The following is a 55648-nucleotide window of genomic DNA, read 5'->3' on the forward strand; positions in this document are numbered from 1 at the left end:
CGTCGCGTGCCGCCTTCTCGACTGCCGCCGTGCCGCCGAGGACCACGAGGTCGGCGAAGGAGACCTTCGCGCCGGCCTCGCCGGTGAACGCATCATGGATGCCTTCCAGGGTGCGGATCACGGTGGCCAACTCGTCGGGTTCGTTGACCTCCCAGGATGCCTGCGGCTGCAGGCGGATCCGGCCGCCGTTGGCGCCGCCGCGCTTGTCGCTGCCACGGAAGCTCGACGCCGCCGCCCACGCGGTCTTCACGAGTTGCGCCACAGTCAGTCCCGAGTCGAGGAGCGTCGCCTTCAAGGCTGCCACGTCGGCATCGGTGACAAGTGGGCCCTCGTGCGCCGGGACATTGTCCTGCCACAGGTACGTCTCGGTCGGAACAAGCGGACCCCGATACCGGACGGCGGGTCCCATGTCGCGGTGCAGGAGCTTGAACCAGGCCTTGGCGAACTCGTGCGCCAGTTCCTCGGGGTGATCGAGCCACCGCCGGGTGATCTTCTCGAAACTGGGGTCGTAGCGCATCGCGAGGTCGGTGGTCAGCATCGACGGGTGGGTCTTCTCGTCGCCGAATGCCGTGGGGACGGTACCGGTTCCGGCGCCGTCCTTCGGACGCCACTGGTTGGCTCCGGCCGGACTCTTGTAGAGCTCCCACTCGTAGCCGTAGAGAGTCTCGAGGAAAGCGTTGTCCCAGCGGGTCGGGGTCGGATTCCAGATCACCTCGAGGCCGCTGGTGATCGTGTCCGCGCCCTTGCCGGAGCCGTGCGAGCTGGTCCAGCCGAGACCGGCGTCCTCGACGGCGGCGGCCTCGGGTTCGGGACCCACCAGGCCGGCGTCACCGGCGCCGTGGGTCTTGCCGAAGGTGTGGCCCCCGACGATCAGAGCCGCGGTCTCGACGTCGTTCATCGCCATCCGCGCGAACGTCTCGCGGATGTCGACCGCGGACGCGAGGATGTCCGGATTGCCGTTCGGTCCTTCCGGATTCACATAGATGAGCCCCATTTGCACTGCCGCAAGCGGTGTCTCGAGTTCGCGGTCGCCCGAGTACCGCTGATCGGCCAGCCACTCGAGTTCGGGGCCCCAGTACACCTCGTCGGGCTCCCACTCGTCCACGCGCCCGAAGGCGAAGCCGGCGGTGGTGAACCCCATCGACTCCAGGGCGACGTTCCCGGCGAAGACCAGGAGGTCGGCCCAGGACAATGCCGTGCCGTACTTCTTCTTGATCGGCCACAGTAGGCGGCGCGCCTTGTCCAGGTTGGCGTTGTCCGGCCAGCTGTTGAGCGGGGCGAATCGCTGCATCCCGGCTCCGGCACCACCGCGTCCGTCCTGCACCCGGTAGGTACCCGCGGCATGCCAGGACATGCGGACGAACAGGCCTCCGTAATGGCCGAAGTCGGCGGGCCACCAGTCCTGCGAATCGGTCATCAGGGCGGTCAGGTCGGCGCGTAACGCCTCGACGTCGAGATCCGCGAGGGCCGAGTCGTAGTCGAAGTCGGCGTCCATCGGATTCGCGACGTCCGGATTGTGCTGAAGCACCTTGAGATTCAGCTGGTTCGGCCACCAGTCGCGGTTGCCGCCGCCCTGGGTGGGCGGCGTGAGCCGACCGTGCGCGACCGGGCAACCGCCCGCGGCGGGCTCGGTGTTCGCCTCGGCAATGGGGGGATGTTCCTTCGCGTCGCGGACGGGCTCGTGGTCTTGCTGCGCCATGCGGGGTTTCCTTTCGGGCACGGTGAGAACTGCGATCGCCGGGTCGGTGATCGCAGGGGAGGGAGGCGTCGTGGTCGGGGGTCTATCGGTCGGGGCCGGCGCCCGGAGCGGGTCGGTTGGGTTCGGGGATGCAGTCGGGGCAATGACCCCAATAGATGACCTCGGCTTCGTCGATGACGAAACCCCGGTCGTCGGACGGGGTCAGGCACGGGGCCTCGCCGACTGCGCAGTCGACGTCCCCGATGGATCCGCATGTACGGCATATCACGTGGTGATGGTTGTCCCCGACGCGTGACTCATATCGAGACACGTGGCCGGACGGCTGGATGCGTCGCACGAGGCCGGCCGAAGTCAGTACGCCCAGAACGTCGTACACGGTTTGTTGCGAGACCGCCGGCAGCCGATCGCGAGCGGTTCGGAGGACCTCGTCGGTGTCCGCATGAGGATGTGCTCGGACGGCTTGCATGACCGCGATGCGCGGACGGGTCACCCGCAGTCCGGCGGCGCGCAGGTGCCGGGCGCAGTCCTCGTCGGTGAGCATGGTGACCATCGTGCAGTTTGATCTGGAATGATTCAAGTTAAGAAGCCGAAGTGAGGTGGCCGTCACGGGCGCCGTCGTAGTATCTGCTCATGCGGACAGCGACGCCGACCACCGCTCGGGCAGCCCTATGACCCCGTACGACGAGATCGTCGACGAGCTGTACGGTCTGGCGCCGGCGGCGTTCGTGACACGCCGGAACGAACTCGCTCGGGAGATCAAAGCGAACGGCGACCGTGACCTGGCGGGGCGGATCGCGAAGTTGCGGCGGCCCACGCAAGCTGCGTGGGCCATCAATCAGTGGGTTCGCGCGCACCCGGACGACAGCGCCCTCATCGCTGGGTTGGCGTCGGATTTGACTGCGGCCCAGCGCCGCTCGGCTGTCGACAAGATGAAGACGTTGTCGCGACGCCGTCAGGATCTGATCAACGATTCGGTGACCGCGGTCGCCGCCACGGCCGCAGATCTGCGAGTGACGCTGGGAGACAGTACCATTCGCGAGGTCACGCAGACATTGCGAGCCGCGGTGGCCGACCCGGAAGTGCTCGAGCAGGTGTTGCGGGGAAACCTCACCGCATCCGCCGAATACAGCGGCTTCGGGCCCGCCGGCGTGTTCGTCGTCCCGGAGCCGTTGCAGGAACCAGTCGCGGACGAGTCCGAGGCAAGCGGCGCGGACGCAGACGGTGCCGACGAAGAGGGTGCCGACAGGGATGACGCCGACGACTCGGACCACACAGCGTCTGACGAAGCGGAGCGTCGTCGACGAGACCTCGAAGCCCGACTGGCCGAGGCCGAGACAGGGGAGCGAACGGCCCGATCCGACCTCGACGCCGCCTCCCGAACTGTGGACGGGGCTTCGTCGGAGGTCGACGAGATCGTCCGGCGGGCTCAGGAGTTGCGGGCCGAGCTGGCTCGTTGCGAAGAATCGCTGCGGTTCGCGCGGCAACGACTCTCGACTGCGGAACAGGGCCGGGCCGAGGCGCGGATCGCGCTCCGTGAAGCCGTCGCGGCCACCAATGAGATCCGCTCGGCGCTCGCCGAGCTGTGAGCCGACGAAGGGGTCGAACCCGAAGTCTCCACCATGGTTGCCCGTCGCCCACGGTCAGCGTGTCAAGTGAAAACGCAGCAGCTCGGTGGTGCCGTTCAGCGCGCGGCCCCAATAGCCGCCCCGGCCGTCGGCTCGGAGCTCGTCACGCACGAATCCCACGGCGGTTCCCGAGTAGTCGACGACGATGACCGGTGCACCGTCCTGCACGGAACGCCCGGGGTACACCGCGCCGGGGAAGGCCCACCCGATCGCGGTGTTGTTGACGACCCGCGAACCCGTGAAGTTCTTGCCGAACCACACCGTGTCGGCGATCGGGGCGCTGGTGACGTCGCCGCGGTAATACCCGGACGGCATCGGCGGTGCAGCCTGGGCGGTCGCGGGTGCGGCCAGTGTCACGGCGCCCGCGAGGGCGACCGCGGCGACCGCGACGGCACCCCGGCGGAGGTGGGCGGTGGGTGAGGTGTCCATCTACCCATTGAACGCCTCCGCCGGCTCGCCGGCTCATGGTTCGTCGGCGCCGTCCTCGCGTCGCCGAGGATCGGTGGCCGACGAGGATCAGTGACCGACGAGGATCAGTGACCGACGAGGATCAGTGGCCGACGAGGCGGAGTGAGTCGTCGCGGCGGAGCACGAAGAAGTACGGCTTCGGCGACCCCTTCAGGTCCATCGCGCCCAGGACGGCATCATCGGAGAGACGGTGGAAGACGTCGTTGATCGGCAGCTGATCGTAGGACATGGTCGCGGTGTCCGTGCCGCGGTACCGGGTGGTGCGCAGCCGGGCACGTGCTCGTCGGGTCTGACTGAGAAGGCGGGTCGCGGCGATCGGCGTCCCCAACGACAACGACTTGACTCCGGGCGCCTTCTCGGCGATCCCCAGTCCGCCGAAAGCGATCGCCGGATTCATGGCCCACAGCGCCGAACCGTCGCGGGTCGGGAAGAGCAGGGGGTGGACGGTCTCGGCGTCGACGAATTGCTTGCCCCACCAGCCGCTGGCCGCGAGGAAGCCGTCCAACGGGTGGTCGGTGGGCAGCTCGGCGCCACGCCAGGTGCCGATCATGAAGTCCGGTTCGACCGCGGGGGCGGAGTCGAACAGGTCGAGGGCCTCGGCGGTCGTCGTCGGCGTGGTGGTCAGGATCTCGCGCACATGCATGTCGACGATCGTACGTGTAAAGACACAAGATCTGAAGAATGTCGCAATGGATCGCGGAGCCACGCCCCGGGGTGTGCGGCCCGTCCGGAATAGCCTGTAAGTACGCCGGGTTGCCGCAGGCATGAACCAACCCGCGTATGACCCTCGTGATCTTCTCGCCGAAGGCGGAGTCGGCGTCCTCGCCACGATCAAGTCCTCGGGACTACCACAGCTGTCCCCGGTGACCCCTTTCTACGACCGCGACGCCGGGACCATCTACGTCTCGATGGCCGAGGGTCGGGCCAAGACCGCCAACCTCCGACGCGATCCGCGCGCCGCGTTGGAGATCACCGGGCCCGATCGCTACACGTGGGCGACCGCCGAGGGCACTGTGACGTTGATCGGCCCGGGCACCGAACCGGACGGGCCCGAGGTCGAGGCGCTCGTCGACTACTACCGCAAGGCGGCAGGCGAGCACCCGGACTGGGACGAATACCGCAGGGTCATGGTCGCCGATCGCCGCGTCCTGATGGTCATGTCCGTGGACCGGGTGTACGGCGAACGTCTGCGCTGATTTTCACGATCGAGGACCCGGGTTGTCCTCGTCGTGTCGCACAGTGGACGCATGACAACCGACTTTCAACTGACCTTCGACTGTGGTGACCCGGCTGCGCTGTCCGCATTCTGGGCCGAGGTGCTCGGTTACGGGCTCCAGGACCCGCCTACCGGATTCGACAGCTGGGAGGCGGCGCTCGACGCATTCGGGGTGCCTCCGGAGCGTCGGAACGACGCCTCGGCCGTGATCGACCCGGAGGAGCGCAGGCCACGGTTGTTCTTCCAACGCGTACCCGAGGGCAAGACGGCGAAGAACCGGGTGCACCTCGACGTCCGTGCTGCCCCTGGTCTGAGTGGCGACGACCGGATGCGCGCCCTCGAGGCCGAAGCCGACCGGCTCGTCGGACTCGGTGCGACCCGGGGCGAACGACACGACCCCGCACCTCCGCTCGGCGAGGGGCACATCGTGATGCGCGACCCCGAGGGCAACGAGTTCTGTCTGGACTAGGGATTTCGTAGCAACAATGCGCGCCATGTGCGCTCTGTTGCCACGAATTCCGATGTCAGACAGATATTTCCGGCTCTACCCAGGGTCCCGTCCAGGTCGGGCTGCTCGAAAGTGACCTCGGCGAAGCGTCCCTGAACCGAGAGCGTCGCGATGGTGTTGCCGAACAGCGGGCCCAGGGTGTTTCGCCAGGCGACGGGCAGTTCGGGCGAGCCACCACGACGCGCCCAGCGCCGGACGACCGCGGCGAGCCGATTCGACCACCCCAGCCGGAAAACCGCCTTGATGTACGGCGGGATCGCGTTGTGCACCGGCGAACACACGAGCTGGTGGACGTCGGCGCTCGTTGTGTCCGGGAAAGTCGCACGCGCGGCATAGCTGTGGTGGACGTCGCCGGACAGCACGCTGACCGTCGCGGGCCCGGGGTCGCGCGCCGCAACCTGTCGGATCATCTCGCTGAGCCGGACGAAGGAATCGAAGAAGGCCGGCCAGTGCTCGAGGTCGGCCCCCTGCCGGATCTTCTCGGCCAGCTGTCCACGACGGCCCGGCCGCCGGGCGCCGATCTCGTTCACAGTCTCCGCATCACCGATGACCGGCGGGAGCAACCACGGCAGTGATGAACCCAGGACCAGGTGGTCGAGTCGCTCGATGTCGTCGTCGACCTGGCTCTCAACCCAATAGAATTCGTTGTCGCTCAGCATCTTTCGCGTTCCGTCGGACAGGATGCGACCGTTGCGGGAGTCGATCATGACCAGCCTGGTGTTGCCCAGGTTCCACCGGAAACTGAACCGGACACCCTTGGTTCCGTCGGTTTCCCGGTCGGCACGATCCGCGACCTCGATCAGGTGGGGCCAGCAGTCACCGTCGATCTCGCGGACGCGGCGGTAGTCCTCGGACTCGGCGAGTTCGGCGGGGGAGAGGTTGCCGAGGTGCTGATACACCCAGTAGGACGCGAGGCCGGCGCGGATCCGGTCCTGCCACCACGGCTTCTCACTCATCTGCCGACGCCAGGTGTCCGAGGTGTTCCAGTCATCACGGATGTCGTGATCGTCGAAGATCATGGCCGTCGGCACCGTAGAGAGGATCCATCGGATCTCGGGGTCTCCCCAGGTGTGCCGATACAGTCCCTCGTACTCCTCGAAGTCGACGACCTCGTCGGACGGTCCGGCGGTCGAGGCCCGGCTCGACTCCAGCGACTCCTTCACCTGCGGGGTCAGCTCGTCCGCGTACACCTGGTCGCCGAGCAGAATGAGGGTGTCCGGCCACTCCTCCACCGGGAGGTGGCGCATTCGGACCGCGTAGCAGTCCAATGCGTCGAGTCCGAGCTTCTCGTCGAGCTTGGGGTCCTCGGCCCGCGGATACCGGCAGGACCCGAAGACGAACCGGTGCCGGTCCGCGGTGTCCGGCCCCCGGGTCCGGATCACGCTGGGCGGGAACTCGGTGTCCGGGAGGGGCCACTCGAGGGCGCCGTTGACGCGGACCTGATACTCGGAGACCGTGTCGGGCACCAGGCCGCTGACCTCGACCAGCGCGTAGTGGTGACCGGACACCTCGAACGTCCGGGTCGCACAGCCGAGGACTTCGACCTCGCCGGGTTCGTCGGTCTGCACCCAGATCAGCGCGGAGGTTTCGTCGACGTGCCGGAGGATCGGACCCAGAACCAAAGCCATTCGATCAGAGTAGGCCGTGGCGCAGCGTCGCGCGGCCACGTCGATCGTGAGCGATGAGTTCGCCGGGTCGTGCCGGTCTGCACTCCTGTCGCCCTCACCATAGCGGTGACGTCTCGCGCCGGGACACCGGTGCACCGGAGTATCGATGGAGGAGCAACCAATGGTGATCGTTGCCGGCAGTCTGCGAGTGGACCCGGACCAGCGCGCGGCGTACATCGCCGGCTGCGACGAGGTGGTCGGTGCCGCCCGTCGGGCACCGGGGTGTCTCGATTTCGCAATCTCCGCGGACTCGATGGACCCCGGCCGGATCAACATCTTCGAGCGCTGGGACTCGCAGTCGGCGGTCGAGGCTTTCCGTGGCGACGGGGTCGGCGAGGACCAGTCACGGGCGATCCGGTCGGCGTTCGTTGCCGAGTACGACGTCGCCGACGTGCGGATACTGGCGGGCCCTCCGGATTGATGAGCACACAACCCGCGGCGACATCGAGCGTCGTAGGCTGTGTGCGCACTTCCAGAGGGGATCATGACCGGAATGTCCGACATCCAACAGACTCTCGCCGACGTCCTCGGCGAGCTCCGCAGTCTCGACGACCCGCGGATCCGAGCGGTCAACGAGAAACACGGCGACGACCACGGGGTCAATCTCACGAAGCTCAGGGCGATCGCGAAACGACTGCGAACGCAGCCCGAACTTTCCGCAGAGCTGTGGGCGACGGGCGACACCGCGCCGCGTCTGCTCGCACTGTTGATCTGTCGCCCGCGGGCGTTCGACCCCGCGCAGCTCGACACGATGATCCGCGAGGTCGACCGGCCGAAGGTCCACGATTGGCTCGTCAACTACGTCGTCAAGAAGAGTCCGCATGCCGAGGAGTTGCGGAGGTCGTGGATGGCCGACGCCGAGCCCGGTGTCGCCGCGGCGGGATGGGCCCTGACCGCTGATCGAGTGGTCAAGAAGCCCGGTGACCTCGACACGGCCGGGTTGCTCGACACCATCGAGTCCGACATGGGGAACGCACCGCCACGCCTGCAGTGGGCGATGAACACATGCCTGGCGACCATCGGCATCGAGAATCCCGACTTCCGTTCCCGTGCAATCGACATCGGTCAGCGGTTGCGAGTGCTGGAGGATTACCCGACCTCCCCGGGCTGTACTTCGCCGTATGCGCCGGTCTGGATCGCCGAGATGGTACGGCGTCGATCGTCGTGACCTGAGCGGCAGCTCGTTGCCCCGTCGCTCAGGCGTCGGATCCCGACACTCCCGGGGATCCTCTGCTGCTCAGTCATTGTGGCGGCTGTGGGAAACCGGCATGACGACCGTGGTGAGGTCGCCGCCGTCTGCGGACCGAATCGTCATCGGGAGGTCCCGATTGCGGACGTCGATCATCATCTCGGCCCCGATCGACACATGGACCGCGGGGTAGAGCGTCGAGACCTCGAACCACAGTGCGATCGGGGGGCCGCAGGTCTCGGCTGGCACGACGGCGAGTTGTGCCGACGAGGCGTCGCTCAGTGTGAGCGCCGCCGACGTGAAGTCCAGGTGCACCCGGTCGGTTGCACAGCGCTCCAACGATTGCAACACAGCGGTTTTCGCGACACTCGCACGCATGGTCACCGTGGGCAGGGCTTCGATCATCACCAGGTGCGCGGGAAACGGCCCGTCGAGTAGGCGGCACCATAGATCGTCCCGACCGTCGAGCCGGAATCGAACTGCGCCGGCCACGGCGTCGATGACGACGACGCCGCCCCGTGCCAGGTCGGACAGACCATCACGGAGGTCGGCCGCACACAGCGTTCCCGACCACCGGGTGCCGCACGGCTCGACGGTCGGTAGCGACCGGGAAGAGAGCCGGTAGCGGTCTGTCGAGGTCAGGGTCACGGCCCCGTCTTCCAGCCGGAGTTCGACAGCGTCCAGGACGGGATGGGCCGCGTCACGGGCGGCCGCGGTGAGCACCTGGCCGAGCGCGGCTGCCAGGATCGGACCACGCACAGTGGCGAGCATGGTCGTCGACTCCGCGGCGATCGACATCTTGATCGTCCTGGCCTCGCGCCGAATCCGATCGGCATCGGCTGCGACGGTCCGCACGTGCTCGTCGATCAGTCCGCCGGCGGTACCCGGCTCGGCGGCGAGGACCGTGCGGATGTCGGCGAGCGACATCCCGATCTCGCGGAGTCGCCGGAGTGCGATCGCGTGCCGCTCCTGCGACGCGCTGTACTGGCGATATCCGGTCGACGCGTCGACGGCGGCCGGGGTGAGCAACCCCGAGTCGTCGTAGAACCGCAGCGCGGACGCGGTCAAACCGGTGCGTTGCGCGAACGCGCCGATCGGGACGAGTTCGCTGACTTCGGGAACGGAGGGCATATCGCAGATCATCCGGCTTCGACCAACCTGAAGGTCAAGAGGAAGCGAGTCGGCGTCCGAATCGGGTCAGATGAGACCGAGTGCGAGCATCGCGTCGGCCACGCGAGTGAACGCCGCGATATTGGCACCGGTCGCGTAGTTGCCCGGCGCCCCGTATTCGTCTGCCGTGTGCAGGCAGTGGTCATGGATGGCCGTCATGATCTCCGACAATCGGTCCTCGGTGTGCGCGAACGTCCACGAATCCCGAGAAGCGTTCTGCTGCATCTCGAGTGCGCTCGTGGCGACGCCGCCCGCGTTCGCGGCCTTGCCCGGGGCGAAGCCGACGCCGGCGTCGGCGAAGATGCGCACCGCCTCGGGGGTGCTGGGCATGTTCGCGCCCTCGGCGACGATGCGACATCCGTTCTTCGCCAGTTGAGTGGCGTCGACCCCGTTCAGTTCGTTCTGCGTCGCGCAGGGGATGGCGATGTCGGTGGGCACACTCCACATCGATCCGGTGTCGACGTGACGGGCGGACCCGCGGCGGGCGTCGGCGTAATCCGAGATACGGCCGCGCCGAACGTTTTTGATTTCCTTGAGCAGTTCGAGGTCGATACCGGCATCATCGACGACGTAGCCCCCGGAGTCCGAGCACGCGATCACGCGACCGCCGAGTTGTTGCACCTTCTCGATGGCGTAGATCGCCACATTGCCCGAGCCCGAGACCACCACGGTCTTGCCGTCGAGGTCGTCGCCGGCCGCGGCGAGCATCTCGCGGACGAAGAACACCACGCCGTACCCGGTCGCCTCGGTGCGGACCTGCGACCCACCCCAGGCGAGTCCCTTGCCGGTGAGCACGCCGGACTCGTAACGGTTGGTGATGCGCTTGTACTGGCCGAAGAGATAACCGATCTCCCGACCGCCGACGCCGGTGTCACCCGCGGGCACATCGGTGTACTCGCCGATGTGACGGTAGAGCTCGGTCATGAACGACTGGCAGAACCGCATGATCTCCGCGTCGGAGCGTCCCTTGGGATCGAAGTCGGCGCCGCCTTTGCCGCCGCCGATCGGGAGCCCGGTCAGTGCGTTCTTGAAGATCTGCTCGAACCCGAGGAACTTGACCACGCCCAGGTAGACGCTCGGGTGGAATCGAAGGCCGCCCTTGTAGGGACCGAGTGCGGAATTGAACTCGACCCGGAACCCGCGGTTGATCTGCACCTGTCCCTGGTCGTCGACCGGCACTCGGAAGATGATCTGGCGCTCGGGCTCCGTCAGTCTCTTGATGATCCCGGCGTCCGCGTAGTGGGGATGTTTCGCCAAGACCGGACCCAGACTGTCGAAGACCTCCCGGACGGCCTGGTGGAACTCGGCCTCCCCAGGGTTCCGCGCAACAACCTGCGCGTACAGATCGCTGATCTTCTCGTCGAGCACGATGGCGACCACTTCCTTCTCCGTAGGTGTGGGACGGCGACGTGCCCAGGTGAGCACGCCGCCACCCGCACCCTATCGAGTGACAGGAATTCGACCGCAGACCGGTCCGACGGACGACGACCGCGGTGTGTCCGCAGTGAGGTGGTCGGACCCGCTCACCTGCGGAGCAGTCCGGTCGGGCACCGCTATGCGCGGATCACGCGCGGGCCAGAACAGGTCGTCGCACCTGGAGCGACGGATGTCGGGTCACGATCTCATGCCTGGACGTCGGATCGGCACCAGTGGTGAGCGTCAGGATCCAAGGCACCGACTCGGTGTCGTCGGACACCCACGGATCCAGTTCGAGGTGGGCCAGGATGTCGCGTGACAGGCTCTCGAGTCTCGCGACGGTCAGTCGTCCGGACGAGTCCGCGAAACCGCAGCACACATCCCGCCCCTCGGGTACTCCGAACACGTCCACGTCGTTCTCGCGGTGCCATTGCCGTCGGAGGAGCAACGACTCCGACTCCTCGACGACAACCGAACACCTGGCGGGGTGGGGAAAGGCGTCGTGCGCGCGAGTCGACGCTTGCTTGACGAATTCTCTGACCCGACCGGGGGAGCCACACACGCGTATTCGGCACTCCATCACAACCGCTTTCACGGCCACTCTTCCTTTCGCTGCTACCGGCCATCTGCGACCGGTGCCATGGACTCTAGCCCAGAAAAAAATAAAAGCCAGTCCGGCGCATTTCGCAGGCGCACAGTAAATGAAAAGTACTGTGTGACAACGTATGAAGTCGGCAAGTCGGCACCAGATCGGACGGGCTGGACTTCTGTCGTTTCTGGGCTATGGTCACGACGAGAGCGGGATCGACCCGCTGTAGACCACGACCGATTCGAGGAGAAATGGCGGAAAAGAATTCGAGCTCGAAAAAGCGGCGGCAAGAACTCAAGGAACGTCGTGAGCGAAAACGGGCACTCGAGGATGTCTCGTTGATTCGGAAGAGGAAGAGCGCGCGTTGACGCCGACGCTCGCGTCAGCCCGCGCTTTTCAGTGCCCGGGCGATCGTGGGCCAGGCTCGGTGCAGATCCTGGTTCCAGTAACCCCACGAGTGGAGACCGGCACGGAAGTCGTAGGTGATGTCGACCCCGGCTCGGTCTGCGCGACGCTTGAAGCTCTCGGTGCATCGGGCGACGATGCCCTCGAGCACGCCTCCGACGGGTGAGGCCAGCCCGGCCAGCCCGAGGGCCGGGTCGGGCAGACCGTTGCCGACCGCTACATACACGGGCTTACCGCGTAGCGCGGACACGTGACCGGCGGGATTGTGGGCATCCCAGTTGTCGTGATCGAGCGGGCCCCACATGTTCTCCGGGTTCCCACCCCTCGTCGTGACCGATGTGGCGGTCGCCTGCCGGAACTCCGGCGACCCTTGATCGAGGCACCCGCTGAAGGCGACCACACCCCGGTAGAGATCCGGGTTGCGGACCGCGATGGACATCGCGCCCAGCGCCCCCATCGACAGCCCGCCGATCACGTTCCGTCCGTTGCCCCGGAAGCGTCCGTCGACCAGCGGAGGGAGTTCCTCGGTCAAGAAGGTCTCCCACATGTTCCGACCCAGGACGGGATCGATTCGGCGCCAGTCGGTGTAGTACGAGCCCGTACCCCCGATGGGCAGAACCACGTTGACCTTCTTGTCGGCGACGAAGCGCGCGATGTCGGTCTGGAAGGTCCACCCGCTCTGCGTGTAGCTGGTGTAGACCCCACCGTCGATGCCGTCGAGGAGGTACACGGTCGGCCGTGGGCCGGTCCGCTCGCGGGGGGCGAGCACGCTCACCCGAACGGGCCGCTTCATGGCGGCGGAATACACGGTCATCGTCGTGCGTGTCGCCGTCTCCGAGGACACCGCAAGGATCCGCGCCGAGTCGCCGAGCCTCGGTGGAGTCGCCCCCGCCGGCTGACCCGTCGAGACGCTCGCGACGACCGCGATCAGAAATGCACAACCGAGCCCTGCGGCTCGCTGCCAGCGTGACACTCTTCGTTCCCCCTCGGACACTGCCGTCACGACCGGCGACCCACCCCCAGGTCGACGTCCGGCATTCGCCGCGTGTCGGTCGATCACGGGTCCGGACACGGACCGCGGACCCATTAGAGCAGGTCTGGGGCCGCCGTGTGACCGAAGCGCGCCGACGACCGAGGTTTTGCGTACAGGGACCCGGGTACCCGAATGATCCCGGGCTGTGGACAGTCGGGATTCACACGACAGAGGAAGGTAGGTGCTCTGGTGGGCACATATGTCACCGCGAATCCGACCACCGGTACGACCGAACGGGAATTTCCCGGACTGAAGGACGACGAGGTGGCCGGCGTGGCCGAACGGTCACTCGCGGCATACCAGGAGTGGCGAGCGACCGAGGCATCCGAACGGGCCGCAACTCTCTCCCGGACCGCTGACGAGTACGAGAGGCGAGCCGATGAGCTCGCGGCCGTCATCACGACCGAGATGGGCAAACCCGCCAAGGAGGCGGCGGGAGAGGTCCAGCTGGCCGCGGACATCTATCGCTGGTACGCCGAACACGGACCGGATCTGCTCGAGACCGAGGCCCTCGACCCGCAGGGCGCGGACGCGTCGATCGTGCAGGTCGCGCCGATCGGACCACTGGTGGGCGTGATGCCGTGGAACTACCCCTACTACCAGGTCGCACGTTTCGTCGCGCCGAACCTGTTGGCCGGCAACACCGTCATTCTCAAGCATGCGTCGATCTGCGCGGCGTCGTCGGCGCTGATGGCTGAGATCCTGCACGACGCGGGTGTCCCTGCCGACGCGTACATCAATGTGTACGCGAGCAGTGATCAGATCGCAGACCTGCTTGCGCACAACGCGATACGAGGTGTATCGCTCACCGGCAGTGAGAAGGCGGGTGCAGCCGTGGCGAAGGTTGCAGCGGAGAACCTGAAGAAGTCCGTGCTCGAGCTCGGCGGTTCGGACCCGTTCATCCTGCTCGACTCCGCCGACATGGAACGCACGACGAAGATCGCGGCGGGCGCACGGCTGTCGAACGCGGGCCAGGCGTGCAACTCGCCGAAACGGTTCATCGTTCTCGACGAGTTGTACGACGACTTCGTCGACGGTGTGGTCAAGCAGTTCGAGTCGACGGTGGTCGGTGATCCGTCCGACGATTCCACTCAGATGGGTCCGCTGTCGTCCCTGTCGGCGCGCGACACCGTGGCCGAACAGGTCGAGACCGCGGTGAAACAGGGCGCCACCCTGCGGACGGGTGGGAAGCCGCTGGAGCGCGACGGAGCCTTCTTCGAACCCACTGTGCTGACGGACATCACCCCGGACATGGACGCCTACTCCGAGGAGATCTTCGGGCCCGTCGCAATGGTCTACAGGGTGTCATCCCCGGAGGATGCTGTGGCGCTCGCCAACGATGTCGAGTTCGGTTTGAGCGGCTCGGTGTGGAGCGGCAACATCGGCAAGGCCGAGGAGGTCGCCGACCAACTCGAAGTCGGCATGGCGTATGTCAACGAACACGGCACCACGCTGCCCGGCCTTCCGTTCGGCGGGGTGAAGCGGTCCGGCTACGGTCGCGAACTCGGGCGCTGGGGCATGGGCGAGTTCGTCAACACCAAGCTGCGTCGCACCGCCTCCGAGTAGGCGGGCGATCGGCGATGGCCGGACGGGCCGATGCGGAAGCGTCGGCCCGTCTCGCTGTCCGGCCCGTCTCGCTGTTCCGGCTCGCGATCCGGCGGCCGGCTGTCCGACGTGTCAGCCGTTGGTCTGACGCGCCCGGTCGACCGCGACGGCCACCCCGTGATGCCACGGCACCCCGTGCCCGGGAAGCAGAGACTTCGCGTCCGTCGCTGCCAGCGCGTCGAGCGACGCCCGATTGCGATCGAGGTCGGCGGTTGCGGAACCGGCGATCATGCGCGGGCCGGTCGCCGCGGTGTACGGATCGAGGGTGACGAGCGCGTCGCCGGCGATGACCGCGTCGCGCAATGGAAAGTGCAGCGACACATGGCCGTAGGTGTGACCGGGAGTCGGCACCACCTGCGCGCCACCGGGGAGCAGGGCATCATCGCCGAAAGGCGTCACATCCAGGTGATCGACGCCGCGCACCGTGAACGCACCGGCCGCCGCCATGTGTCCGAGCAGGCGTAGCGAACGCGGATGACGAAGGGGCACTCCGAATCTGGTCGCGTTCTGATGCGCGTAGCGGTAGGGATGGGACGCCAGCCACGCATCGTCGCGATGGACGTGGACCGGGATCCGCCACTCGCGCGCCAGGCGGCGCGCGGTGCCGACGTGATCGAAATGACCATGCGTGATGATCAGGTCGGTCACGGCATCGGTGTCACGGCCGAGTTCCCGGATGGCCTTGACGAGGGGTTCGTACGAACGGGGGAGTCCACAGTCGACGAGGATCAGCCGGTCCTGGTCCTCGATCAGGTACTGATTCGTGTAGGCGTACTCGAGCCAGTGGATGCCGGGGACGACGTCACGATGGAAGGTCATGACGAGACGCGTACCCGGTGGTCGCGGCAGCAAACCGGGACGACCGTAGAAGTTTGGACAAGACCGGGGGTTTCTGTAATCACCCCGGCCTCTGGCTCGACATGCGGGTTACAGCACCGCAGGAGCGTGACTGCGACAGTAACAGGAACACCCCGGTGAACGCGAATCACCGATCGCCGACCTGATGTCGATCGTCGATGAAGACCTGCCAGCACAGGTCATTGCGGGCACGTTGGTCGTCGAGCACCAACTCGCGTACCCGAACAGGGAGATGTTCTCGCTGCCAAGCGCATTCGTGTCTACCCGCGTCGACCCCGTGTGCGGACCGGACTGCCTTGATCGCGTACGCCGCGGCACCGAGGTCGTGCGATGCGACGTGCGCGGTCACCGCCGCTTGCCCGGCGGCGTAGGCGGCGAACCGCGGTGCGCCACGTAGATCGCGGGCGGCACCCATGGCGTGTCCGCCGGCGGCGCGCGACTCCATCATCGCCAGTTCGCCCCGGGTCCACGCGCGGACCGCCGCGATTGCCTCCCTGGGGCGAGCGTCATCCGGCCGTGCCGACTCGAACAAGGGCAGAACGTGCTCCGCACACCGTGCCGCCCAGAGCGCCAGCAAGTGGTGATCGGCGTCGGTGAGCGTCCCGCCACGACGGATGGTGACCAGGCGGGGGTCGAACACTGTGGGGAGGATCATCGCGACCTCTCTGCCGGCCGCGGACTCAACGGCCGCGCCGGGCAATTCGCACCTCGACGTCCTCGGGTGTGAGAACCGCGGTGGGTTCGGCGACGACGCCCACGCGTACGGGCGCCTGGGCTCGGTCGGTGACGGTGAGCGGCGGGCCGTCGGGCTGCAGATGGTCGTTGCCCCACTGCATCAACGACATCACCACAGGAAACAGATCGCGGCCCATGTCGGTGAGCTGATACTCGAACCGTTCGCGCTGCCCGGCGTCGCGGTAGGGGACCTTGGTGAAGATCCCGGCCTCGGTGAGTTCGCGCAGGCGGGCCGACGCGACCGCGTCGCTGATCCCGACCCGCCGGCTGAACTGATCGAACCTGGTGGCGCCGTAGAAGGCCTCCCGCAGGATGAGGATCGCCGACCGGGTGCCCACCAGGTCGATCGCCTTCGCGATCGAGCAGCCGCTCGCCTCCCAGCTGTCGCGTTCGGCCAGCGGGCCCTTCAGGTGCATCATGCCCCCAGCCTACCCTGACTTGACAAGACCATAGCCAGAGCGTAGACCTGACTTTGGTAGACAAAAGTCAGCCATCATCCGGATCGGGTTGCGTTCCGATCCGCACACTGACGGAGGATCAGTCATGAGATCTGCGGTCATCGTCGACGCTGTTCGCACACCCATCGGCAAGGGCAAGCCCACCGGCGCCCTCCATGACGTTCATCCCGTCGACCTCCTCGCGCACAGTCTCCGAGCAGTCGTGGACCGTTCGGGTGTCGATCCCGAACTCGTCGACGACGTGATCACCGGTGTCGTCAGTCAGGTGGGGGAGCAGAGTTTCAACATCGCGCGGCGCGCGCTCCTGGCCGCCGGCTACCCCGAATCCGTGCCGGGGGTCTCCGTCGACCGCCAATGCGGAAGCGGGCAACAGGCCATCGCGTTCGCCGCGCAGGGCATCATCGCGGGCACGTACGACATCGCGGTCGCCGCGGGTGTCGAATCGATGTCCCGTATCCCGATGGGCTCGGCCGTTGCCGGTACCGCCGATCTCAACGGACGGGCGTTCGGCGAACGATACCCGCAGGGCCTCGTGGGTCAGGGGATCTCGGCGGAACTGATCGCCGCCCGCTGGGACATCTCGCGACGCGAGATCGACGAATTCTCGCTGCGGTCACACGATCTCGCCGCCACCGCCACCAAGAACGGACTCTTCGACGACGAACTCGCCCCCATCGCGGGGCTGACGTCGGACGAGGGCATCCGGCTCGGGGGCAACCTCGACGACCTCGCCCGGCTGCGACCGGCCTACTACGACGAGGCGATCGCGAACCGGTTCCCCGAGATCGACTGGCGGATCACCGCGGCGAGTGCGAGTCAGATCAGCGACGGGTCGTCGGCGGTGCTGCTGATGAGCGAGGAGAAGGCCGCCGAACTCGGTCTGCGTCCGCGCGCTCGTGTGCACACCATCGCGGTCGCCGGTGACGACCCACTCCTGATGCTCACCGGCATCATCCCGGCGACGCGGAAGGCACTGTTACGCAGTGGTTTGCGAGTCGAGGACATCGACCTGTTCGAGGTGAACGAGGCGTTCGCGCCGGTGGTACTGGCGTGGTCGCGGGAGTTCGGGGTGGACGTGGATCGAGTGAACGTCAACGGCGGTGCGATCGCGCTCGGCCACCCGCTGGGTGCCAGCGGTGCCCGCCTCGCGACCACGGGACTGAACGCGCTGGAACAGCGCGGCGGTCGTTACCTCCTGCAAACGATGTGTGAGGCAGGCGGATTGGCCAACGCGACGATCTACGAGCGACTCGGCTGAGCCGTCGGCGGTCCGGGCGGACGTGCTCGTCGTCCATTCGGTGTATCTCGGTCGCACACGTTGCGTCCGCCCGGTACCGTGATTGCGCATACCCGCTGTTCGGAGCGGGGCCGATGACTGCGGGGACCTCATGAACCCAACCGACCCGAATGCAGTAGCGCTCGTCGCGACGCGGGAGGCTACCGTTCTGGCGCATCTCGAGGCCGAGAATCGGCACGACGTCGGTGCCACGCTGGCGACGTTCAAAGACGGCGCGGCACGTACCGAGTTGCCCGGTGAGATCGCCGATGGCCACGACGCGGTGTCGGCCTCGTGTCTCGAACTGTTCACCGCATTGCCGGACATGCATTTCGATGTCGAACCGGGGACGCTGTGTCATCACGACGATCGAGTCATCTGTGAGACGCGAGTTCGCGGAACACATCTGGGAACCTATCGCGGACTCGCTCCGACCGGTCGGTCACTCGACCTCCCGATCGTCGCGGTGTTCACCTTCGCGGGCTCAGATCTGGTTGCGGAGCGCGCCTACTTCGACCGTCTGGAAATGTTCATGCAGCTCGGGGTCGCGCGGGATCCGAACACCCTCGCCGGCCGGATCGCCACGCTGCTCAATCACCCGATCACGGTCATCGGCGCTGCTGTCCGTCGTCGAACCTCTCGGTCCGCAGCGTCGGCCTGACGCCGCTGTTGATCACACCCCCAGGCGGCGCCTCGCCGCATCGTTGTCGAAAGACGTCGGGTCGAAGGCAGAATCAGGTGACATGCCCGCCCACTCGCGTAGCTCCAGATGGCGAGGGTGCGTCTGATCGTTGACCGCCTCGATGAAGTCCGCCCATCCAGGCACTCCGCCGACATCTTCGAACGGGGCGGTTCCACCACCGTCGATGAACGTCACCGGCGGTTCGTCGTCGTTCATCGGCGCGAATGCCTCGACGACAATGCTCACTTCCCAGCCGTCGCCGAAGTCGTACTCGTAGGTCACCACGTCGCCGGGTTCGTCGACCAGCTCGCCCAGGGTCGAGTCGAAGACAGACTCCGTGTACCGGTCGACCCGTGCGGTGTCCATCGCTTCGTCGGACAGGTACCGGTGCTCGTGGCCAGAACACGACGTCGTGAAGGCGTAGAGATGCGCGTCGTCCCAGGCGAAAGCAGCTTGGAGCACTTCATGGAGTTCGTTCAATGGAACCAGCGCGAGAATTCGAATCCGTCGCCAGACTCTGGGTCGTACGCCGGCGAGTTCGACGCGCACCGTGATCATGGTCGCCTCGCCCCCGCTCTCCGGATTGTGACGTTCCGGAAATCCGTCCCACACCGCGGGTCGCAACCCCTCGGGGACGACGTAGTCACCGTCCTCGTTGAGGACGAGCCACCCGTCCTCGATGATGTGCTCGACGCGAGAATGAGCCTTGGGAATCTCCGGTGAGATCAGCCCGTCATCGCGCAGGGCGGCGAAGCGATCGGCGGCAAACGGCATGATCGTCAGCCCCTGGTATACGACGCGCGCGACGATACCGTCCACAAACTGTGCCTTTGCACTCGAATCAGAGGTCAACGCCCTGCCGACGGCCGCAGCCAGCGTGCTGCGTCGCGTCGTCAGCGACTGTGGTCCACGCCAGGACGCGGCCGCCGGGCCCGGGTAGACATGGGATGGAGTAATTGCGATCAACTGGGCATCCCGGGCGAGCTCCCAGATCTCGGCAAGAACGCGATGATGTTTCATTGCCTTGAGTGCTGCTGACGGTTGCTCGATCTGAAGGGCCTGCAGAAGGTCCGGAAGCAGTGCCGGCTTGAGCCACCCACTCGGCGTCACCGGCCGTTTGTAACCGATCCAGTCCATCAACACATCGAGCCGCTGCAAAACCCGAACCGCTTCCAGTGCATCGCGCTCGGCGGAGCTGTCGATGTCGTCGACCTCGACCTTCAGCCCGCCCATGGAGTCGAGGAGGTATCCCTGGCAAGCCCCCATCACGACATCGGCGCTGATGGCTCCTGTCCACCTGGAAGTGGTGACGAGGAAATCGATGAACAGGCGCAGTGCGAAGACCGCGATGCTTGCCGGTAAGGCGTCGTCCTCTTCCTCTTCCATGTACTCGGCGAAGTCGATTGCCGCATCGACCTCATCGAGCGACCACTCGGTGGGCCGATGGTCTGGCAATGCGTAGCCGACGGCAAAGTCCAGCGCTCTGACGGCGTCGACGATGGCTGCCTGCTTGTCCGGATCGTCTTCGAATTCCTCGCTGGGCAGCCATCGTTCGAACTCGCGCAACAGGACGCCCATCTCCGAGGTGTCGCGACCCCGGATCGGGATCACGTTGCTGTTTCGGCGGGCAGCCCGCTTCTTCGCCTTCTCGGTCCGCTTGGCGCCGCGGGATTGCTTGTTCTTCCGGCTCATCGGCGTCGATCCTATGCGCTGGCGCGTCCGACAGCCAGGCCGATTTCTGGTGCCGACAGCACTCGAACGGCCCCGGCTTTGAGGTGCCGGGACCGTTCGATTCGGAGGTTCCAGATGTCCTCAGCGCTCACCCGGTCCCTGCTCCACCGGTTCCTTCTCTTCCGGCATGTCCTCCTTCTTCGCCAGCGCGCTGGGCCACCACACGGGACGGCCGATGTCGTAGACGAGCGCCGGGACGAGCAGGGTCCGGACGATCAACGCGTCGAGGAGGACGCCGAAGGCGACGATGAACGCGATCTGCGCCAGGAAGATCAGCGGGATGACCGCCAGGGCGGAGAACGTCGCCGCGAGGATCACGCCGGCCGAGGTGATGACTCCGCCGGTGACCGTGAGCCCGCGGAGAACACCTCGGCGCGTACCGATCTGCAGTGCTTCCTCGCGGACGCGGGTCATCAGGAAGATGTTGTAGTCGATGCCCAGCGCGACCAGGAAGACGAACGCGAACAGCGGCACGACCGGGTCGGCGCCGGGGAATCCGAGGATGTGGTTGAACACGATCGACGAAATTCCCAGTGTGGCCGCGAAACTCAGGATGACGGTGGCCATCAGGAGGATCGGGGCGACGATCGCCCGGAGCAGCGCGCACAGGATGAGCAGCACGACGATGCTGACGATCGGGATGATCAGGTTCCGGTCGTGGATGGCCGTCGTCTTGGTGTCGAGGTCGACCGCCGTCGGACCACCCACGAGCGCGTCGGCGCCGTTGACGTTCCCCACCGCGTCGCGAAGACGCTCGATGGTCTCCTCGGCGGCCAGGGAATCGGCCGGATCGGTCAGGGTCGCCTGCAGAGCGACTCGTCCGTCGACGGTCTTGGGGGCGCCGCTCGGATCGGTGACCGGGACGACCTCGGCGACGCCGTCGACATTCGCCGCCGTGTTCTGCACCTGCTGCAGCGATGCGGCGTCGGCGATGATGACCGCGGGTGAACCGTCCCCGGCGTCGAAGTGGGCGGTGAGGACTTCTTGGCCCTCCTGCGACTCCACTGCTACGAGGAAGGTGTCGGACTGCGCGACCCCGTCGGCCTTGAACTGGGGGAGGAACAGCGCGAAGAGCACGAGTAGCAACGTCGTGGCCACCCAGAAGCGGCGGGGGTGCCGTCCGATCCGGTTCGCCAGGGCGCCCCAGAAGCGATGATTGCTGCTGTCGTCACGTTGCGCCGACGCCGGGTCGACGACCGGTCGCTTCGGCCAGAAAGCACTGCGTCCGAGCAGGGTCAGCGCCGCGGGGAGGAACGTCATCGACGCCAGGAACGATGCCGCGATGCCGATCGCGGCAACGGGGCCGAGACCGCGGTTGGAGTTCAGATCCGACAGCAGGAGGCACAGCACACCGGCGATGACCGTGCCGGCGGAGGCGGCGACCGGTTCGAGGGTCGCGCGCCACGCGGCCCGCATGGCGTCGTACTTGTCGGCGGTCAGCCGTAGTTCTTCTCGATAGCGGGACACCAGGAGCAGGGCGTAGTCCGTCGCCGCACCGAACACGAGGATGAAGAGGATGCCCTGGCTCTGGCCGTTGAGGGTGAGCACGTCGTTCGACGCGAGCACGTAGACCAGCAGGCTGGCGAGCCCCAGCGCGAACACGGCGGACACGATCACGACGAACGGGAGGATCGGACTGCGGTACACCACGATGAGGATCAGGATGACGACCGCGCCGGCAACCAGTAGCAGCAGGCCGTCGATCCCGCCGAATGCCTCGGTGAGGTCGCCCGCGATGCCTGCGGGTCCGGTCACATACACCGACAGTCCCTCGGGCGGGCCGTTCGCGAGTTCCGCACGCAGAGCCTCGATGCTTTCCGAGATCTCCCCGGAGGAGTCGACGGGCACGATCATCTGGATCGCCTGACCATCCTGCGAGCGGATCGGCGGAGACGTTCGCTCGGAGATCCCGTCCGAGCCGGCGACCTTGCCCACCGCCTCGGACACGAACGCGAGGTCGGCCTCGGTGATGCCGCTCGTACGTTCGGCCACCACGACGGCCGGGATCTCGGAGGAGTCCACGAAGTCGGCTTCCAGGCGGGAGACCTCGGTGGCTTCGGCGGACGCGGGCAGGAACGACGTGTTGTCGTTCGCCTGTACGTCACCGAGTTTTCCGGCGAACGGTCCGCCGACAGAACCCAGGGCCAGCCATCCGATAACCAAGAGGGCTGGCAGAATCCATCGCAAGCGACTGACTCGTCGAGCAGAGGTGGGTGGGTTCACGGGCTTCCGTTCGTCGGTTGCGGGTGGAGTGCGTGAGCACCATGATGTTCAGCAGGCTGAACAATTGCAAGTCTGCGCGGTGTGACGTAGAGAATCGGCAGGACAAGGTGAACGACGGGAACGACGGGATGGACGGGTGGCCGACCGGTCGGCTGCTGTCGGTGGCGGCACGGCTCGTCGAGCACGCCTGGGAGGCGGTACTGCGGGAGTACGACATCTCGAGCGCCGGACTCGTCGTCCTCCATGTGGTGAGCACGGGACCGGCCACCCAGCGCGAGGTCGCCAAGAAGGCCAGGGTGACCGATCAAACTGCGAGCCGCACCATCGAGCGACTGGAACGAATGGGTTACGTACGGCGTCAGGTCGATCCCGACGACGAGCGGCGAAAGCATGTGAGCGCGACTCCGGCCGGTGCCGAGGTCTACCGCGCATTGCTCGAACGGGAGCGAACCGACCCGGCGCTGATCGCGTCCATCGGCGCGTCAGAACCGCAACTCCGTCGATTGTTGCTCGAACTGATTCGCGTGCAACAGGATCGGAGCTCGGGGCCGTCATAGCGTCGCGTCGGTGCTCAACCCGCGTCGCGGGCCGCTTCGAGTCCGGCGACGAGCGCGTCGACCTTCGCCCGGTTCTCCGCCGACGTCATCAGCCCGACGAACGGCGGGCGCGAGAAGGTGAGGGTCACCTGGAGGAGCTGTTCGCGTTCACCGCCGAACAGCTTCCTCCGTCGGTCGGTCTCGGTGACCTCCGCGGAGACGAACGATGCCGCCGGTAACCGGGTCTTGGACGTGCCGCCGCGGAGTTTCTCGAACCACTCGCCATCGAGCACGACCGTTTCATTCGACAGACCATGGATCTCGAGCACGTGCTACCCCTCGCCCTGCGGATTGTGTCGTGATCACGATATCCGCCGCGAACGTCGACGCCGGGGTTTGCGGCAGATCACAACACCGTTGTCCTTCGACGCCGGCGCGCACTACTGTGCCGATCGTGCATACACCGACCTGCTGGGCCAACACTCGTTCGGCGACCCGTGGCTGAGGTGAGACTTCGGCAGGCCGACGACGCCGACACGGACCGCCTCGTGGCCGTGTGGCGTTCGGCGGTCGAGGCTACGCATCACTTCCTGACTTCCGCCGACATCGACGGCTACGCGGATCGACTCGCACGAGACTACTTTCCGGCGGTCGAGTTGGTCGTCGCGGAGGCCGACGGAGTGGTCGTCGGCTTCAGCGGAACCGCAGAGAATCGGCTCGAGATGCTGTTCGTCGATTCGGCCGCCCACGGGCGGGGCATCGGCACGGTGCTTCTCGATCACGCGGTCGCGCACGGCGGCGTCGACGAACTCGACGTCAACGAACAGAACCCGGGCGCCGCGGAGTTCTATCGGCGCAGGGGGTTCGAGCAGGTGGGCCGCTCGCCGGTGGATTCCGACGGCCAGCCGTTCCCGTTGCTGCACTTTCGGCGCGCCGGGGTCCCGTGACACGTAGGTTCGCGCCGCAGAGCCGGGCGCATCGCGGGTGCAGAACTTGTTCACCGTCACCACTGCCATTCGAGGCCATTAGAAGACTCGCGTACGAGTGACGGCTCACGTTCGGATGTGTCGAACTGCGACTGCTGCCCTAACTTATTCACCGTCATTACTGCCAGTCGAGGCCTTTAGAAGACTCGCGTACGAGTGACGGCTCACGTTCGGATGTGTCGAACTGCGACTGCTGCCCTACGCAGCTGATACCGCGCCGAAGACAAACGGGGACGGGAGAGTTCGAGTCCGGCATCGTCGGCGATGTGCTCGACAACCTGGTCGACACTGCGTTCGTCTGCTGGCACATGGCTTGCGAATCGGTCCTCGCCAAGCCGGGCGACGCACCTCCCAGTCTGTTTCATCGCCCAGGTCTCATCGGCGCCGAGGATGGGGCCGAGACGGTGAGCAAGGCGGGCTCTGAGACGTCGATGGATCACTTCGACGGAAGCGGTCAGGGTGTAGTGCCTGACATCGGCGCCATGCTCTTTGAGTCCACCGACGATCTCGTCGAAGTACTCAGCGTCGACGAGCGTCATGGGAACTATCACCGGGCAGTCGCTTGATTGTTCGGCATCCAAGAGGGTTTGGGTGACGCCCGTGCGCCACTGCGGTAGGTCCTGAAAATCGTCGCGCCGGGCGGGCGGCAGCATCTTGTGCATCGCGAATCCGAGGAGTTCGGGATCGGCCACGTGCGACGCAGTCAGCCGGCGGTGAAGCTCGTGTGCGGTCTGTGTCTTACCGACGCCGAAGGCGCCGTTGATCCAGATCAACATGACGTGAGGTTACCGACAGGTGGGCCGCGCTTCCGGTGAAGCGGTCAGGGGCGATGTCGGTCCGCCGGTCAGGATTCGTGCCTCCGATCCTCGGTGCCGCCTGCCTGGCCGGGGGAGAGGCGCACCCGCACTTCACTGGTGCCAGGCCACTCGTCGGCGTCGGGACCGTAGAGCCAGGTCGCCGTGAGGAGGTGCGGGGGAGTGGACCAGCTATTCGTCGACGTCTCGCAATGGACCGGGTGGTCGACCCACTAGTCGCCGCCACCCGAGCTTCCGCCAGAGGAATCGGAGCCGCCGTCGCCTGACGATCGGGAGCACCAGGGCGAGCACGAAGAGCAACGCGGCTACGACGACGGTCAGCCAATCCGGCGCCCCGAGTAACGCGGTGACGATGGTGGTTCCGATCGCGACGAACATCAAGACCGTTCCGAGCGTGATGCGCGGCAATGCTCCTCCTTGATAGCGACGTCGAGGTCTGTCCGACTGCCGTCTCCGCGACAGGTTACGCAGGTGTTTGGCGGTGTCTCCGTCGAAACTTCACAGGACCGACGGCTCGTCGGCATGTTCGAGTTGACGCGTCCGGGATCATTGGCCACATGGAAACCAAATACGAGGCTTGGCCTGCACTACCGGTGGATTCGTGGGTCGACACAAGGGACACCGTCCAGTTGTGGACCCAGATCGTCGGCAAGACGCGTCTCGCTCTCGGACCCGAGGTCAACCACTGGTGGGGCGTACCGCTGTATGTGGACGCACGTGGCCTGACCACGTCTCTGATGGCCGTCGGAGACCGCGGCCTCGAGATCCGCTTCGACTTTCTGGACCACCAGCTGCTCTTCCTCGTCACCGATGGCAGCACCCGTCAGATGAAGCTGGAACCGCGGACGGTTGCCGATTTCTACGCGGAGTACACCGCCCACCTCGCCGACCTCGGTTTCGACATCGCCATCGTCGGTACTCCCGTCGAACTGCCCGATGCGACCCCGTTCGCCGAGGACACCGCCCACTCGTCGTACGACGCCGACGCCGTGTCTCGGTTCTGGCGGTCTCTCGTCAGTGCGCATCGCGTGCTGTCGGAGTTCCGCGGCGGCTTCCGTGGCAAGTCGTCACCCGTGCACTTCTTCTGGGGCGCTTTCGATCTGGCTGTCACGCGGTTCTCGGGTCGCAGCGCACCCCAGCATCCGGGTGGTGTACCGAATTGCCCCGACTGGGTGATGCACGAGGCCTATAGCGACGAGGTGTCGAGCGCGGGCTACTGGCCGGGTGGCGCCGAGGAGGGGGCCTTCTACGCCTACGCCTACCCACATCCCGAGGGCTACGACACGCACCCGGCGGTCGAGGCTCCGGCGCGATGGGATGCCGCACTGGGCGAGTACATCCTGCCGTATCACCTTGTGCGCCAGTCGCCGGACCCGGACGCGGTGGTCCTGAAGTTCCTCGAGCAGACTCATCGTGCGGCGGCGGAGACGGCGGGCTGGGACTAGACGCCGGCCGGCGGCGGACGTTACGGACTTCCAGAGGTCACCTCGTCGACGCGACTTCAAACGGAGTGGTGTCGACGGGGTCTGTTCGTCGTTCGTCCTGGCCGGTTGCGATCTCGCTCAGCGGCGCCGCTCGCCACCTAGCCCCCGTGCCTATCCGGCGAGCTGAGCGTCCAGCGCTTCGAACGCCGCGCGCCAGCCGGCGGCCGCGTACTCGTACTGCTCGTCGGTGAGGTTGCCACCGGTTTGGCTGAAACGGATCTCGGTGCCGTTGTCGACTGCCATGAAGTCAGCGGTGAGGAGTTCACGTTCATCACCCGGCGCGTCGGTCATCGTCAGTACGAGTCTGTTCGGCCGTCGGACCTCGACGTACTCACCGCGCCAATGAAATTCGGGGAAATCGTCCCCGACGATCATCGTTGCTGCCCAGGTGCCCCCGGGTCGGGCGTCGAGCGATACCGATTCGACGGGGACCTGATTCGCGCTGCCGCCGAAGACCGCGGCGAACAGAGCCGGCGTCGTCCACGCGTCGAACACGGCGGCGGGAGAAGCGTTCAGTGTGTAGGTGAGGGTTACCCCGGTTGCGTCCGTCATGGTGTCACTGCCTTCTGGTCGTCGACGTCGGCCGACATCGATGTTGTTGCGCCGCGGACGGCTCGGTCCGCAGGAGGGCAGACTCTCGTTGCTCGCAGAACTCATCGGGCTCACGGCGGGGAGGACGCTGACCTGGGTGCGGTTGGGCAGGGACAGTCGGGCGAGTCTTGATCGGCGCCGACCCACCGGCCAGGTCTGCTAGGTTCTCGACGACGTGCCTTTCCAGGCGAACAGGAACCGGTGGGTATCAGTTGTGAACGAAGAACCGCGCGCCGGCGGCAAGGCGCCCGCGATGAGGCCGTCCGAGGCGCCGATCGAGGAAGTGCTCGACCGAGCAGTCGGTCCACGTCGGGACGAGGCCGATGAACTGGTCGCCCTGCTCGCTGAGATCTCCGGACACCGGCCCGTCGTCTGGGCCGGCCGTATGATCGGCTTCGGCGAGTACGAGTACCGCTACGCCAGCGGGCATGGCGGTCGGGCGCCGGAACTCGCTTTCGCGCCCGGCCCGAAGAATCACACCATCTACCTGGTCAGCGACTTCGCGACGCAATGGCCAGATCTCATCGACCGGCTGGGAAAGTGTCGCGTCGCCAAGTCGTGCCTCCACGTCACTCGCCTCCGAGACGTCGATCATGCAGTGCTGACAACGCTTCTCGAACGATCGTTGGCGCAGACACGTTCGTCCCACGGGGGTTGAGATCACCGCGGCCGGTATGCGGTCAGTCGAGATATCCGGTCTCCGGGTTGATGTTCGAGAGGAACTCCCTGATCGACTCGCGGTGGTCGCGAATCGTCGGCAGGGGGAGTGGCAGCGGGGCGGGCGGGAGCCCGTCGTCGCTCTGCCACGCGACACGCGGGCCGCTGGAGCCGAAGCCGTACCCAGGGTTCGGGCCCGACGTCCACGTGCTCGAATACCCACCGTCGGCATGGACTGTCACTTGAAACAGTTCACCGTCGACGACCAGATCGACCGGGCCGTCGGCCGGCGTCGGGCGCCAGTCATCGCTCTGTTGCGCAATCATCCGTGGGACGTTAGAGACTCACGTCGGTACTCGCATGGCATTTTTCCGCAGACGGGGACGTGACTCCGAGTGGTGATCAGTGGCCGGGGAAGTGATCCGGCCCGATGGTCATTTGCGGCCACGGTGGTTGCCGCAGGACCGCAGCCGATCCCAGCGCGGCCGCGACGAGGCCGGTGATCACGCCGATGAGTGCCACCCGGCCGCCGTCGACCGCCGGGGTCCAGGTCGTTGCCCCCTCGGTCACCGTGTACGCGCCGACGGCCACCGACCGGTCGCGGAACCCGCGGCGAGACACCAGGATCATCGTGGTGCGTTCGTCGATGACGATCGGTTCCTCGAAGTACGTGCCGCGCCGTACGGTGGATTCGTTGTCCGACATCAGTTCTCCTATCGTTCTATGGGCGATCACGAGGTGGGGGTACCTTGTCACCGGCGGTTTGTCGTCACGAGTCCAGATTGTCGCGCCGCCACTGTGACGGGGTCACCCCGAACGCGGCTCGGAACCGCTTGGTGAAATGCGTCGGGTCGCTGAACCCATGAGCGCGGGCGATGGCCGGGACGGTCAGATATCGACGGGTGATCATGGCGTCGCGGGCACGGTCGAGGCGGCGTCGGATGATGTGATCCGTGAGCCGACCCTCGGCACTCGACCAGTCGGCATACAACTTCCGGGTCGACACGTTGTGGGCCGCGACGATCGTCTCTGCCGACAGGTCGGCGTCGGTCAGGTGCTCGTCGATGTAGGCCTTCACCCGAACGATCAGGTCATCGACCGGATCGCGTGCTTCGGTCTGCGCCGACGTGAGCAGCAGCGAGCGCACGATGTCGGTACTCGCGGAAGCCAACTCCGGGAGGACCCCCGGGTGGTGTTCGGCGATACGCCCGAGGTGGACGAGGTGATTGCGGACGAACATGGTGAGCGGGTTGGAGTCGTCCAGGTTTCTGATCCCGAGCCGGACGGTCTCGGCCGGAAGAATGAGCCACGACTGCGGGAGGTGAAGCGCGACAATCGTCCCCGGTTCGCGGGTTCGGAAGTCGAATGACGTCGACTGATCGACGACCGCCAGTTCGGTCCTGCGCCGGGAATCCTCCGTGGTCCCGAGCCGACTATGCCACGAGTCCCCACCCGGAACGGCGACGAAGAGTCGTGGCGCCACTGGTGCACCGCCGCGTTCACCGGCACCCGATGCCGACACCCCGTGATGTCGGACCGAGGTCAGCCACATCTCGTCGCCCATCGGCCATGATCGGACGACCGGAACGTGGAGCGCGTCGGACCCGTGCGCCGAGAGGGTGATCGCGTGTGCGCGCACGGATCAGTCGTCCGAGTCGGGGGTGAGCCGACGCCATGCGCGCGGCGTCATGCCGTACACCTCGCGGAACCGGCGGCTGACGAACGACGGGTTGACGAGTCCCCAGCGCCGTGCAACCTGTGCGACCGATTGGTGTCGGCTCGCCGACCGGGCGAGTTCGTCGCGGAAACCCTCGAGGCGGGACGCGAGGATCCACTGTTCGAGACTGATGTCGGCATCGGCGCAGAGCCGGAACAGCTTTCGTACGGAGATGTCGTGGGCATCGGCGATCATCCCCGCAAACAGTTCCGGATCGCCCAGGTGACGCCGCACATAGCCACGAATCCGGGAGAGCAGGACGTCATCCATTGCTGCAAGGCCGTAATCGAGTCGTAGGCGGATGCGAGCAGCGCCCGCGTCAACTCGATGGTGGCGCTTCCGACGGCATCTGCCGCGACGTCATCGGCGGACAGTCGATTTCCGTCGTCGGTCATCTCGTTGATGTGACTGCGCAGCAACGGATACAACGGACTCGCCGGCAGCCGACGCGACGCTCCGCGGATGACCTCGTTCGACAATCCCAGGTCTTGCAGCGGCACGTAGAGCGCCCTCGATGCCCCACGGCCACTCCATGCATAGCCGTACGACGTGTTCATGTCGTTGATCATCAGGTCGCCCTTCTGCACAACGCGTTGCTCGCCGTACATCTCGTGGCGCCCGGCGCTGCGCTCCTGCACGGCGACGGCGAGGACGTCGGCGGGACTGGACCGGACCTGTTCCGTGGAGCGCACGAGTCGCATTCCTCCCATCTGCGCCCGGAAGATGCTCGCGCGGCCATAGGAGAACACCTCGATGACTGCGTCGTCGGCGGTCGGCTCGTCGAGTGCGACGGTCGTGGGCCAGGACTGCTCGAGAAAGGCCGCGCGCGTGAATTCCTCACGGTCGGCCTCCGTCAGGTCGGCGGAACGATAGACGATCCCCATGTCCCTCCTCAGCGCCGTCGACTATCGCGACCACAGCGTCGTGAGCAGGAAGGACAACGTGAATCGGTCAGGATTCATGGCGGATCTCCCACCACGTGCGCGGGGTGAGCCCATATAGGTCGCGAAATGATGCTTCGAAGGTGGCGAGGTCGGCGAAACCGTGAGCGCGGGCAAAAGCGGCGTCGGGTTCGGTTCGGCGTCGGCGGAGATCCGCGTGAGCTCGATGGAGACGCTTCGCGGTGATCCATCGCGGCACGTCCACCCCCGCGACGGCCGCGAGGCGGGTGACCTCGCTCACCGGCGTGTCGAGGTGGCCGGCGACAGCGCCGATCGACAGATCGGGATCGGTCAGGTGGTCGGTGAGGAAGGTGTCGACACGTCGTACCCAGCGATCGATGTCGGCGTCGTCAGGAGCTGGATCGTGTGGCGCCAGCAGGCAGCGGATGAGGGCATTCGACGATGCGGCGAGTGATTCCGTCGCGAGACCGGGGACCTCGTCGTCCCGGTCGATGCACAAGTCGTCGATGTGGCGGCGGACGATTGCGTACAGCGGACTCGTGGTCAGGCGTCGCGCGGCCTCGCGGATCTGTGTGCCGGTGAGCCCGACGTCGGATGTCGGGATGTGCAGACATCGAGAGCAACCCCAGCCAGCCCAACCGAATTCGTAGGGAGCATCGAGCTCGACGACCATCATGTCGCCGGGACGAACGATCCGCTGATCACCGTCCTGCTCGAATCTCGCCACGCCGAACGTCTGCACCGCGATGCCGATGGTGCCCGTCGGACCGCGACGCACATCGCGCGCAGTCCGACTCAAGTGGTTGCTCGTCATCGATGCACAGAACAGATGGTTGTCACCCAGCCGCCACGTTTCCATGACTGCAGTCATGGGGGAGTCGACGAACGCCACCGTCGACGGCGCCGACTGCTCCCGGAACACCGTCCGTGCCATATCGACTCGATCGCGTGGCGCGTGGTCAAGGCTGTCGAAGACGACCGCCACCGTCAGCCCCGGTCGACGGTGCAGGCGTGCAGAACTGACCCGTCGTCTGATGCATCGTGTGACGAGAGTGCTTGTGCAGGAGAGTCTGTCGCTGTACGCACAGAGGGGGGGACGTGAACATGAGACCGCCTTTCTGGGTGTCGAAGCGGACACTGTAAGCGATTTGGCCGCGGCCGGTCTGGTTGTGGCCGCACCGATGTGTGCTGTCCGCGCACGAGGCGGAACCCCGGAGTTGGCTGTCTGTGCACGAAAATTGTCTCTCCGTGCCAGTCCACAGAACGCTCGCTCAGCCTGCTGTTCACTCGGCAACCATGGCCGTAGTATTCGACACCGCGTTGTTACCGTACGCCGATCGCATCGAGGCGACCGTGTCGGCGATGCAGGACCAGTCGGTTCCGTCCACCGTGATCCTCAACGAGACAGGCGCCGTCCGATGCCGAATGGATGTGTGGAGCTACGGAAGAGCGACGATCTTCCAGGCCGAGATGACCGGCTTCCGGCTGCGGCGCACCGAACGTCAGATCCGGAGCAGTCCGGGCGAACAACTCGGTATTGCGTTGCATCGCAACTGTATCGGCCGACAGGAGCAGCACGGTGTGCAGCGGGAGGTTCGGCCCGGTGCGTTGATGATCACCGACCACAATGCGCCCTACGACTACGAGCTGGCCGGCCCGGGCGTGCCGTTCTGTCTGTACGTGCCGGTGGAGGAACTCGGCCTACCGCGCGAGGTGGTCTGGGCGGCGTCGGAACGGTTGGCGAAGAGTCCGTTGCACAACATGGTGGTCGACCACATCACCGAGCTGACCTGCAAGGCCGACGAGTTGGCGGCGTCGGAGGTCGCCGCACAGCTCGGTGAGACCAGCATCGATCTGGTCCGGGCCCTCATCGCATCCGCCTACGACGCGGAGTATGCGCGGGGGACGATGCTCGGAGTGTTGCTTCCCAGGATCCGCGGATACATTCGCCTGCACCTCAGCGATCCGGACCTGTCGCCGACGTCGATCGCGCGAGCACACGGCATCACCGTCCGAAAACTGTTCCAGCTCTTCGCCGATGCCGGCATGAGTCTCGAGCAGTGGATCATCACGAGTCGACTCGAGGGCGCGCACGACGACCTCGCTCGGGCCGAGACCGCTCATCAGCCGGTCGCGGCCATCGCCCGGCGCTGGGGCATCACGAATCCGTCGTACTTCAGTAGACGATTCCGCGAGACGTACGGGATGAGTCCGCGTGCGTGGCGGGTACTCGCGGCGTCGCGCACGGGGTAGCGGGCAGGAAACGGCCGACTGTGACCGAATACGAAGGCCCGACGAAGAATGGCGTTGCCGATACACTCAGCGGCAGCCGGCGCCCGATTGGCCGCCGAAAGGTGTGGAGGCTGGCGCATGGCGGAGACGGTCGGGACAAGGTCGTTAATCAAGGGATTGGCGATCGTCGTCGGAGTGCTGGCCGTCTACATCGCCGTGCTGATCACATATGCGGCGGGCGGATCCACCGACGACACGGATGGGCGTGAGCCGGCCCCTGATGGGGTCCTTGTGTACCTCGACATCGACGCCGTCAACGGCGCCGCCTTCGAAGTCGCCGGAAACGTCTCGATTTCCGCCGGGGCCGATCTGCTCGACAGTCGGGGAGACCTTCGAGAGGACCTGACCGTTGACCTCTCGCCCCTTGTCTCGTCTACCGAGGTGAGGTTCGATGCCGGCACTCGCCCGGGCGCGCTGCCAGTGTTGTTGTACAGCGACGGCGACATCCGGGTCTGGCCATTCGACGGCTATGAGTCGACGTCGGTCACCGTGCAGGCGTACGGTCCGAACGAGATGGAGCTGCCGACACAGGTTGCGCTCACCGATTCGGTCATCGGATGGAACATCACAGCCGAAGACGTCGCGCCCGGTGGGCAGTCGTTCACGATCAAGTCGTCGAGAACGGCCGGATCGCTGATCTTCGATCTCGCCCTGTGCGTGATGCTCGTCGTCCTGCCGATCTGCACGTTGTTTGTCTCTATCCAGACCGTTCGACGCCGGAAGGCATTTCAGCCTCCGATGGTCACATGGTTCGCGGTGATGCTGTTCGCCGTACTGCCCCTGCGCAACATCTTTCCCGGTACGCCCCCGTTCGGGTCGTGGGTCGACTACTCGGTGGTGCTGTGGGTCCTCGGCGGACTCGTGGCGTCGCTGGCTCTGTATGTCGTCGCCTGGTGGAAACAGGCACCCTGAGGCAACACGGAGAACAGGACGAGCGCCGCGAAAGTCCGTGCCGGCGCAACGCTCTGACGTGCAGTGATTCGGCAGATCAGGTCTGGGCCCCGACGGCCCGGCAATTGTTTTGCGACGATGGTTCGATGGTGCAGATCACGGTGAACTACGACAACCCGGTATCGCCGGGGTGGCGACGATTCTCGCTAGGCCACGAGCAGGCGTGGGAACTGTCCAGTCAGGCCGAATCGTGAGACGCCCCGCGACGTCCTCATCGTTGTGGTCGACGCTGCGCGTTCGCACCACGTTCCGAAATGGCATGCCGACGACCGAATTGCACACCAACCTGCCACCCGAAGCGGTGTGGGCGACCATCACCGATGTGAACACCTGGCCGGAATGGGGGCCAACAGTTTTCGGGGCACGTGTGGACGGCGACGTCGAGTTGGCATCCGGGACACGCGGAACGATCACGACTGTCGCAGGGGTTCCGGTGCCGTTCGAGATCACCGAGTTCGTTGATGGGCGGTTGTGGGCCTGGAAGGTGGCAGGGGTGAACGCGACGCGACACGAGGTGATCCCGGTGGCGGGTGGCTGCACTGTCAGCTTCAGCGCGCCGGTTTGGGCGGTGGCATATCTACCGATTCTGGCCATCGCGTTGCCGCGGATCGAACGGATCGCATCAGGTCTCGGAAGCTGACCTCGGAAGACGCCGCTGCGTCGGCGATGTGATGACACCAGCCCGCCGCGTCTGTCGATCGCCGCTGCCGGCGGCCCCAAGGCGTCGCGCTGAACGAGGCGTACGGTCGAGCGCTCACCGACCCCGACGGCCCGTGGAGCCTGTTCGCGCAGGGGACTGTCGACGACTGGCTGACGATGCTGGCAGAGGCGCAACCGATAACCGTCCGGCACATGTCGACGGCCGAAAGTGAACGGACGGCTGTTCTCGCCGTCCTCCGTGGCGGTCTCCTCGACCTGCTGGTAACCGGCGACGTCCGACGAACCACGGCCGCCGTCCACATGGCTCTGGACTCTCTGGCTGAGCGGGTCGTACCAGAAGGCCCGCAGTAGCAGTAGTGGGTGATCGGCGCGGGTGGATTCATCAGATGGGATTGCCGGGGTCCTACTGGTAACACTGCCTATTCGATCACTGTATTTCGAGCCCGGACGTCAGAGCAGCGCAGCGAACTTCTTGGCGGTTTCGTTGGCCGATCCCGGATTCTGGCCCGTGACGAGTTTGCCGTCGACGACGGCCTAGGAGACGAACGGCAGCTTGGCTTTCTCGTAGAGGGCACCGCGTTGTTTGGCGTGTCATAAGAGGTTCGGGTGTCGGCCAACCAGTCATCCGTGGTCATGGCCGGCACGATATTCCATCATCGCGCCGAACTCGGCGCTACCCGGGAACGACGAGTGTCCGATGACACGGCAGTTGGGAGTGGTGACAGCTACTTGAGAGTCATTGACCCGCGTATTGCGGGTGGCAACCAGCTTGCGTAGTTCGCTGCCATCTGAACTGAGATTCCGTTGGTTTCGTGGCGGCGAAGGGTCCTCAGTGACAGCCGATGTGAGAGTTCGGCGTGGATTCTTGCCAGTCGGCGAGTTCGAAGTCCTAAGTTGGTGTCACCGGGTCTCATCTAGGGTGGCAAAGTCTCAATTGCATCGTCACCCGACAGCAGTAGTGGGTGATCGGCGCGGGTGGTTTCACCAATGGGACTGTTGGGTTTAGTTGACATAATGTATCTTATCGGCACTTTAAAACCAGCTGGGGGACAGGCACTTTTGCTAGAAAGTGACATAACTTGGACTGAGGTCGGGCACGAACTGGGGCTGTTCCACACCTGCTCCAACGACCTGATGGCAGATAATGACGGGGCCCGCGGAACGTCCTACACACCCACCGGCCTCACCCGCGGCCTGTACCGCAACAAGTGGGGACTCTGATGACCCACCACCGAGCAACACGACCGGCGGCCCTCACGCTCGGCATCGCCGGCATCTTCGCCGCTGCCACCCTGACCGCGTGCGGCGAACAAACCGTCGATGAGGGCATCCCACCCCTCGAATCGGCCACGGCCACCTCAACCGCCCATGCGGACTCATTCACTGACACCTCTGACTTACGTAATCTGGTGGCGATCTCCACACACGTCTTCACCGGCCGTGTCGAATCAGCTGCTGGCACCAAGGCACTCGGGCCGCTCCCCGAAACTCAGTACAGCGTGCTCACCAAAACAGCGATCAAGGGCGAAGTCCCCGAGAGCGTAGTAGTCAACCAGCAAGGCGGAGCAAGGACGGTGTCTACATTTCCGTCGACGGCGACACACCCCTCAAGGTCGGCCAGTGGTACCTGTTCGCCACCCGCTACCTCGAGTCCGAGAAGTGGTACACCCTCATCCCTGTCGACGGCCGCAAACCGGTGACCGAACAACAAGCCCGCGACAGAGCCTCAGCGCCCCTAGCCGCGGCTGAGGCCGCGTTGCGAGCCAACCCCCAAAACCGGCTCGCACCACCGGACCCACCGAGCCCGTCGATGACCTTCCCGATACCCCAACCCGGCGACCGCAACCCACCTCCACCCTCACCGGCGCCGCCCGGCTGAATCATTAAGTAGCCAGTGGTGGCATATGGAAATCGTTGGGGGAGATAGCTTGCCAGGCTCGATCGAGTTGATGACATAAGGCTGTCGGTCACGAACCGAGGTGTTCCGATGGTTCGAGATTACTCGGGGACGTCATCCTTCGCTGAGCCGGATGCGCGCGAGCACCCCGTGATGGTCGGAGCCCGGCAGATCGATCCGCCGGAACGATGTCGGTGTCGGGCCATTGCGTGTCAGCACCCGGTCGAGCGCAAGCAGCGACGGGTAGGGCCGGCCGGCAGGATAGGTCGCGACGACGCCCGATCCGAGATGCTCGGCGGCGTCGGTCAGTTGGGGCGAATTCGAGGGTCCAGACAGTAGCTGCCGGAAGGAGCGGTGGTCGTAGGTCGAGTTCGCATCGGCGCCGATGATCAGTGGATCTGTGTCGGCGAAGAGGATCGAGCGCAACTCGCGGAGCTCGGCATCCCAGCGCCACGACGGTTCGGGATACGGCGGCAACGGGTGCAGTGCATAGATCGAGATGGGCGAGCGGTTCGGAAGCAGCAGTCGCGCGCGAAGGTTCGACAGTTCGAATCCCCGCAGGAGTTGCCCGTCGGTCAGCGGGGCCCGCGCATAGATGCCAGCTCCACCTCCACCGTCTCGGGGACGGAGAAACGCGAACGGCAAGGCTTGGCGCAACCCGGCGCGCTCGAGGGCTCCCACCGCCTCAGGCGTCAGCTCGACTATCGTGAGGACGTCAACGCCTGAGTCGCGCACCCGCGACACTAGCGCGTCCGGATCAGCTTGCCCGAGATAGATATTGGCCTGCATCACGGTAAGGTCCGAGTCCGAGACCTGTTCGTCGACCCCCCGATACAGTGGGGCCTGCGCCGTCACGCCTACGGCGATGACGAGCACAGCTCCCGCCGCGGAAAGCCAGGCGCGCGCGGCGAGCAGCAGCATCAGACCGAGGACACCGACGATGATCAGCACCGGCGTGAACGCCGCTACCCGGGAAGCGAAATTGCTGACCAGGCCAGAATAGTGGGCAGCAACACCGGCAGCAGCGGCGAGGACCGCACCCCACCCGAGTGCTCGTAGCAGTCCACGCATGCGGCCGATCATGCCACGATCACCGTCACGCTCTCTGGCGGGTGATCGTCGAGTGGAGGCTGTCGGCGACAGGGGCTGTCAGCCAAGCCACCAGTCGGTTCGATCTATGGTGACCGTTACGAGAGCCGGACGGCTTCGTTGCCGACGCAGCAGCCCAGGCGAGAACTCGTGCACGCATGACGCCAACCCGTCGTCGGCCACGACGATATTGCTGGTCAACCGGGCGCACCACCGGAGCTGCGCAGCGCGTACGGGGTGATCCTGGGGCCAACGCGGAGAAACTAACCTGGATAGTAGTAACCTGGCTGTGGCTCGTTCGATATCGAACTGTTTCCATCCGGACTGACGCTTTGGACTGAAGGACTCCCCTTGGCACGGCATCGCAAAGCTGATCCCAGCCCACCCTCCGCTGGCATCCCTGCGTTCCGGCGCGACGCATCGGCGAGCCTCACCCCCGGACTCCCGGGGCTCGAGCATTCACGCATCGTGCATGCGGCCGGGCGACACCGAATGCCTGTCCCACCCGAGGTGTCGGCCGGGTTCACGCGGCGGCCCATCTTCTCGGGCGCCCCAGTGCCCTCCTACTCGCCGCGTGCGCGATCGACGACGGCGCCCGAGGCGTCGCCGTCATACCCACCACGCAGTGGCCGTCCATACACTGCGCGCTCGCGTACTGCCTTGCCCCGCCAAGCCGGGCCTGGCCATCGAGTTTTCGGGCCGCGTCGCTCACAGCGCCCGCTCGACCTCGGCAGGCATCCTTCGGCAGCGCCTACCGCACCGTGGGAGCGGGCGTTGTGTGTCGTTGAACCTCAGTCCAGCGAGCAAGCTCAGTCAGGCTTTCTCGAGGTGCTTGACGGCGAGGAGGTCTCGGGCACCTCAACTCGGTCGGCGGCTGCGGCCGGGTTGGGTGGATCACTCCTGGCCGCGGTGGTTCTATGCGCTGCCGGCGGGACTGCGGCCACTGCGCTCGCCGATCGACACGACCTGACGGTCACTCCCCTGACTCAGGCTGGCGTGCCCGTCGACGTCCAGTCCGCAGCAGCCCCACGATCTGTAACCGTCGGATCGGTGGCCGAACAGCGAAGCCGCACGTCGGCACGGGCATCGTCACGCGATGAGCTGACCTCGGTTATGCGAGAACTGGCACAGCCAGATCGCGCGCGGCCGTCTGAACCCCCGGTGCCACAACGGCCGCGGTCGGCGGCACCGACCTACGGCACCGTGACCTCAAGTTACGGAGCGCGATGGAGTACCACGCATTATGGCCTCGATATCGCCAACTCGATTGGCACACCGGTGGTCTCGACCAGCGACGGGCAGATCATCGAATCCGGTCCGGCTGATGGCTTCGGGCTGTGGATACGAGTGCTGCAAGACGACGGCACGATCGGCGTGTACGGGCACATCAACGAGACACTGGTGAGCGTCGGGCAGCGAGTCTTGGCCGGCGAGCAGATCGCAACGGTAGGAAACCGCGGCTACTCCACCGGCCCGCACCTGCACTACGAGGTCTGGCAGCAAGACGGACCCAAACTCGATCCTGCACAGTGGCTGAGAACCCGGGGGGTCTACGTCGTTGGATGACCCGCCGTATCGGCGCGGGAGGTGTGACGACGAGTGGTCCCGCACAGGTGTCGCGAGCTAGAGGCGGGACTGGGTACGCCCAATTCCTCGGGCGCAGTAGTCGGTTCGGCGGCCACACAGTTGGGCGCCTACCCCCGATCGATTGAGAGGAACGGCGTGCGGGTGGTTGTGGTTCATCGAGGGTGATCTGCGTTGGTTTCACCGATCCGGCAGACTGCACTGCATGTTCGGCAGGACAGTCGGGCTTGGCTGATTATGTTTTCTGGTCTGGTACCAACTCATGTCGCGTCCGGTCTGGCGAGTCCCTTTTTGGCCGCTCGGCGGGAGTCCATTGCCTCGGCCCGGTGATTGATACGACTTCGTAGGGGTTTGAGGACGATCATCGAGACTGGACTACTGAGAATCACGGCGAGCACGACGGCTACGAAGAACGGGACGTCCACGTCAATCAGGTAGGCGACCAATAGGATCAGTCCACATAGCACCGCAGCGAGCGCTAGGCGCGCGATGTTGTACAGCAGCGCGATGGCGATGAGAGATCTGGCCGAAGAGGCCGGCGTGGTGGTGGCGCCGTGAGAAGTGTTTCTGCGCATGGTCTATGGGCCTCCGTGTGGCGTGAATGCGATCGGGATGGATTGTGACGTGACAGTTGGTTCGGTGCCGCGTCCTGCAGCGGGGGCGGTTCATGAGATGAGATCTGTACGGATGTGAGATCTCATGGCTGATGTGCGCCGTGGTCGGCGTTTTTTCGGCCCTGGCTGGGTCAGCCATCGCCGCGCCTGCTGGTCGAAGTCTTCGCCCCACCCGGCCTGATCGGTGCGGGCCAGACCTGCGATTGTTACTGCGGTGCGTCGTTGGCCGTCGACTCCGACGGGCACTAGCCGCACCCAGATTCGGCGACGCCGGACAAGTAGAGATACAAGTAACCCAGCCAGCATCACGGTCGCCGACAACAGAACCCAGTTCTGTGCCGGCCCGTGTGATACCTGCATGGACACGAAGCGTTCATACCCGTCAAAGCGCACCACGGTGCCATCGGCGATGGTGTGAGTCTGTCCCGGGCTGAGATTGACCTGTGCCCGCTGCTGGAGCCGACCCTGCTCGATGAGCGCCCGGTTCAAGGAGTACGCATTCTGCGGGCGACCGGTATCCAGTCCGGTGTCGCCTTGGTAGATCCTGATCGCCACATACGGATCATTCGGCACGGGAAACGATGAGGTGAGCAGGGTTCCTTGGAATGCTGCGGTGGGCGCGAATAGGCCCTCGATCGCGATCTGTCGATTGCGACGTTCGTCTGCGTCGGGGTAGAGGCCGGCTGGGGTATCGAAACGGGCCGCGCCGGAGGACAGCATCGTCTGCAAGTTGTCGGGAATGAACAGCACTGTCTGAGTGCGTTGCTCACCGTTGGGGAACGTCACAGTGAACGTCGGTGCGAAGCCGTTGCCGAGGACATAGACGCGGTCGCCAGCTACTCGCAGCGGTTCGTTCACTCGGACGCGTGCAGTGCTCCACGTATCGGGATCGGACTGTCGCACGTCCCCGGTGTAGGTGACGTCGGCTTCGTACATGTCGGGCTGACCGCTCGGCAGGAACCGGGCATCGAAGCCCTCGACGCGGACACAGAATGGTGAGAGATCGGTGCCATCGACGAGGCTGCCTGCGCGGAATGAGTCATAAACCGCGGTCGAGGTGTTGCACAACCCTTGTGTGCCATCGGCGACGAGACTACGGGTGCCTTCGTAGCCGTAGAGTTTGTCGGCCGCGATCGATATCAGCAAGGCGATTAGAGCGAAGTGGAACACGAGGTTGCCCCACTCGCGGAGGTAACCCTTTTCTGCCGAGATCTCTACGGCTGCGGTGGGTCGGTGCGTAGTCGCTGGTCGTGTGGTGGTGGCTCGGCGCCAGCCCCGGAGGTTGGCGTTGATGAGGGCAGCAACCTCTTCGGGTGTTCCTTCTACGGTGTCCTCGAAATGCCGCGGCAGGCGGGTGAGGTTGCGCGGCGCGGGAACTGGACGGGCTCGCACCGCGCGCAGATGCTCGAGGATGCGGGGAGTGAGGCATCCCACAAGCGACACGAACAGCAGGACATAGATCGCGGTGAACCACGAGCTGGCGAAGACGTCGAAGAGCTGCAGTCTGTCCATCCACGTGCCGAGGGCGCCGCGGTCGGCAATGTACTGGGTTGTTTTCTGTTCGTTGAGTGGGCGCTGCGGCAGCAGAGCGCCCGGGATTGCCGCCGCGGCCAACAGGAACAGCAGCATGAGTGCTGTTTTCATCGACGTCAGCGAACGCCACAATCTGAGTAGGGGGCTAAGCCGGCGGCGTGGTCGTCGCGGCGTCGGCGCTTCGATGCTGCCGGTGTGCATCATCGTCGTCGTATGGGTAACGCCGCACCCTGGAAGTCGTCATCACTCGCGAGAGAACGAAGTGCGCGGTCGGCGACGTGATCCGCAGCTGTCTGCCAGTCGACTCCCAGCACCATCGGCCGCCGGGATTTCCTCGCCCGCATCGCCATCCGGGTCTCACCTGCTCTTCCTGCCCACACCGAAATACTACGTAGCGTAGTATTTCGGTACGCAGATGACAAGCGGTGATGCGCCCCGCTGCGGCGCGCTCGCACTTACGAGCCGTCGACACCACCCAAGTTCCTCGGGTCTCGTCATGTGCCGCCCCATCAACTACGGTGTATCGAATAGTTTTATTCGGTAGACCGAAATTTGCTATTGAGGGGCGGCAATGCGAGAGGTCATGGCTTCGGCTCGTCCGCGGCTCGCGCGAGCTCGGTCGGGGTCGCTACTGCTTGGTCCGGCCTTCGTCGCGGCCATCGCCTACGTTGATCCCGGCAATGTCGCGTCCAATATCAGCGCCGGCGCCCAGTTCGGCTACCTCCTCGTGTGGGTGATCGTGGTTGCGAACGTGATGGCGGGGTTGGTGCAGTTCCTTTCTGCCAAGCTGGGGGTGGTCACGGGCAGGTCATTGCCGGAGACGGTGCGTCTGCGCGCGTCGCGGACCGCCAGGCTCTCCTACTGGGTGCAGGCTGAGATTGTCGCTATGGCAACCGATCTCGCCGAAGTGGTGGGCGGAGCTATCGCGCTGAATCTGCTCTTCGACCTGCCGTTGCTCATCGGTGGCGTCATCACAGGTTCGGTGTCGATGGTCTTACTTCTTGTCCAAGACCGCAGAGGGCAGCAACCGTTCGAGCGGGTGATCATTGGCTTGCTGGCTGTTATTGCCATCGGTTTTCTGACAAGCACCGTCGTGGCACCACCTCCCCCCGGGGCTGTCGTGGGGGGCCTCTTGCCGCGGTTCGATGGCACGGAAAGCGTGCTGATCGCGGCCGCCATGTTGGGTGCGACGGTGATGCCTCACGCGGTGTATCTGCATTCAGGTTTGGTGCGGGATCGACACGGCCATCAACCGGAGGGGCCGGTCCGGTCGCGGCTGTTGCGTGTGACGAAGATCGATGTCGGTCTGGCGATGCTGCTGGCGGGCGCGGTCAACCTGTCCATGCTGCTGGTGGCAGCAACCACTTTGCGTGGCCGTGAAGGGGTCGATTCGATCGACGGAGCGCATGCGGCGGTCGCCGACACCTTGGGGCAAGTGGTGGCGTTGCTGTTCGCGCTGGGGCTTCTTGCCTCGGGGCTGGCATCAACCTCGGTCGGGGCGTACGCCGGCGCGATGATCATGGACGGGCTGTTGCAGCGCAGGATCCCGCTCATACTCCGACGCCTGATCACCCTGATACCTGCCATCACAGTGTTGGCCATCGGAATTGATCCCAGCCGAGCTCTGATCGTCTCGCAGGTCGTTCTGTCCTTCGGCATTCCCTTCGCACTGGTTCCGTTAGTGCGTTTCACCAGCGACAGGATGCTGATGGGCGAGGATGTGAACAATCGACTCACCACTTCGCTGGCCTGGCTTACTGCAGCGGTCATCATCGTGCTCAACGTCGCCTTGATTTACCTGACGGTCACCGGTTAAGCGAGTTCGCGCGACGGTTCGATCCCCTAGGCGTCGCGCGAAGCTGACCATTCTTGCCGCAACACATCTAGCACGATCAGGACGACGCCGATGGTGATGAATGTGTCCGCGAGGTTGAACGTGGGGAACCAGCCGGTATGGAAGTAGTCGGTGACGACACCGTCGGCGGCGCGGTCGATCAGGTTGGTGAGTGCGCCGCCGAGGACCGCGGCAAATCCGATCCGACCGGCGACCCCCGCGTCGGGTGCGACGTGCACTGCGTAGCCGGCCAGTGCGAGGGTGATGAACCCGGCCACGGCGAGTATGGCCCAGCTGGGCAGCTGATCACCGAGGCTGAATGCAACACCGGGGTTGAACGCTAACCGCAACTGGAGCACTCCCAGATCGGCCGCACTGCCCTCGGTGAGTCGGCTGACAACGAAGGAGTTGACTGCCAGCCCGACGAACGTCACCACGACAACCAGGGCCATGAGAACGCCTCGGGGGTGGAGTGTTTTCGTCACTGCCGGCGGCGCGTCGGTCACGTCAAGGCTCCAGCCGGGGTAGAACTCGCTGACGCTGCGGCGGCGTCGCCGGCATAGTTCGGGCACAGCGCTACCGCGCTACCGGTGGCCGCCAGCAGGGTCTCCGCCGAGGCCAGCAGGTCCATCAACTCGGGCCGAGTGAGGCGGTAGAACACCTGCCTACCCTGTGGGCGTCCCTCAACTAGCCCGCAGTCGCGAAGGCATGCCACATGCGCCGACACTGTCGACTGCGCCAAACCCAACTCCCCTACCAGGTCGGCGACCCTGACCTCCCCACCGGCAAGACGACGCACAATCGCCAATCGGGTGCTATCGGACAGGCTGTGAAACAACGCCACCGCCGCGTCCACATTCGTTCCGGCTCTCGACGTGCGACACCCATCCATGCTATTGATCGTCACCAGACGATAATAAGCGGTCTCCGCCGATGATGAGGGAGGGTGGTCAACAATGTTGATGAACCGCATGGAGACTGTCCTGGTGAACTCGCCGCCCCGGCGGTGGCTGCAGCGCTACGAGGCGCGTGTCTTGACTGCGTTGGGCGGACGGACCCCGGGAGCGCGCGTTGCTGAGCTGGGGTGCGGGTCGGGTTACGGCACCCGGCTGATCCTCGACGAGTTCGGCGCCGCGCGCGTCGACGCGGTAGACCTCGATCCGGCGATGATTTCTCGCGCTCGCCACCGCCTACGCCGACACACCGGCAGGGCACACCTCGCCCGAGGTAGCGCAACGGACCTGCGTTCAGCATTTCACGACGTCGGCGGTGGGCAGAACGGTACTTATGACGCAGTCTTCGACTTCGCGATCATTCACCACATCCCGAACTGGCGGGAAGCCTTGGACGAGGTGGCCCGCGTACTCAAACCGGGTGGGCGGTTCTTCTTTGACGAGGTCACCGCGACCGCCCTTGCTCGGCCGACCTACCAAGTGCTGTTTGACCATCCGAGCGAGGATCGGTTCACTGCCGGTGAGTTCCTGCACGAGTTGTCCCGCCACGGTCTCGACGTCGGCGAGCGGTGGCGAACACGCATCGGCGGCGACTACCTGTTGGGTGTCGCCACACGGCAATAGTGAGGTCGATGTGGTGGCTCGGCGGTCGCCCACCACGAGACGTTTCGAACCTTCTCTCACGCGGTGCAGTGGGTAAAGGAGCGCACAGCCTTCAACTACTATCGTGGTTAGTAAACCTAGTCCAGCGCCGAGTGGGAGGGTTCGACAATCGATGGGCCGCGTAAGAGGGACTCGAGCTACCGAAGAGCTATGTGATCGCCGATCGACTCACGGTGGGCAGCCGCAGTGCTCGGGCTCTCGTGAATGTCGCGGGTCGGTCCGAGTCGGTATTCCGCGACTGCTGATGCTCGCAACGCTGACGGCGGTGGTGATGGTGTTGACCTCGTGCAGCTCGACCGGAGGTGCCGCCTTCAGCAATGAGATTCAGGCCGTTGACAGCTTCGCCGACATCACACAACCTTCCATCGCTGTGGCCACTGAAGGTGGCGGGCGACTTGCGCCCAACGCGGTTGTCGAACCTGGGCTTCCTATTGTTGTCACGGCCAGTCGCGGCGCGTTGACTAACGTCCGTATTCCCACAGCCAGCGGCCGTCCCTTGGCGGGCTCCCTGAGCGAGGACGGCTCAACGTGGACAAGCACCCAGCCCCTGGGGTATTCGAAGCGATACGTGGTTCAAGCCGAGGCCGTGGGCGTGGGCGGTCGATCGGTCGTCTCGCAGCGTTTCACCACGACCTCGCCGGAATCGTTGACCAGCGCGGCCATCCTCGGCGAGAAAACCGTCGGGATCGCCCACACGATCGGCGTGCGGTTCGCCGATCCCATCCCCGACCGAAAGAAGGCACAGGCGGCGATCACCGTGTCGTCTGACCCCCAGATGCAGGGTGCGTTCTATTGGATCAGCGACTCCGAGGTCCGGTGGAGGCCCGAACGCTTCTGGACACCGGGCACCAAAGTCAGTGTCGCCGTCAACATTTACGGAGTCAACCTCGGCGACGGGCTCTACGGCGACGAGAACTTGTCCTATGACTTCACCATTGGCAGAGCTCAGGAAATCGTCGCCGACGACAACACCAAAACAATCGTCGTCAAACGAGACGGCAAGGTCATCCGCACCATGCCGACCTCGTTCGGCAAAGACAGCACTCCGACGCCCCGCGGCATCTACATGATCGGAGATCGCGTCGAGCACATCATCATGGACTCGTCGACCTACGGAGTGCCTGTCGAGTCCGCAGCGGGATACCGCACACCCGTTCAATGGGCGGTGCAGATGTCCTACAGCGGCATCTACATGCACGGCGCACCGTGGTCGATGTCGGCCCAAGGCAACAGCAACGTCAGCAACGGTTGCCCAAACCTGAGTCCCGCAGACGCGGAATGGCTCGTGAAGAACACCCTGCGCGGTGACCCCGTCACGGTCAAGAACACCAACGCCGACACACTGTCGGGAGTCGATGGACTCGGCGACTGGAACATCCCGTGGTCACAGTGGAAGAAGGGCAACACCGACACCTAAGCGCCCCGCCCCCTGGCTCGAGAGCGTGTCGACTCCTCTCGACATATCGACGGGTGTTGAGATATCCGTACCGGCATGCCTAACATAGTTCATATCAATGAACGTAAGGATGTTGATATGACTCAGGAGTCGGTGGACACGTGCGATCTGCTGTGTCTCGATCTGCCGCACGCAGAAGATATCCGGACTGCGTTACCCGATGTGACCGCAATCGACCGTGCCGCCACCGGAGCTCGTGCACTCGGTGATCCGACCCGGCTGCGAGTGGCAACGGCGTTGCTGTCGGCGGACGAACTCTGTGTCTGCGACCTCGCGTGGGTGGTAGGCCTGGCGCAGAACCTCGTCTCGCACCATCTGCGCCTACTCAAGGGTGCCGGACTGGTGACCGGGCGCCGCCACGGACGGTTGGTGATGTATGCGTTGACCCCCTCCGGCCACGCTCTCGTGACAGCGGTCCTAGCGATTGCAGGACTCTCCACCGCAGCCACGACGACACCGTCGGCGGCCACAGTGCAGGGACATGCTCATGGCTGACGCATGCTGCGGACCCTCCGATTCCGCCGACCTCGAGGCTGAGGTCGATCAGGGCCCGGTTCGGTTGTGGCAGGTGCGCGAGCTGCGTTTCGCCGCCGCAGCAGCAGTGTTCCTCGCGCTCGGCTGGATCATCGGAGGCTCTCTATCAGAGACCGCGGGCATCGTCGTGGAACTGATCGCGGTTGTCGTTGCGGCCTCAACGTTCGTGCCATCGACGCTGCGGTCGCTGCGCCACGGGCGTATCGGTGTCGGAACGCTGATGACGATCGCCGCGATCGGGGCTGTGGCGCTGGGTCAAATACCCGAGGCCGCGCTACTCGGAATCTTGTTCTCGGTCGCTGAAGGACTCGAGCATTACGCGGTCACCAAAACTCGGCGAGGGCTGCGGTCGCTGCTCGCGCTGGTTCCGCCCACTGCTTCGGTGATTCGTGAGGGACGTGAGATCACCGTGTCACCGGATGAGTTGATCATCGGCGATGTGATGGTGGTGCGTCCCGGTGAGCGCGCGGCCACCGACGGAACGATCACAGCGGGCACAACCAGCGTGGACGTGTCGGCGATCACCGGCGAATCTGTTCCGGTGGAGGCGGGTCCGGGTGACTCGCTCTACGCCGGCGCGATCAACGGTGGCGGTGCGATCGAAGTCCGCGTGACCGCCCGCGCCGCGGATAGTTCCCTGGCCCGCATCGTTCACATCGTCGAGCAAGCGCAGGAACGCAAAGGCGCCGGCCAACGTCTCGCCGACCGTATCGCCCGCCCCCTGGTCCCGGCCATCATGGTGCTCGCGGCGCTCGTGGCAGGTATCGGTGCGCTACTCGGTGATCCCCTGGTGTGGCTCGAACGCGGCCTGGTGGTCCTCGTTGCTGCGTCCCCGTGTGCGTTGGCGATCGCGGTGCCGCTGACGGTGGTCGCCGCGATCGGCGCCGCCAGCCGCCATGGTGCATTGGTCAAAGGCGGTGCTGCCCTGGAGGAGTTGGGACGGGTTCGCGTCGTCGCGCTGGACAAGACCGGCACCTTGACCCGCGGCACTCCGGAGGTCATCGCCGTGGTGGCCACACCCGAGATCACCCGCGAGGACGCGTTGTCCTATGCCGCCGCGCTCGAGGCACGCAGCGAGCACCCGTTGGCGAGTGCGATTCTCGCGGCCGCACCTGCTCTGGGCTCACCTGCCGAGGACGTCACCGCGATCGCCGGTCACGGACTCACCGGCCAGATTCGCGGACAGCAATTGCGACTGGGCAAACCCGGGTGGCTTGATCCTGGGGCGCTCGCCGCAGACGTCACCCGGTTGCAGAGCGACGGTGCCACCGTCGTGCTGATCGAACGCGATGGCACGGTCGTCGCCGCGATCGCGGTCCGCGATGAGCTTCGCCCCGAGGCCGCCGAAACGGTCGCTCAGCTGACGGCGCTGGGTGTCGACTCGGTCATGCTGACCGGGGACAACGACCGCACCGCACATGCCTTGGCCACTGCGGCCGGAATCAGCACCGTCCATTCCGAACTGCTCCCCGAAGACAAAGCCGACTTGCTGCCCACGCTGGCGCGCGGGCGGGCGATCGCCATGGTCGGCGACGGCGTCAACGACGCCCCAGCGTTGGCCACCGCCGATGTCGGAATCGCGATGGGAGCGATGGGTACCGACGTCGCTATCGAAACCGCCGATGTGGCGTTGATGGGCGAAGATCTCCGCCATCTCCCGCAAGTGCTGTCCCACGCTCGGCGCGCACGCCGAATCATGCTGCAGAACATAGGATTCTCTCTGGCCATCATCGGTGTTCTGATTCCGCTGGCCGCCACGGGCGTCCTCGGTCTGGCCACAGTGGTCTTCGTCCACGAACTCGCAGAAGTACTGGTGATCGCCAACGCGATTCGTGCCGCCCGGACGAAAGCACTGCCAGGCACCGCTGCCGTGCCCCGGGTAACCCCCGGCAGGCTCAACATCTCGGTGGCGGCCTACCACGACACAGGCGACGCCTGCTGCGCCCCGGTATCGGCCACCACCGATCAACCACGGCCGGTGCCCGAGGTGCCCCTGCTGCCGACTCCCCGATCACGAGGCGCAGCGACCAGCAACAGCTGTTCTGCCACAACAGAACCAGGGTGCAGCTGCTGTTCGAGCCCGCCGGATGACGCCGATGACACATCGAGTAGCTCGCCAACGCCACATCGCGAACGCCACTGAGCACAACCACGCCGCGTCAGGTGCGTTGGCGTGATCTCCACGTGCGGACAACCAGTGCCGCCAGGACCGCGGCAGCACAAATCACTTCTCCTGCTGCTCCGATCCGCGTCGCCAGAGTCGTCGTTGTCCTCAGCGGCACCCGCGCGATGAGGACATCGGGGGTGAACAGCGCTGTGCGTTGTGCAACGGTCCCATCAGGTTCGATGACCGCGCTCACCCCACTGGTTGCTGCGATGACCACCGCCCGATCGTGCTCGACTGCCCGCACCCGCGACATCGCGAGTTGCTGGTAGGTCATCTCGGTGCGCCCGAACGTCGCGTTGTTGGTCGGCACGGCGATCAGTTGCGCACCGGCGCGCACCGATTCGGTCACCAGATCGTCGAACGCGACTTCGTAGCAGGTCGCCACCGCCACCGGTACACCTGCAAGATCGACAACGCCATTGCCTGCGCCTGGAACGAAGTTCCCGGCCCGGCTGGCGTAGGAGGACAGCTGTGTCATCAGTTGCCGCAACGGCAAGTACTCCCCGAACGGCACCAGCTGACGTTTGTTGTGCTCCTGACCAGGCCCGGTAACCGGATCCCACACCACCGACGTGTTGCGGGACGTGCCGTTGCTCCCGGCGATCACCGCTCCCACCAGGATCGGCACCCCGATCGCCCGCGCGGCACGATCAATCTGCGCCGCAGCATCGCGGTTCCCGAACGGGTCGATATCGGATGAGTTCTCCGGCCACACCACCACATCGGGACGCACGACCCGCCCAGAGCGGATCTCCTCGGCCAGATCGAGGGTGCGCTGGACATGATTGTCGAGCACTGCGCGTCGCTGAGCATTGAAATCCAACCCCAGCCGCGGCACATTGCCCTGCACCACCGCCACCGTCACCGACCGCTCCCCCGCGTCATCGCCTCCCCCCGCGGGCGTCATCATCCACACCAGCAGTCCAATCACAGCAACCGTGGCCGCAGGCCCGGCCAACGTCTGAGGCTGCCGGCGGACCACAGCCCCCGCCGCCGCGGCCAGGGCCGCGCCGAGCAGCACCACAACGAACGACAACCCCGGCGCGCCGGCCAGCGCCGCCAACGGCAGTAGAAGCCCCTCCGGTTGGCCGAATGCGATTCGGCCCCAGGGGAAACCGCCAAACGGTATCCGGGAACGAACAGCTTCGACTGCCACCCAGGCGCCTGCCAACCACACCGGCGCGCCGCGCCATCTGCCCAGTGCCGCTGCCAACGCCCCGAAGATCCCGAACGCCACCGCCTGGACTGCTGCCAAGACCAGCCACGGCACCGCACCCACATAGATACCGACCCACGGCAGCAACGGCACGAAAAACCCCAGCCCAGCCAGATAGCCATAGCCGGATGCCGCCCACAACGACCGCCCCCGCAGCGTCACCACCAGAACCGCGATAGCCAACGGGGCGAGGAACCACAGCTGACGCGGAGGGAAACTCACGTACAGCATGCCGCCGGCGCCGACGGCAGCTGCGCCGCGCAACACAGGCTGACGCATCGGCAGAAACGACGCGCCGGCACGTCGACTATCCGAAAAACCCACCACCGCGCACCGCACCCCTCACCGAAGTTTGTCGAGCGCACCGATCCGCCCGCGGTCGCCCGGCCGGGGCCGCGCGCCTGTAAACTACTAGCTAACGTAGTAGTAGTAGTTCGACGGGAGTGAACATCGTGGCAGGTCAAGCGCTAAAGGTTCGACTCGAGTCAAGGGTGCCCCGGTGAGCCGCACCGTCAAGATCTCACTCGCCGTGGTGTTCGTGTTCTGCCTGGCGCTGACAGTGGTGTTCGTGGTGTCCCGGGCCGGTGACAGCGAACAGGCTGCCGCCCAGGCGAGCATGACGGTACGGGATGATTCCCCACGTCTATCGACTCCGACCGAGTCCAAGGCAACATTCGTGGAATTCCTGGACTTCGAATGTGAAGGGTGCGGGGCGGCATACCCGGCGGTGGAGCAGCTTCGCCAAACATACGGCGATCAGGTCACTTTCGTGGTCCGCTACTTCCCGCTCCCCGGACATTTCAACGCTGACCGCGCAGCACGCGCCGTTGCCGCCGCGGCCGAGCAAGGTCAGTTCGAACCGATGTACCGCAAGATGTTCGACACCCAACGCAGCTGGGGTGAGCAGCGGGTACCGCTGGACGATCTGTTCTTCTCCTATGCCCAGGAGCTCGGTCTGGACATGGATCGATTCGCCGCCGACTACAACTCGCAGGCCACCCGCGAACTCATCGACCGCGATGTCGCTGACGGCAAAGCGCTAGGTGTCACCGGCACACCCACCTTCTTCATCAACGACGAACTCATCAAACCCGAGAGCTATGACGATCTGAGCTCGGCGCTCGAATCCGCACTACGCCAGTGACCGTCCCACCACCACCCCGCCAGGCCTCGCCATCCTCGCCCACGGCGGCAGCTACACGATTCCCAGTGTCTCCGCGACTGCTCGCGTGGATCCTTGCGGTCTGCGGAAGTATCGGGCTCATCGCTGCGTTCACGCTGACGGTTGAAAAGTTCGAACTGGCAACCGATCCGGCGTACACACCGACCTGCAGTATCAACCCGATCGTCAATTGCGGATCGGTGATGGACACCCCCCAGGCGGTCGTCTTCGGGTTTCCCAACTCACTGATCGGAATTGCCGGCTTCTCCGCGCTGATTGCTGTCGCGGTCCTGATGGGGAGCCGGCCGCCCACCTGGGTCATGATCGGGCTGCAGAGTGGGTTGACGGGTGCGGTGGTGTTCGTCCATTGGCTGATCTTCCAGAGCCTGTACCGAATCAACGCGCTCTGTCCGTACTGCATGGCCGTGTGGGTGGTTGTCGTGGTTGCCTTTTGGTATGTGAGCCTGCGCAATGCCGACCATTTCTGCCCACCCGGGACAGCGCGCCGAGCCCTCGATGCGATCCTCACGGTGCACACCGTGGTACCGCTGGTGTGGGTGCTGGCAGTGATCGCCCTGATCGCCCACCGTTTCTGGTGGTACTGGTCGACGCTGATGTGACACCTCCGGGGCAGCGCCCGGCCCGAGACGGCAGACTCGCGTAGCAGAGATCCGCACTCGCGCAGACCGCAGGTGTGGTGTGACGCCGATGTGATCCCTCACGGGTGATGGGTGGCTAACGCTTCCTCGTGGTGGCGCTGGGCGCTGGTCTCGAGCTGGAAGGTGGAATGCTCGAAGGAGATGGCGAAGTGGGTCGCCACGCAGGTCCGGATGTCATCCAACATGGTGGGGGCGTGGCCGTCCTGGAAGCAGTCGTCATCGACCACAATGTGAGCGCTGATGATCGGTAGGCCCGTGGCCACCGTCGATGCGTGAAGGTCGTGCACGTCGTGCACACGGTCCATCTCGAGGATGTGGGCCCTGACGTCGTCGAGATCGATCCCTTTCGGGGTGAATTCCATCAGCACCCGCGTCGTCTCGGCCATGAGTTTGAGGGCGCGGGGTGCGATGAGCGCGGCGATGAACAACCCGGCCAGCGCGTCAGCTTGTTGGAAACCGGTGGTAGCGATGACGATTGCGGCGACGATCACACCCAGCGATCCCAGTGCGTCGTTGAGGACCTCCAGAAACGCCGCTCGCATGTTGAAGTTGGCGCCGCGTCCCGAGGCGAGCACGAGCATGGCGACGATGTTCGCCACGAGTCCGATGACTCCGAAGAGCAGGAGTTCGGTCGAGGGCACCTCGGGTGGCGAGAACAGTCGTCGTACGCCTTCGACAGCAGCGTAGAGGCCCACAGCGAGCAGCAGCGAGGCCTGCCCCAGAGCGGCGATGACCTCGATGCGCCGCAGTCCCCAGGTGCGGGTTTTGTTGACCGGGCGGTGCATCACGGTTGCTGCGACGAGCGCGACCGCTAAACCGATCGCATCTGTCGCGGCGTGCGCGGTGTCGGTCAGTAGCGCCAGACTTCCCGTGATCACCGACCCGACAAGCTGGGCCACGACAATGATCCCCGTCAGAGCAAACGCGATCGCCAACCGGACACGCAGCGACGAGTCGCTGGATGCGGGGTCGGTTGGTCCGTGATTGTGTCCGGCTCCCATGCGTCGTACTCCCTCTCATCCACACCCAGATAGCTACGCTGTCCACATATATCAATACATGCGCATGTGACTATATGACAGACCGGGGCGGAACGGAACCGGCGGATCACGTCACGACTGAATCGGGATGTGCTGAGATGGCCCGACGTCGGCGGCGTGACGCCGGTGGTGTTGGGTCTCGTGACGGTGCGGTGACCGGAAGCCGGTGGTGTTGGGTCCGTCGAACCGGCGCCGCCACTACAGGCCTCAGATGGGTAGTCAGATGGGTAGTTGGGTATCGGTGATGAACGCGTCGCGGACCCACACGATGAATTGATCCCACAGGCCGGTGATCAAGGCGATACCTACCGCGATCATCATGGCGCCGCCGACGATCTGGATCATGCGGGCGTGGGTCCGCAACCAGCCGAGGCTGCGCAACGCCCATGCCGAGGAAAACGCAAGCACGACAAAAGGAATACCAAGGCCCGCGCAGTACGCCACGATCAGCGCGACGCCCTTGGCTGCGGTGGCACCTTCGGTGCCGCTGGCCGTCGCAATGACCGCCGCGAGCGTGGGCCCTAGGCATGGGGTCCACCCGAGTGCAAAGACCCCGCCGAGCAGCGGAGCGCCGGCGATGTTGGAGACGCGGCGGGGGGCGAACCGTCGTTCCTGTTGCAGTGCCGGCACCAGCCCGATGAACACCAGGCCCATGATGATGGTGACCACGCCGCCGATGCGTTGGAGGACTTCACGATTCACCACGAAAGTGGTGGTGACTCCGAGTACGGTGGCGGTCGCTGCCACGAAGACCACCGTGAAACCGAGGACGAACAGGCCTGCGGCGAGCGCCACGCGCGAACGACCCCGCTTGTTCGGCTCCCCCACCGACACCGCAGGCGCCTCGGCGCCGACCACGCCAGCCAGATACGACAGATACCCCGGAACGAGGGGGACCACGCACGGTGAGGCGAACGACACCAGCCCGGCGATCACGCACGCAAGCAGCGCCAGCAGGAGCGGACCGCTGGCGACGAGGTCGGCAAACGTCTCGCCGACCGCAGCCTGCACTTCGACCGACTGCGGGGTCATTGGGGTTGTGCCACAGGCTCAGCGAGGACTCGCTGAACTGTTGACCCGAGTTCGTCGGCGGTAATGGCCTTGAGGAACACCGCGGCCGGACGGTGGTCGCGGTCGAGCACGATGGTGGTCGGCACCACCGACGTTGGGGTGGTCAGCGCAGCCAGGGTCAGACCGGCAAAGTCGTAGATCGAGGGAAAGGCGACCTTTCTGTCGATCATGAAGTCCTTCGCCGCTTGCCGGTTATCGCGCAGATTGATACCGAGGAACTCGACTCCCGAGGCCTTGTTCTGGGCGTAGACATGCTCGAGGTCGTCGGCTTCTCCCCGGCAGGGTCCACACCACGAACCCCAGACGTTGATGACGACGACTTTGCCTGCGAAGTCGTCGAGTCCGATGGTCTGGTCGGTCACCACGTCAGGGCCGGAGACGTCAGCGATCCGCTGACGGCTCGAGGGCGGATCGTAGGTGATGACCGTCTGCCCGCCGGGCGAGACGAACTGAAAGGTTCCCCCCTGCGCAACGGCGTCGTCGCCAGCGCTACCACAACCCGACGCTACCCACGGCACCACGCATATCAGCGCCAGGACCGCCGCCCGCACCGCGGATACCCTTCTCCCCTGCTGCACCAGCACTCCTCGACGTTGATCTACTACGCAGCGTGGTAGATCACCATTCGAATTGTCAACATGACCATAGTTTTTGTGACATCCACCGACCGGAACCCCACTTCTCGCGACGTGCATTTTGCGGCGTCACCTCGTGTAAGAGATGCGCTCACCTGCAATTACCCTGTGTTCAGGGCGAGTTTCCGGCTTGGCAGTCACTGCGCATCCGCAACTACATCACCTAGTAGTAGAGGCCCGCGATTGCGATGGGCACTCAATCAGATCGTGTTACTGCTGTGACCTGTGGGGCCTATGGTTCGAACGGAGGGCTGCCGATCGTGGCCTCATGTGCACCTGGCGTGTGGTGCTGAACGTCAGTGCGTCGCGCCCGTCTCCGGAAGGTCTCGCTGGCATGCCTATGTCGTCCCTCACCCGCCGCTGCGGCGCTCCACGGCCCTGTCTGAGACTGGGGGTCGCGGGAATCGTTGCTGCGGTTCTGCTGAGCTTCTCAATTGACGCTCGAGCGCGAGCCGACGCCGATGCCACCCACGTGACTCAGCAGTTCGCCCAACTGGTCGCCGAGACGATCTCGGCGACACTGGGCGGCCCGGCGATGGGAACCCTCGCCGACGAGATCCGAACAGTCAGCACATGTCTGGCCGATCGAGCGCGCCCAGTCGAGCCGCCAGTGCCAGCCGAGGATCCCATCACTGCGGTGGGATGCTTCGCCGCCGTGCTCGGCGCGGGACGAGCAGCCGCCGAACTGATTGTCGACGCGCTGCCGATCGGGCGGCTGCTGGCGCTTCTGGCTTTCGAGATGCGTCCCCACGATCCCGCGGCTGCGCACCCGGCACCAGCTGGTCCACCCGTCTATTCGTCGCCGTCGCCGGGGTCGGTGGTCGCTCCCACGAACGGCCGAGTGACCTCCACCTTCGGTGACGGCCGCGGCCATCAGGGTATGGACATCGGCAACGACCTGGGGGCACCGATTTTCGCGGTCACCGACGGCGAAGTGATCAACTCGGGGCCAGCTGAAGGCTTCGGGTTGTGGGTACGCATCCGGCATGCCGACGGAACAATCACGACCTACGGCCACAACGACGACAATCTCATCGACGCGGCAGCGCCGGTCACGGTCGGTCAACCCATTGCCACGGTGGGCAATCGCGGTAACTCGACCGGGCCTCATCTGCACTTCGAGGTTGCTGATGCATCCGGCGCCGCCCTCGACCCGGTGCGATGGCTCGCCGAACGCGGCGTCAGTCTGCCCTCCGACAGCGACGCCGAACCTACTATCACGCCCAACGAACCGTCGGGCACCGGAAGCGCAGACCTCTGGCGGTAAGGGTGGGCGCGGCGCACGGCCGCGGCGGACCGGTCGGGCCGATCTCAATGAGGGAGGCGACCTTTCGTCGCGGTCCTGTCGCCTCCCGGTTGCGACTCGGAATTCCAGTATCAACTATGCTACCTAGTAG

At 65.4% G+C, this 55648-nt stretch carries 57 protein-coding genes and 1 pseudogene (1 of these 58 running past the window's edge); 23 read left to right on the forward strand and 35 right to left on the reverse strand.

Annotated elements, in window-relative coordinates:
* Window positions 1–1699, reverse strand: the 5' portion of a protein-coding gene (katG, locus tag Q9R39_RS13910; RefSeq protein ID WP_311277649.1) for a catalase/peroxidase HPI. 545 nt of this gene lie to the left of the window's left edge; the window shows 1699 of its 2244 coding nt (coding positions 1–1699); its start codon is at window positions 1697–1699; its stop codon lies off the left edge, out of view.
* Between the two features lie 82 nt (window positions 1700–1781).
* Complete coding sequence (locus Q9R39_RS13915; protein ID WP_176455977.1) at window positions 1782–2240, reverse strand: Fur family transcriptional regulator; 459 nt, start codon at window positions 2238–2240, stop codon at window positions 1782–1784.
* Between the two features lie 127 nt (window positions 2241–2367).
* Between Q9R39_RS13915 and Q9R39_RS13920 the strand changes: the two genes are divergently transcribed.
* The gene (locus tag Q9R39_RS13920) at window positions 2368–3285 is read left to right on the forward strand and encodes a hypothetical protein (RefSeq protein WP_078114044.1); all 918 of its coding nucleotides are present in this window, start codon (window positions 2368–2370) and stop codon (window positions 3283–3285) included.
* Window positions 3286–3339: 54 nt separating this feature from the next.
* Here the strand turns inward: Q9R39_RS13920 and Q9R39_RS13925 are convergent, their stop codons facing one another.
* Complete coding sequence (locus Q9R39_RS13925; RefSeq protein ID WP_254859839.1) at window positions 3340–3753, reverse strand: hypothetical protein; 414 nt, start codon at window positions 3751–3753, stop codon at window positions 3340–3342.
* A 121-nt stretch (window positions 3754–3874) separates the two neighbouring features.
* Window positions 3875–4435, reverse strand: a complete 561-nt coding sequence (locus tag Q9R39_RS13930) for a GXWXG domain-containing protein (RefSeq protein ID WP_068970455.1) — start codon at window positions 4433–4435, stop codon at window positions 3875–3877.
* Window positions 4436–4556: 121 nt separating this feature from the next.
* Here Q9R39_RS13930 and Q9R39_RS13935 point away from each other — a divergent pair, with 121 nt between their 5' ends.
* Together Q9R39_RS13935 and Q9R39_RS13940 are read left to right on the forward strand one after the other, a co-directional pair.
* Window positions 4557–4988, forward strand: coding sequence for a PPOX class F420-dependent oxidoreductase (locus Q9R39_RS13935; protein ID WP_068970454.1), 432 nt, complete (start codon window positions 4557–4559; stop codon window positions 4986–4988).
* 51 nt (window positions 4989–5039) lie between these two features.
* Window positions 5040–5477, forward strand: coding sequence for a VOC family protein (locus Q9R39_RS13940; RefSeq protein WP_311277650.1), 438 nt, complete (start codon window positions 5040–5042; stop codon window positions 5475–5477).
* On the opposite strand, the gene Q9R39_RS13945 is transcribed toward Q9R39_RS13940, so the two are convergent.
* Window positions 5474–7144, reverse strand: coding sequence for an alkaline phosphatase D family protein (locus Q9R39_RS13945; RefSeq protein ID WP_311277651.1), 1671 nt, complete (start codon window positions 7142–7144; stop codon window positions 5474–5476). The genes Q9R39_RS13940 and Q9R39_RS13945 overlap by 4 nt on opposite strands.
* A gap of 160 nt (window positions 7145–7304) precedes the next feature.
* Between Q9R39_RS13945 and Q9R39_RS13950 the strand changes: the two genes are divergently transcribed.
* Together Q9R39_RS13950 and Q9R39_RS13955 are read left to right on the forward strand one after the other, a co-directional pair.
* Window positions 7305–7604: a putative quinol monooxygenase gene (locus tag Q9R39_RS13950; protein WP_058253492.1), complete on the forward strand. Its 300-nt coding sequence runs from the start codon at window positions 7305–7307 to the stop codon at window positions 7602–7604.
* A 63-nt stretch (window positions 7605–7667) separates the two neighbouring features.
* Window positions 7668–8351 (forward strand): DNA alkylation repair protein, encoded by a 684-nt coding sequence (locus Q9R39_RS13955; RefSeq protein ID WP_058253491.1) that lies wholly within the window; start codon window positions 7668–7670, stop codon window positions 8349–8351.
* 69 nt (window positions 8352–8420) lie between these two features.
* Here Q9R39_RS13955 and Q9R39_RS13960 read toward each other — a convergent pair whose 3' ends face one another.
* From Q9R39_RS13960 to Q9R39_RS13975, 4 genes are all read right to left on the reverse strand, one after another.
* Window positions 8421–9503: a MerR family transcriptional regulator gene (locus Q9R39_RS13960; protein ID WP_311277652.1), complete on the reverse strand. Its 1083-nt coding sequence runs from the start codon at window positions 9501–9503 to the stop codon at window positions 8421–8423.
* Window positions 9504–9569: 66 nt separating this feature from the next.
* Window positions 9570–10922 carry an NADP-specific glutamate dehydrogenase gene (gene gdhA / locus Q9R39_RS13965; RefSeq protein WP_311277664.1) on the reverse strand — a complete coding sequence of 451 codons (1353 nt, stop codon included), beginning with the start codon at window positions 10920–10922 and terminating at the stop codon, window positions 9570–9572.
* A gap of 184 nt (window positions 10923–11106) precedes the next feature.
* Window positions 11107–11364 (reverse strand): hypothetical protein, encoded by a 258-nt coding sequence (locus Q9R39_RS13970; protein ID WP_231742623.1) that lies wholly within the window; start codon window positions 11362–11364, stop codon window positions 11107–11109.
* Window positions 11365–11929: 565 nt separating this feature from the next.
* On the reverse strand, window positions 11930–12925 hold the full coding sequence (locus tag Q9R39_RS13975; RefSeq protein ID WP_058253487.1) for an alpha/beta hydrolase family protein: 996 nt from the start codon (window positions 12923–12925) through the stop codon (window positions 11930–11932).
* Between the two features lie 249 nt (window positions 12926–13174).
* On the opposite strand from Q9R39_RS13975, the gene Q9R39_RS13980 reads away from it, so the two are divergent.
* Window positions 13175–14551 carry an NAD-dependent succinate-semialdehyde dehydrogenase gene (locus Q9R39_RS13980; protein ID WP_311277653.1) on the forward strand — a complete coding sequence of 459 codons (1377 nt, stop codon included), beginning with the start codon at window positions 13175–13177 and terminating at the stop codon, window positions 14549–14551.
* A 111-nt stretch (window positions 14552–14662) separates the two neighbouring features.
* Here Q9R39_RS13980 and Q9R39_RS13985 read toward each other — a convergent pair whose 3' ends face one another.
* The 3 genes from Q9R39_RS13985 to Q9R39_RS13995 all read right to left on the reverse strand — a co-directional run bounded on the left by Q9R39_RS13985 (window position 14663) and on the right by Q9R39_RS13995 (window position 16602).
* Window positions 14663–15409: an MBL fold metallo-hydrolase gene (locus tag Q9R39_RS13985; RefSeq protein WP_311277654.1), complete on the reverse strand. Its 747-nt coding sequence runs from the start codon at window positions 15407–15409 to the stop codon at window positions 14663–14665.
* Window positions 15410–15575: 166 nt separating this feature from the next.
* Entirely contained in the window at window positions 15576–16103 is a 528-nt protein-coding gene (locus Q9R39_RS13990) for a putative immunity protein (RefSeq protein ID WP_311277655.1), read from the reverse strand.
* Window positions 16104–16128: 25 nt separating this feature from the next.
* Window positions 16129–16602: a helix-turn-helix domain-containing protein gene (locus tag Q9R39_RS13995; protein ID WP_211539505.1), complete on the reverse strand. Its 474-nt coding sequence runs from the start codon at window positions 16600–16602 to the stop codon at window positions 16129–16131.
* A 124-nt stretch (window positions 16603–16726) separates the two neighbouring features.
* Here Q9R39_RS13995 and Q9R39_RS14000 point away from each other — a divergent pair, with 124 nt between their 5' ends.
* Together Q9R39_RS14000 and Q9R39_RS14005 are read left to right on the forward strand one after the other, a co-directional pair.
* Window positions 16727–17899, forward strand: coding sequence for an acetyl-CoA C-acyltransferase (locus tag Q9R39_RS14000; RefSeq protein WP_058253483.1), 1173 nt, complete (start codon window positions 16727–16729; stop codon window positions 17897–17899).
* A gap of 130 nt (window positions 17900–18029) precedes the next feature.
* Window positions 18030–18578, forward strand: a complete 549-nt coding sequence (locus Q9R39_RS14005; RefSeq protein WP_311277656.1) for an ester cyclase — start codon at window positions 18030–18032, stop codon at window positions 18576–18578.
* A gap of 12 nt (window positions 18579–18590) precedes the next feature.
* Here Q9R39_RS14005 and Q9R39_RS14010 read toward each other — a convergent pair whose 3' ends face one another.
* Window positions 18591–20291, reverse strand: a complete 1701-nt coding sequence (locus Q9R39_RS14010) for a plasmid pRiA4b ORF-3 family protein (RefSeq protein ID WP_311277657.1) — start codon at window positions 20289–20291, stop codon at window positions 18591–18593.
* Window positions 20292–20411: 120 nt separating this feature from the next.
* Complete coding sequence (locus Q9R39_RS14015) at window positions 20412–22553, reverse strand: MMPL family transporter (RefSeq protein WP_396275672.1); 2142 nt, start codon at window positions 22551–22553, stop codon at window positions 20412–20414.
* Window positions 22554–22594: 41 nt separating this feature from the next.
* Here Q9R39_RS14015 and Q9R39_RS14020 point away from each other — a divergent pair, with 41 nt between their 5' ends.
* Window positions 22595–23110, forward strand: coding sequence for a MarR family winged helix-turn-helix transcriptional regulator (locus Q9R39_RS14020; protein ID WP_078114055.1), 516 nt, complete (start codon window positions 22595–22597; stop codon window positions 23108–23110).
* A gap of 14 nt (window positions 23111–23124) precedes the next feature.
* Here Q9R39_RS14020 and Q9R39_RS14025 read toward each other — a convergent pair whose 3' ends face one another.
* Window positions 23125–23418 (reverse strand): hypothetical protein, encoded by a 294-nt coding sequence (locus tag Q9R39_RS14025; RefSeq protein ID WP_058253479.1) that lies wholly within the window; start codon window positions 23416–23418, stop codon window positions 23125–23127.
* A 168-nt stretch (window positions 23419–23586) separates the two neighbouring features.
* On the opposite strand from Q9R39_RS14025, the gene Q9R39_RS14030 reads away from it, so the two are divergent.
* On the forward strand, window positions 23587–24036 hold the full coding sequence (locus Q9R39_RS14030; RefSeq protein ID WP_078114049.1) for a GNAT family N-acetyltransferase: 450 nt from the start codon (window positions 23587–23589) through the stop codon (window positions 24034–24036).
* A gap of 203 nt (window positions 24037–24239) precedes the next feature.
* Here Q9R39_RS14030 and Q9R39_RS14035 read toward each other — a convergent pair whose 3' ends face one another.
* Both Q9R39_RS14035 and Q9R39_RS14040 read right to left on the reverse strand, forming a co-directional pair.
* Window positions 24240–24851: an AAA family ATPase gene (locus tag Q9R39_RS14035; RefSeq protein ID WP_058253478.1), complete on the reverse strand. Its 612-nt coding sequence runs from the start codon at window positions 24849–24851 to the stop codon at window positions 24240–24242.
* Between the two features lie 210 nt (window positions 24852–25061).
* A complete protein-coding gene (locus Q9R39_RS14040) occupies window positions 25062–25298 on the reverse strand; it encodes a hypothetical protein (RefSeq protein ID WP_058253477.1) in 237 nt (78 codons plus the stop codon).
* A 149-nt stretch (window positions 25299–25447) separates the two neighbouring features.
* On the opposite strand from Q9R39_RS14040, the gene Q9R39_RS14045 reads away from it, so the two are divergent.
* A complete protein-coding gene (locus tag Q9R39_RS14045) occupies window positions 25448–26335 on the forward strand; it encodes a DUF5996 family protein (protein WP_058253476.1) in 888 nt (295 codons plus the stop codon).
* A 150-nt stretch (window positions 26336–26485) separates the two neighbouring features.
* Here the strand turns inward: Q9R39_RS14045 and Q9R39_RS14050 are convergent, their stop codons facing one another.
* The 8 genes from Q9R39_RS14050 to Q9R39_RS14085 all read right to left on the reverse strand — a co-directional run bounded on the left by Q9R39_RS14050 (window position 26486) and on the right by Q9R39_RS14085 (window position 31175).
* Window positions 26486–26926, reverse strand: a complete 441-nt coding sequence (locus tag Q9R39_RS14050; protein WP_058253475.1) for an SRPBCC domain-containing protein — start codon at window positions 26924–26926, stop codon at window positions 26486–26488.
* Between the two features lie 247 nt (window positions 26927–27173).
* The gene (locus tag Q9R39_RS14055; protein ID WP_156422438.1) at window positions 27174–27560 is read right to left on the reverse strand and encodes a hypothetical protein; all 387 of its coding nucleotides are present in this window, start codon (window positions 27558–27560) and stop codon (window positions 27174–27176) included.
* 85 nt (window positions 27561–27645) lie between these two features.
* The gene (locus tag Q9R39_RS14060) at window positions 27646–27948 is read right to left on the reverse strand and encodes a hypothetical protein (protein WP_058253474.1); all 303 of its coding nucleotides are present in this window, start codon (window positions 27946–27948) and stop codon (window positions 27646–27648) included.
* Between the two features lie 76 nt (window positions 27949–28024).
* Entirely contained in the window at window positions 28025–28327 is a 303-nt protein-coding gene (locus Q9R39_RS14065) for a hypothetical protein (RefSeq protein ID WP_058253473.1), read from the reverse strand.
* Window positions 28328–28391: 64 nt separating this feature from the next.
* Window positions 28392–29261, reverse strand: coding sequence for an AraC family transcriptional regulator (locus tag Q9R39_RS14070; protein ID WP_058253472.1), 870 nt, complete (start codon window positions 29259–29261; stop codon window positions 28392–28394).
* Window positions 29262–29264: 3 nt separating this feature from the next.
* A complete protein-coding gene (locus Q9R39_RS14075) occupies window positions 29265–29534 on the reverse strand; it encodes a helix-turn-helix domain-containing protein (protein WP_231742619.1) in 270 nt (89 codons plus the stop codon).
* A complete protein-coding gene (locus tag Q9R39_RS14080; protein ID WP_231742617.1) occupies window positions 29531–30223 on the reverse strand; it encodes a hypothetical protein in 693 nt (230 codons plus the stop codon). The genes Q9R39_RS14075 and Q9R39_RS14080 overlap by 4 nt, the downstream gene beginning before the upstream one ends.
* A gap of 67 nt (window positions 30224–30290) precedes the next feature.
* Complete coding sequence (locus tag Q9R39_RS14085) at window positions 30291–31175, reverse strand: helix-turn-helix domain-containing protein (RefSeq protein ID WP_058253471.1); 885 nt, start codon at window positions 31173–31175, stop codon at window positions 30291–30293.
* Window positions 31176–31537: 362 nt separating this feature from the next.
* On the opposite strand from Q9R39_RS14085, the gene Q9R39_RS14090 reads away from it, so the two are divergent.
* From Q9R39_RS14090 to Q9R39_RS14100, 3 genes are all read left to right on the forward strand, one after another.
* On the forward strand, window positions 31538–32494 hold the full coding sequence (locus tag Q9R39_RS14090; protein WP_265968384.1) for a helix-turn-helix domain-containing protein: 957 nt from the start codon (window positions 31538–31540) through the stop codon (window positions 32492–32494).
* A 117-nt stretch (window positions 32495–32611) separates the two neighbouring features.
* Window positions 32612–33445, forward strand: a complete 834-nt coding sequence (locus Q9R39_RS14095) for a DUF4436 family protein (RefSeq protein ID WP_265968385.1) — start codon at window positions 32612–32614, stop codon at window positions 33443–33445.
* 298 nt (window positions 33446–33743) lie between these two features.
* A complete protein-coding gene (locus Q9R39_RS14100; protein ID WP_265968386.1) occupies window positions 33744–34124 on the forward strand; it encodes an SRPBCC family protein in 381 nt (126 codons plus the stop codon).
* Between the two features lie 470 nt (window positions 34125–34594).
* Here the strand turns inward: Q9R39_RS14100 and Q9R39_RS14105 are convergent.
* Both Q9R39_RS14105 and Q9R39_RS14110 read right to left on the reverse strand, forming a co-directional pair.
* Window positions 34595–34729, reverse strand: a pseudogene (locus Q9R39_RS14105) (type 1 glutamine amidotransferase domain-containing protein); the annotation flags it as partial.
* 1426 nt (window positions 34730–36155) lie between these two features.
* On the reverse strand, window positions 36156–36962 hold the full coding sequence (locus Q9R39_RS14110; protein ID WP_311277659.1) for an endonuclease/exonuclease/phosphatase family protein: 807 nt from the start codon (window positions 36960–36962) through the stop codon (window positions 36156–36158).
* Window positions 36963–38180: 1218 nt separating this feature from the next.
* Here Q9R39_RS14110 and Q9R39_RS14115 point away from each other — a divergent pair.
* Complete coding sequence (locus Q9R39_RS14115) at window positions 38181–38696, forward strand: M23 family metallopeptidase (RefSeq protein WP_373194821.1); 516 nt, start codon at window positions 38181–38183, stop codon at window positions 38694–38696.
* A gap of 278 nt (window positions 38697–38974) precedes the next feature.
* Here Q9R39_RS14115 and Q9R39_RS14120 read toward each other — a convergent pair whose 3' ends face one another.
* The gene (locus Q9R39_RS14120) at window positions 38975–39289 is read right to left on the reverse strand and encodes a DUF4229 domain-containing protein (RefSeq protein WP_051406004.1); all 315 of its coding nucleotides are present in this window, start codon (window positions 39287–39289) and stop codon (window positions 38975–38977) included.
* A 90-nt stretch (window positions 39290–39379) separates the two neighbouring features.
* On the reverse strand, window positions 39380–41065 hold the full coding sequence (locus tag Q9R39_RS14125; RefSeq protein ID WP_231381013.1) for a cytochrome c biogenesis protein ResB: 1686 nt from the start codon (window positions 41063–41065) through the stop codon (window positions 39380–39382).
* Between the two features lie 379 nt (window positions 41066–41444).
* Between Q9R39_RS14125 and Q9R39_RS14130 the strand changes: the two genes are divergently transcribed.
* Window positions 41445–42677, forward strand: a complete 1233-nt coding sequence (locus Q9R39_RS14130; RefSeq protein WP_167383394.1) for an Nramp family divalent metal transporter — start codon at window positions 41445–41447, stop codon at window positions 42675–42677.
* Window positions 42678–42703: 26 nt separating this feature from the next.
* Here Q9R39_RS14130 and lspA read toward each other — a convergent pair whose 3' ends face one another.
* Together lspA and Q9R39_RS14140 are read right to left on the reverse strand one after the other, a co-directional pair.
* Complete coding sequence (lspA, locus tag Q9R39_RS14135) at window positions 42704–43147, reverse strand: signal peptidase II (RefSeq protein WP_051406003.1); 444 nt, start codon at window positions 43145–43147, stop codon at window positions 42704–42706.
* Window positions 43148–43197: 50 nt separating this feature from the next.
* Entirely contained in the window at window positions 43198–43587 is a 390-nt protein-coding gene (locus tag Q9R39_RS14140) for a helix-turn-helix transcriptional regulator (protein WP_081724871.1), read from the reverse strand.
* Between the two features lie 79 nt (window positions 43588–43666).
* On the opposite strand from Q9R39_RS14140, the gene Q9R39_RS14145 reads away from it, so the two are divergent.
* The 4 genes from Q9R39_RS14145 to Q9R39_RS14160 all read left to right on the forward strand — a co-directional run bounded on the left by Q9R39_RS14145 (window position 43667) and on the right by Q9R39_RS14160 (window position 48444).
* Complete coding sequence (locus Q9R39_RS14145) at window positions 43667–44272, forward strand: class I SAM-dependent methyltransferase (RefSeq protein WP_308216958.1); 606 nt, start codon at window positions 43667–43669, stop codon at window positions 44270–44272.
* Window positions 44273–44555: 283 nt separating this feature from the next.
* The gene (locus Q9R39_RS14150; RefSeq protein ID WP_035755533.1) at window positions 44556–45728 is read left to right on the forward strand and encodes an Ig-like domain-containing protein; all 1173 of its coding nucleotides are present in this window, start codon (window positions 44556–44558) and stop codon (window positions 45726–45728) included.
* 117 nt (window positions 45729–45845) lie between these two features.
* Window positions 45846–46262 carry a helix-turn-helix transcriptional regulator gene (locus Q9R39_RS14155; protein WP_035755532.1) on the forward strand — a complete coding sequence of 139 codons (417 nt, stop codon included), beginning with the start codon at window positions 45846–45848 and terminating at the stop codon, window positions 46260–46262.
* Window positions 46255–48444, forward strand: a complete 2190-nt coding sequence (locus tag Q9R39_RS14160; protein ID WP_035755581.1) for a cation-translocating P-type ATPase — start codon at window positions 46255–46257, stop codon at window positions 48442–48444. Before Q9R39_RS14155 ends, Q9R39_RS14160 begins: the two co-directional genes overlap by 8 nt.
* A 16-nt stretch (window positions 48445–48460) precedes the next feature.
* On the opposite strand, the gene lnt is transcribed toward Q9R39_RS14160, so the two are convergent.
* Window positions 48461–49963 carry an apolipoprotein N-acyltransferase gene (lnt, locus tag Q9R39_RS14165; RefSeq protein ID WP_035755530.1) on the reverse strand — a complete coding sequence of 501 codons (1503 nt, stop codon included), beginning with the start codon at window positions 49961–49963 and terminating at the stop codon, window positions 48461–48463.
* Window positions 49964–50183: 220 nt separating this feature from the next.
* On the opposite strand from lnt, the gene Q9R39_RS14170 reads away from it, so the two are divergent.
* Window positions 50184–50828, forward strand: coding sequence for a thioredoxin domain-containing protein (locus tag Q9R39_RS14170; RefSeq protein WP_035755528.1), 645 nt, complete (start codon window positions 50184–50186; stop codon window positions 50826–50828).
* Window positions 50829–50893: 65 nt separating this feature from the next.
* Complete coding sequence (locus tag Q9R39_RS14175; protein WP_011161133.1) at window positions 50894–51466, forward strand: vitamin K epoxide reductase family protein; 573 nt, start codon at window positions 50894–50896, stop codon at window positions 51464–51466.
* A 98-nt stretch (window positions 51467–51564) separates the two neighbouring features.
* On the opposite strand, the gene Q9R39_RS14180 is transcribed toward Q9R39_RS14175, so the two are convergent.
* The 3 genes from Q9R39_RS14180 to Q9R39_RS14190 form a co-directional block, all read right to left on the reverse strand.
* Window positions 51565–52506: a cation diffusion facilitator family transporter gene (locus Q9R39_RS14180; protein WP_011161134.1), complete on the reverse strand. Its 942-nt coding sequence runs from the start codon at window positions 52504–52506 to the stop codon at window positions 51565–51567.
* Between the two features lie 258 nt (window positions 52507–52764).
* A complete protein-coding gene (locus tag Q9R39_RS14185) occupies window positions 52765–53577 on the reverse strand; it encodes a cytochrome c biogenesis CcdA family protein (RefSeq protein WP_011161135.1) in 813 nt (270 codons plus the stop codon).
* Complete coding sequence (locus tag Q9R39_RS14190) at window positions 53574–54194, reverse strand: TlpA disulfide reductase family protein (RefSeq protein WP_082652992.1); 621 nt, start codon at window positions 54192–54194, stop codon at window positions 53574–53576. The genes Q9R39_RS14185 and Q9R39_RS14190 overlap by 4 nt, the downstream gene beginning before the upstream one ends.
* Window positions 54195–54723: 529 nt before the next feature.
* On the opposite strand from Q9R39_RS14190, the gene Q9R39_RS14195 reads away from it, so the two are divergent.
* Window positions 54724–55518 carry a M23 family metallopeptidase gene (locus Q9R39_RS14195; RefSeq protein ID WP_306413978.1) on the forward strand — a complete coding sequence of 265 codons (795 nt, stop codon included), beginning with the start codon at window positions 54724–54726 and terminating at the stop codon, window positions 55516–55518.
* Window positions 55519–55648: the final 130 nt, after the last annotated feature.

The organism is Gordonia sp. AC31 (genome assembly GCF_031844505.1).
GTDB classification, from domain to species: Bacteria; Actinomycetota; Actinomycetes; order Mycobacteriales; family Mycobacteriaceae; genus Gordonia; species Gordonia hongkongensis.

What these genes read in the sequence shown, in the direction of transcription:
- Q9R39_RS13915 (WP_176455977.1), bottom strand. Translation starts at nt 2,240, where the DNA reads ATGCTCACCGACGAGGACTGCGCCCGGCACCTGCGCGCCGCCGGACTG.
- Q9R39_RS13920 (WP_078114044.1), top strand. Translation starts at nt 2,368, where the DNA reads ATGACCCCGTACGACGAGATCGTCGACGAGCTGTACGGTCTGGCGCCG.
- Q9R39_RS13925 (WP_254859839.1), bottom strand. Translation starts at nt 3,753, where the DNA reads ATGGACACCTCACCCACCGCCCACCTCCGCCGGGGTGCCGTCGCGGTC.
- Q9R39_RS13930 (WP_068970455.1), bottom strand. Translation starts at nt 4,435, where the DNA reads ATGCATGTGCGCGAGATCCTGACCACCACGCCGACGACGACCGCCGAG.
- Q9R39_RS13935 (WP_068970454.1), top strand. Translation starts at nt 4,557, where the DNA reads ATGAACCAACCCGCGTATGACCCTCGTGATCTTCTCGCCGAAGGCGGA.
- Q9R39_RS13940 (WP_311277650.1), top strand. Translation starts at nt 5,040, where the DNA reads ATGACAACCGACTTTCAACTGACCTTCGACTGTGGTGACCCGGCTGCG.
- Q9R39_RS13945 (WP_311277651.1), bottom strand. Translation starts at nt 7,144, where the DNA reads ATGGCTTTGGTTCTGGGTCCGATCCTCCGGCACGTCGACGAAACCTCC.
- Q9R39_RS13950 (WP_058253492.1), top strand. Translation starts at nt 7,305, where the DNA reads ATGGTGATCGTTGCCGGCAGTCTGCGAGTGGACCCGGACCAGCGCGCG.
- Q9R39_RS13955 (WP_058253491.1), top strand. Translation starts at nt 7,668, where the DNA reads ATGACCGGAATGTCCGACATCCAACAGACTCTCGCCGACGTCCTCGGC.
- Q9R39_RS13960 (WP_311277652.1), bottom strand. Translation starts at nt 9,503, where the DNA reads ATGCCCTCCGTTCCCGAAGTCAGCGAACTCGTCCCGATCGGCGCGTTC.
- Q9R39_RS13985 (WP_311277654.1), bottom strand. Translation starts at nt 15,409, where the DNA reads ATGACCTTCCATCGTGACGTCGTCCCCGGCATCCACTGGCTCGAGTAC.
- Q9R39_RS13990 (WP_311277655.1), bottom strand. Translation starts at nt 16,103, where the DNA reads ATGATCCTCCCCACAGTGTTCGACCCCCGCCTGGTCACCATCCGTCGT.
- Q9R39_RS13995 (WP_211539505.1), bottom strand. Translation starts at nt 16,602, where the DNA reads ATGATGCACCTGAAGGGCCCGCTGGCCGAACGCGACAGCTGGGAGGCG.
- Q9R39_RS14000 (WP_058253483.1), top strand. Translation starts at nt 16,727, where the DNA reads ATGAGATCTGCGGTCATCGTCGACGCTGTTCGCACACCCATCGGCAAG.
- Q9R39_RS14005 (WP_311277656.1), top strand. Translation starts at nt 18,030, where the DNA reads ATGAACCCAACCGACCCGAATGCAGTAGCGCTCGTCGCGACGCGGGAG.
- Q9R39_RS14010 (WP_311277657.1), bottom strand. Translation starts at nt 20,291, where the DNA reads ATGAGCCGGAAGAACAAGCAATCCCGCGGCGCCAAGCGGACCGAGAAG.
- Q9R39_RS14020 (WP_078114055.1), top strand. Translation starts at nt 22,595, where the DNA reads ATGATGTTCAGCAGGCTGAACAATTGCAAGTCTGCGCGGTGTGACGTA.
- Q9R39_RS14035 (WP_058253478.1), bottom strand. Translation starts at nt 24,851, where the DNA reads ATGTTGATCTGGATCAACGGCGCCTTCGGCGTCGGTAAGACACAGACC.
- Q9R39_RS14045 (WP_058253476.1), top strand. Translation starts at nt 25,448, where the DNA reads ATGGAAACCAAATACGAGGCTTGGCCTGCACTACCGGTGGATTCGTGG.
- Q9R39_RS14050 (WP_058253475.1), bottom strand. Translation starts at nt 26,926, where the DNA reads ATGACGGACGCAACCGGGGTAACCCTCACCTACACACTGAACGCTTCT.
- Q9R39_RS14055 (WP_156422438.1), bottom strand. Translation starts at nt 27,560, where the DNA reads ATGATCGACGTCTCGGAGGCGAGTGACGTGGAGGCACGACTTGGCGAC.
- Q9R39_RS14060 (WP_058253474.1), bottom strand. Translation starts at nt 27,948, where the DNA reads ATGATTGCGCAACAGAGCGATGACTGGCGCCCGACGCCGGCCGACGGC.
- Q9R39_RS14065 (WP_058253473.1), bottom strand. Translation starts at nt 28,327, where the DNA reads ATGTCGGACAACGAATCCACCGTACGGCGCGGCACGTACTTCGAGGAA.
- Q9R39_RS14075 (WP_231742619.1), bottom strand. Translation starts at nt 29,534, where the DNA reads ATGATCGCCGATGCCCACGACATCTCCGTACGAAAGCTGTTCCGGCTC.
- Q9R39_RS14080 (WP_231742617.1), bottom strand. Translation starts at nt 30,223, where the DNA reads ATGGGGATCGTCTATCGTTCCGCCGACCTGACGGAGGCCGACCGTGAG.
- Q9R39_RS14085 (WP_058253471.1), bottom strand. Translation starts at nt 31,175, where the DNA reads ATGGCACGGACGGTGTTCCGGGAGCAGTCGGCGCCGTCGACGGTGGCG.
- Q9R39_RS14090 (WP_265968384.1), top strand. Translation starts at nt 31,538, where the DNA reads ATGGCCGTAGTATTCGACACCGCGTTGTTACCGTACGCCGATCGCATC.
- Q9R39_RS14095 (WP_265968385.1), top strand. Translation starts at nt 32,612, where the DNA reads ATGGCGGAGACGGTCGGGACAAGGTCGTTAATCAAGGGATTGGCGATC.
- Q9R39_RS14100 (WP_265968386.1), top strand. Translation starts at nt 33,744, where the DNA reads ATGCCGACGACCGAATTGCACACCAACCTGCCACCCGAAGCGGTGTGG.
- Q9R39_RS14110 (WP_311277659.1), bottom strand. Translation starts at nt 36,962, where the DNA reads ATGCTGCTGCTCGCCGCGCGCGCCTGGCTTTCCGCGGCGGGAGCTGTG.
- Q9R39_RS14120 (WP_051406004.1), bottom strand. Translation starts at nt 39,289, where the DNA reads ATGCGCAGAAACACTTCTCACGGCGCCACCACCACGCCGGCCTCTTCG.
- Q9R39_RS14125 (WP_231381013.1), bottom strand. Translation starts at nt 41,065, where the DNA reads ATGATGCACACCGGCAGCATCGAAGCGCCGACGCCGCGACGACCACGC.
- Q9R39_RS14130 (WP_167383394.1), top strand. Translation starts at nt 41,445, where the DNA reads ATGGCTTCGGCTCGTCCGCGGCTCGCGCGAGCTCGGTCGGGGTCGCTA.
- lspA (WP_051406003.1), bottom strand. Translation starts at nt 43,147, where the DNA reads ATGGCCCTGGTTGTCGTGGTGACGTTCGTCGGGCTGGCAGTCAACTCC.
- Q9R39_RS14140 (WP_081724871.1), bottom strand. Translation starts at nt 43,587, where the DNA reads ATGGATGGGTGTCGCACGTCGAGAGCCGGAACGAATGTGGACGCGGCG.
- Q9R39_RS14145 (WP_308216958.1), top strand. Translation starts at nt 43,667, where the DNA reads ATGGAGACTGTCCTGGTGAACTCGCCGCCCCGGCGGTGGCTGCAGCGC.
- Q9R39_RS14150 (WP_035755533.1), top strand. Translation starts at nt 44,556, where the DNA reads ATGCTCGCAACGCTGACGGCGGTGGTGATGGTGTTGACCTCGTGCAGC.
- Q9R39_RS14155 (WP_035755532.1), top strand. Translation starts at nt 45,846, where the DNA reads ATGACTCAGGAGTCGGTGGACACGTGCGATCTGCTGTGTCTCGATCTG.
- Q9R39_RS14160 (WP_035755581.1), top strand. Translation starts at nt 46,255, where the DNA reads ATGGCTGACGCATGCTGCGGACCCTCCGATTCCGCCGACCTCGAGGCT.
- lnt (WP_035755530.1), bottom strand. Translation starts at nt 49,963, where the DNA reads ATGCGTCAGCCTGTGTTGCGCGGCGCAGCTGCCGTCGGCGCCGGCGGC.
- Q9R39_RS14180 (WP_011161134.1), bottom strand. Translation starts at nt 52,506, where the DNA reads ATGGGAGCCGGACACAATCACGGACCAACCGACCCCGCATCCAGCGAC.
- Q9R39_RS14185 (WP_011161135.1), bottom strand. Translation starts at nt 53,577, where the DNA reads ATGACCCCGCAGTCGGTCGAAGTGCAGGCTGCGGTCGGCGAGACGTTT.